The following is a 56,254-nucleotide window of genomic DNA, read 5'->3' as shown; positions in this document are numbered from 1 at the left end:
TTCGTTCTCAAACCCCGACCTTGCAGGTAACCAGGGTATCTTCACTGCGAACCAGCCATTGGCTGGTATCTCAGAGCATACAGTCAATGCGACTGTCTTCTACGAGAAGGGACCGATCTCGGCACGTGCCGCTTATAACTGGCGCTCCGAGTTCCTGATCACCCCGCGTGATGACATCTTCCCGTACTCGCCAATCTGGCAAGAGGCCACGGGGCAACTCGACGCGTCGATTTTTGTCAGCGTCACCGACTATCTCAAGCTCGGTGTGCAGGGTGTGAACCTGCTCGACGAAGTCACGCGGACAAGTCAGGTTGTCGACTTTAGCGGTACGCGCATAACGCGCTCCGCCTTCCGCAACGACAGGCGCTATACCTTCCTCGCTCGCTTCGATTTTTAGGGGGTATTAATCGAAGGAACGAGAGGTTGAGGGGGCTTTGCTTGGGGAAGCGAAGCCCCCTCTTTGCTATGATGTTGGGATCGAAATTCAGGTGAGGGACGGCGCTATGCTGCGCATACAATCGGTATTGGTTGCGGGCGCCATATTGGCGTTGGCTGCGTGCGGCGGCGATTCAAAAACCGCGGTCGCTCCGCCTGTAGGTTCAGCTCCCACTCCGACGCCAACCCCGGCACCGGCCGCGTCTTGGCAGTTGGTTTGGTCTGATGAGTTCAACGGGACCGAGCTTGATCGAGCCAAGTGGGCGCCCGAGGTCTCATGCTGGGGCGGCGGCAACGATGAACGCCAATGCTACACAGACCGTCCAGAGAATATTGTCGTCGAAAACGGTGTGCTGTTGCTGAAGGCTCAAAAGGAAACCTTCACCGGTCCAGATCGTCCACCAGAGATCGCCGCCAATCCCAACCCGCAGGTCACGCAGGAATACACCTCGGGCAAAGTCCGCACTCGCGATCTGCACAGTTGGAAGTACGGCCGTATAGAAGTCCGCGCACAGGTGCCGGCCGGGCAGGGCATGTGGCCTGCCGTCTGGATGCTTCCACAGGACAATGTCTATGGCAGTTGGCCGCTATCAGGTGAAATTGACATTCTTGAAGCGGTGAATGTCGGCGCGACTTGTAATGATTGTCAGGGCGGTGTTGGCGAAAACCGCACTGTCAGCGCGCTGCATTTCGGTGATCTGGCGCCCAACAATCAATTTGTTGATCAGAAATCCGCATTGCCCAATCTCGCGTTGCCGTCCGACGGTTTTCACACATATGCTGTTGAATGGGGTGAAGGCCTCATCCGGTTCTTCGTTGATGACCGGCTTCATTTCACGGTGACAGCCGATCAATGGTATTCCGGTGCGACCAACGCGGTCGGCAATCCAAATGCACCATTTGATCAGCCATTCTACGTAATGGCTAATCTGGCTGTTGGCGGAAAATGGCCAGAGGAGACCAACGATAAGGGGCTTGCGGAAAGCTCTTTACCCAATCAATTCGCCCTCGACTGGATCCGAGTTTATCAATGCGACAACGATCCGGACACGGGCTTGGCATGCATGCAGTAAGTATGCGACCAATGACGGAAGTTGGGGCAATGAAGTAATGGCCAGACGGCGCAATTCGGTGACAATTCGCGAGGTTGCGGAAGATGCAGGAGTTTCTCTGCAAACCGTAAGCCGTGTCATCAATGACGAGCCGAATGTGCGCCAGCAAATGCGCGACCGGGTGCAGTCATCGATCGATCGGCTTGGTTATGTGCCATCGCTTGCTGCGCAAAGGATGAGCGGATCGCGTTCTTACATCATTCTGGCGTTGAACGACCGTGAGCGCACCATATCCGACTGGCGCGAACGGCAGGGCACAGACTGGGTCGACCAGATGCTTTTGGGCGGGATGCTGACGTGCTCGAAGCATGGCTATCGTATGATGATCGAGCTGGTCGACACCCACAGTGACCATGTCGAACGGGAGCTGGGGGCGACGCTTTCCGCGCTCCAACCTGATGGCGTGATCCTGACACCGCCTCACTCTGAAAACAGCCAGATCACAAGGCTTCTGGCCCAGCGCAACATCGCCTTCGCGCGTATTGGCTCCACCGATGAGGGGCCGGGCATCCGCCTTACCATGGGTGATGAAGGCGCAGCCTACGGCGCAACAAAGCGGCTGATCGAGCTTGGTCACACCCAGATCGGTTTCATTGCCGGGCCAAAGCAATACAGCTTGAGTGGCTGGCGTATCGCTGGCTGGGAACGAGCAATGGCGGAGCACGGTCTCGCAATTGAAGGCCTGTGTGAACGCGGCGATTTCGGTTTTGATTCGGGAACGAGAGCGGCGCGAACTCTGCTGCGGCAAGATCCCAAGGTCACAGCGATCATTGCCAGCAGCGACCAGATGACACTGGCCGCGTTGGAGGTTGCGCGTGATCGGCGACTGGAAGTGCCCCGCGATCTCTCACTGGTCTCCTTCGACAACACACCGATTGTGCGTTTCACTCAGCCTCCGCTTACCGCGGTTGATCAGCCGATCGCCGAAACCGTTTCCATTGCCGTCGAACACCTTATCAATGCGCGCAAAGAACCGGCGCAGTCTGGTGTGACAGATGTAAAGGCGCAGTTGGTTGAACGGGCATCGACTGGGCCAGCACCTAGCACCCGGTGACGCAACTCCAAAACAAAGCTGATAGACAACCGCTCTGGTTCATGGTCGCGTTCGCGCTGGCTGTGGGTGGCGGATCAGTTGCGTATGTTCCGCTCTTAACGGTGTTGCTGCCACTGAAAGTGGCTGCGCTGCAAGGCACCGCGGATGTGGGCGCACTTGCCCGCGTCACTTTCTTCGGCGCGGTGATCGCAAGTCTGGCGAATATAGCGTTTGGGATGTTGAGCGATCGCAGCGGCAATCGGGTGCCTTGGATCGTCGCAGGATTGGTGATCTCGACAGCGCTGCTGATCGCAATCGGGCGCGCTACCAGCATGGTAGAGCTGATCGTGCTGATCATGATTTGGCAGATCGGTCTGAACATGATGCTGGCGCCCTTGTTTGCATGGGCAGGGGATTGTGTGCCGCATAGCCAAAAGGGTCTCTTGGGCGGTTTCTTTGCAATTGCGCCGGCGTTGGGAGCGATTGCAGCGTCTTTTGTTACCTTCGAGGCTATTGTCGGCATCGAGTATCGGTTGCCCGTCGTTGCTGCGCTAGTCGTATTGCTGATGGCACCGATGCTCTTGTTTGGTCGGGGACTTGAACGCACCGAACTGATCAAGCCCGTTTACGAGCGACAGAGCGTCACACCCGAACAGCGCCAGTCTCGCGTTGTTGTCGTCCGTATGTGGATTGCGCGCTTTTTGGTTCAAATCGCGGAGGCAGGTCTCTTTGCGTTCGCCCTCTTTTGGTTGCGCTCTTTGGCGGAGGGCATCCATGAGAATACCGCAGCGAACATCTTTAGTTTGATCTTGATCATGTCGGTCCCGCTATCTTTGATGCTCGGGCGTTGGTCTGACCGGCATAATAAACCCCTTTCCCCGCTTATGTTATCTGCGGGTGTTTCAGCGATTGGCTTGGTCTTGATGGCTTTTGCCTATGACCTTACGTCAGCCATCTTCGGCTACGTTGTCTTCGGGATCGCCGCGACGATCTTCCTCGCATTGCACAGTGGGCAAACCTTACGCGTGCTGCCCAGACCCCAGAATCGCGGACGTGACATGGGCATTTTCAACCTGACGAACACGGTGCCTTCGCTGGTAATGCCCTGGCTGACGCTGTCACTGGTGCCATCGTTTGGCTTCGCGGCGCTATTCACTCTGTTTGCGGTTTTGGCTGCAATTGCCGCGCTCTTATTGGCGACCTTGCCCCATCGCGCGTGAAGCCTTGATTTTTCGTTTTGCTCATGCGACGAAAGCAATCTTGAGAACGTTCTCAATTGGGATCTTTTGAACGGACTTGAGCCTTTGGGAGGGGCTTTTCAAAAATGCGGAATTCTGAGCGGCTAATCGCGGCTTTTGCTCTTGCGAGCACTATGCTTGCAGGGTGCGCGCCAGCACCATTGGAAACGGCGGCAAATTCGACACCTGAAACGGCCGAGCTTGACCCGGCTGATGCGAAAATCGCCGATCTGATTTCGCGCATGAGCCTTGAACGCAAAGTTGCCCAGCTCATCCAGCCGGATATCTCTGCAATCACGCCCGCAGATGTTGAGAAATACCGTTTTGGCAGCGTCTTGAACGGCGGAAACTCGGGCCCGTACGGCAATGATCTTGCACCGAAGGAAGACTGGCTGAAGCTGGCTGATGAATTTTGGGAAGCATCGACCAAACCGCACGCCAATGGCGAACCGGTCATCCCGACAATCTGGGGCACAGACGCGGTTCACGGCCACGCTAACGTAATCGGCGCGACGGTGTTTCCGCATAATATCGGCCTTGGCGCGACCAACGATCCCGACCTGATCCGCCGCATCGGCAAAGCGACCGCGACCGAGATTGAGGTAACTGGCATCGACTGGACATTCGCACCCACCGTCGCGGTGGCCCGCGATGATCGGTGGGGCCGCACCTATGAAAGCTATTCGGAGGACCCCGAGTGGGTCAGCCGCATGGGCGTTGCCATGGTTGAGGGCCTTCAGGGCAAGCCGGGCGCGGAAGACTTTCTTGGCGTTGGCCGGGTGCTGGCAACGGCCAAGCACTTCTTTGGCGATGGCGGCACCGAACAGGGTGTCGACCAGGGCGATGTGAATGGCGATATCGAGGACCTGAAGAAGGTTCATGTCACGCCCTATCCGCCCGCGATTGATGCAGGGCTAGGTTCGGTCATGGCCAGCTTTAACTCGATCAACGGCAAGAAGATGCACGGCAACAAGGCGTTGCTGACTGATCTACTGCGCGGTGAGATGGAGTTTGACGGCTTGGTGGTGGGTGACTGGAACGGTCATGGCCAGATCAAAGGCTGCACCAACACCGATTGCCCGCAGGCGCTGCTGGCGGGTCTCGATATCTACATGGTGCCCGAGGACTGGAAAGGTCTCTACGAAACCACCCTTGCCCAGGTGAAAGACGGCACCATCCCGATGGCGCGTATAGATGAAGCCGTCGGCCGCGTTCTGCGTGTCAAGCAACGCGTCGGAATGCTGGATGGCGAAGTGAAGCCTTCGCTGCGTCCAAACTCGGGCGATTGGAGCAAGCTGGGTTCAGCCGAGCACCGTGGTATTGCGCGCGAGGCCGTCGCCAAGTCGATGGTAATCCTCAAGAACAACGGCGTCCTGCCGCTCAAAGACAAGGCGAATATCGTCGTCGCGGGCAGCGCGGCGGACAGCATCGCGCAGCAATCGGGTGGTTGGACAATCACTTGGCAGGGTGGCGGCGAGCTGACCAACAAGCACTTCCCCGGCGCTACTTCGATCCTGAGCGGATTGCGCGAAGCAGCCGAGGGCGCTGGCTCGGCGGTGACGTTTACGCCGGAAGGCGAAGCGACAGCCGGTAAACCTGATGTTGCCATCGTGGTGTTCGGCGAAGAACCCTATGCCGAGTTTGTAGGTGACCGGAAAAACCTTGCCTTCTCCGATGAAGAAGGGCTCAAACTGCTCAATAAGTACAAGGAGCAGGAGGTGCCGACGGTTGCCGTATTCCTCTCGGGCCGCCCGATGTGGGTGAACCGCGAGATCAACGCGGCAGATGCCTTCGTCGCCGCTTGGCTGCCTGGCAGTGAAGGCGCCGGCGTTGCCGACATCTTGTTCGGCAAGAGCGAAGCGACAGGCAAGCTATCATTCACTTGGCCGGCGACCTGCGAAGGCAACCCGTTAAATGGCGCGCAAGGGGCGCTGTTCCCGCTCGGCTTTGGCCGCTCACTGACCGACACATCGCCGCTTGCTCCTTTGAGCGAGGATTGCTCGGCCCTGACCGCAGGCGGCGCGTCGGACTGGTTCACGGCAGGCCGTCTGGCTGAACGGGTGAAAGCGCTTTCGAAAGGCACCGAGCTTCCTGATCTTCGCGGCGCTGCGGGCGGCGTGGTAGCGCGCGGGATTGATCGCAACGCTCAGGAAGACGCTCGTGAGATCCAGTTTGGTCCGGGCACCGCGCTCGAGTTCAGCGGTCCGCAGGGCGGCAACGCTTATCGCATCACCTACCTGGTCAATATGCGTCCGTCGGGTCCGGTTTCGTTGCAAAGCAATGGCAGCACGCTTGATATCACGCAGCAAATGTCTGTTGCCGAGGGTAAGGGCTGGCGCGAAATGGTTGTGACCGAGGCGTGCCTTTCCAGCCTGAGCAATGCACTGACGATCAGGTCGGACGCGCCATTTGCGATCCAGATTTCGTCCATTGCACGCGAAGACGCGGCGGATGGTGCGGAGTGTTCGTTCTAGTCACGCATTCGAATGTCTGTGGACGTCGCGGGGGAATGCGGTAGTCCATGGTGATCAATGATACCAATACGGGGGAGTAAAGAATGACGCTCGAGACCATCGATATCGTCATTATCATCGGGTACGCGATCGCGCTGCTCGGGATAGCATTGTTCGTGAGCCGCGAGCCGGCCGGGCATGACAAGAACACAGAGGACTACTTCCTCGCCGGCCGTGCGCTGCCCTGGTGGGCAATCGGTGCCTCGCTGATCGCGTCGAACATATCGGCGGAACAGATCATCGGTCAGTCGGGTGAAGGTTTCGCCATCGGCATCGCAATTGCCGCCTACGAATGGCAGGCCGCAATCGTTCTCTTGATCGTGGCCAAGTACTTCCTGCCGATCTTCCTCAAGCGGAAGATTTACACGATGCCGCAGTTCCTTGAGCAGCGTTACGGCGCGGGCGTCAAAAACCTGATGAGTGTCTTCTGGGTTGCGCTGTACACCGCGGTGAACCTCACTGCGGTTTTGTGGCTTGGCGGTTTGGCAATCGATACGCTGACCGGTTGGGGCGTCATGACGTCAATGATCGCTCTGGCTGCATTTGCGGCGATGTATTCACTTTATGGTGGCCTCAAAGCGGTCGCTCTAACCGACATTATTCAAGTCGTAATCTTGATCATTGGCGGTCTCGCTATCACCTGGTTCGCGCTCGATGCGCTTCCAGCTGACGGGGCTATCGGCGGCTTTGGTTATCTGTTGCAGGAAATGCCGGGGCACTTCGAGATGATCCTTGATGAAGGCGACAAGGGCTATGACAAGCTGCCTGGCATCTGGACGCTGCTCGGTGGTCTATGGGTACTGCACTTCAGCTATTGGGGCTTCAACCAGTACATCATCCAGCGTGCACTGGGCGCGGAGAACCTTGGCGAAGCGCAAAAAGGTTTGGCTTTTGCTGCCTTCCTCAAGCTGCTCGTTCCTTTCATCGTGGTCATCCCAGGCATCGCGGCCGTGATCCTAGCGCAGCAGGGTATGCTCGATGCCGACGCATTGGCCGAGAAATCGGACCGCACCTATGGTCAGCTGATGGGCTTTGCTCCGGCTGGTCTGCGCGGGCTTGTCTTCGCTGCGCTGATCGCGGCGATTGTCTCTTCGCTGGCTTCGATGATGAACTCGATCTCGACGATCTTTACGATGGACCTGTATCGAGTTTGGAAACCCGAAGAGTCGGAGCGGCACTATGTCATGGTCGGCCGGATCACGGCCTTCACCGCCATGGTCGTCGCGCTGATCCTCGCTCGCCCATTTCTCGGTGGCATGGAAAGCGCGTTCCAGACGGTTCAGGACTACACCGGCTATATCGCGCCGGGTATTGTGATAGTCTTCCTGCTCGGCTTCTTCGATAAGAAGGCGAACACGATTGGGGCCTTCACTGCATTGCTCGGCTCATTGGGTCTCAGCGTTGCTCTCAGTGAAATCCTGCCCGATCTCGAATTCATCATCCGCATCTGGATCGTGTTTGTGGTCTCGATCATCGCAGCGATGGTTGCGTCGCGCATGACTGGTGCGCCGGACGAAGAGCGGACGGTCAATCTGAAGGATATCGCATTTGCTACCAGCACATTGTTCAACACACTGGCGGCAATCACGGTGGCCATTCTGATCGGCCTCTATGTCATCTTGTGGTGATAGGCTAAGCCCCGTCTGGTGACAGACGGGGTGGACACCAAACGTATAGTCTTGGCCGGGGCGAGTGGCACGATTGGTCGTGCTGTCGCCTCGGCTTTGCGTTTGGACGGGCACGCGCTGACATGCCTGTCACGCTCTGACTTCGCCTCTGCGCAGGCACTTGCCAAGGCCGTGGGAGATGCGAAACCGGATACCGTTGTTTCCTGTATCGCTTCGCGCAGCGGCTCACCCAGAGATGCGCAAGCGGTGGACTATCAGGCCAACGCCGACCTACTGGTAGCAGCGGAAGCGACTGGGACGGGGCACTTCATATTGCTGTCCGCTATCTGCGTGCAAAGGCCGCGCCTCGCTTTCCAGCACGCCAAGCTGGCGTTCGAAGCCGAGCTGAAGGCCTCGCCTCTCGACCACACGATCATCCACCCCACCGCCTTCTTCAAATCGCTTTCGGGGCAGATCGAAAGGGTGCTTAGGGGCAAGCCGTTCCTGCTGTTCGGTAACGGCGAGCTGACCCGCTGCAAACCGATCAGCGATGCCGATCTGGCGCGCTTCATCGCCGATTGCGTCACAGACCCTGCGCGGCGCGGGCAGACCCTGCCGATTGGCGGACCGGGCCCTGCGATTTCTCCGAAACAGCAGGGCGAAATGCTGTTCCAATTGACAGGTAGAGAACCGCGCTATCGCTCGGTTTCGCCAAAGCTTTTCAAATGGGCCGCACGCATTCTCTCGCTCGGTGCGCCGGTCTCCGGATGGTTTGCCGAGAAGGCTGAATATGCGCGCATTGCCCGCTACTACGCGACCGAGAGCATGCTGGTGCTCGACCCCGATACGGGCGAGTATTCAGCGGATGCCACGCATGAATTCGGCAGCGACACGTTGCATCAGCACTATGCACGCATGATCGAGGAGTTAGAGAAGAAGTCATGAGTTCGGGCAGCCTTCTCTTCACCCTTGGTTCTTGCGTTTTCTTCATGGCATTGGTCGGTTGGATCAGCTGGCTGAAAACGCGCGGAACGGCGGACAGTAAAGATGGCTATTTCCTTGCCGGACGCGGGCTTGGCGCGACTTTCATCGCTGGGTCGTTGCTGCTTACGAACCTCAGTGCCGAGCAACTGACCGGGCTGAACGGTTCGGCATACGGCCACAACCTCTCCAGCATGGGGTGGGAAGTCACCGCAGCGGTGGCGACGATTGCGATGGCGCTGGTGTTCCTGCCCAAATACCTCGCGGGCGCATTCACCACCTTGCCGCAGTTCCTCAACGACCGTTTCGATCCGGGTGTCAGACGTCTTTCGGTGCTGCTGTTCATGCTCGGATACGGGCTCGTGACGATCCCGGGCGTGCTTTATGCGGGCTCACTCGCGGTGAATGCCTTCTTCGATATGGAGGCGCTCACAGGCCTATCCCCAATGGGAGCGTTGGTGTTCACGGTGGTGCTGATCGGGGTGGTCGGCGCAATCTACGCCGTGTTCGGCGGGCTTCGAGCGGTTGCTGTGTCAGACACCCTCAACGGCGTCGGCTTGCTTATCATCGGCATTCTCGTGCCGGTGCTAGGGCTGATTGCGCTGGGCGATGGCAGCTTCAGCGCAGGCCTCTCACAGATCACCACCGAAAATCCGGAGAAATTGAACGCAATCGGTTCCGCGACCGACCCGACCCCGTTTGGCACGCTGTTCACCGGCATGATCTTCGCCAACCTGTTTTACTGGTGCACCAACCAATACGTGATCCAGCGAACGCTCGGCGCGCGGTCGCTGGCTGAGGGGCAGAAGGGCGTGCTGTTCTCCGGCTTCTTCAAGATCATGGTGCCGTTCATGATGATGATCCCCGGCGTGATCGCGTTTCATATGTACGGGCCGGGACTGGGAAGCATCGATCAGGCTTATCCGCGCCTTGTCAGCGATGTATTGCCGTTCTGGCTTTCAGGCTTCTTCCTCGCGGTGCTGCTTGGCGCGGTGTTCAGCTCATTCAACTCGCTGCTCAACAGCGCGGCGACCCTGTTCAGCCTCGACGTTTACGCCCCTGCGCGTGGTGGGCAGGCGAGCGATGCCGAACTGGTTCGGGTGGCCAAGATCGCCAGCGTGGTCATCGCGCTCGCGAGTTTTGTTATCGCGCCGATGCTGGCGCTCGCGCCCGAGGGCCTTTGGCAGATCATCCGCATCTTCACCGGGTTCTACAACATCCCGACCATCGCCATCGTGATCGTCGGCCTGTTCACGACGCGGGTGCCCGCTTTGGGAGCGAAGATCGTGATCGTGTTCCATGTTATCGCATATGGCGTGATCCGGTTTGCGCTGGACGATGTGGTGACGCTGCACTTCATCCATCTCTACGCGGTGCTGTTCGTGATCGAGGTGGGGATCATGCTTGCCTGCGGCTGGCTGCGTCCGCGTGAGGAGGTTTGGGCATTCACCCGTAACGAGCAGGTCGACATGACCCCGTGGCCCTATGCCAAGCCGCTGGCTGTGACTTTGTTTAGCTGTGTGGTGGCAACCTACCTGCTTTTCTCACCCATGGGTGTGGCCAGCGGCGAAGGTCTGGGCGCGCTGTTCGGCGCTCTTCTTGGTGCGATTGGACTTGTGAACGCGCTGGTTTGGCGCCTCGCCATCCGGCGCGCGGCCTAAGCGATCAGCGAAGCCAGCACACGCCGCTTGCCTTCAAACGGGCGGCGGCCATGCATCACAAGGAAGTTGTCAACCAATGCAACATCACCCGCCTGCCATGTGCAATCGGCGGTCAACTCGTCCGCGATGGCGATGGCTGGTGCCATGTCCTCGTTGGTGATCAGAGTGCCATCGCCAAAGGTGATCGAGCGGTTCGGATCGTTGCGACTGTCGGCCCAGCCACGGAAGGCGGCGATAAGCTGGTTGAAGAAGGTCTTGCGGCCATCGGGTAGCGTTCGGACCGCATCAAGAACCGGAGTGGTGGCGCGAAGACTATCATCGTCCTGCCACTCCCAATCGTATCCGAGTTCGGCGAGCCGTGGCTCGGCGCCTGTGCGGTCGGTGACGCTCAAAGTGCTGCGCCAGCTTCGCCCTTGGCCAGATCCCGCATCGTCGCTTCCCGGCATGACGTTGGTGTAGCGAACACCATGTTCTTCGACCTTCGAGACGAATTCCGGTGCTTCCTTCGCAAGCCGCTCAAGCACCCAGTCCGACCGGCATAGCGGTGTCGCCCCGCCACTTTCGGGCGCGATCTCGCAATAAAAGAACAGTTTAGCCGGATAGAGAGGGGTCTGCGCCATCTCGTGGTGCAGGAATATTTCGGTCGTCGGCGGGGCTTCGTTGGCGGTGAAGACGCGCGGGGTCACATTGGTGCGCACTGCGTTGGAGAGCGAGTCCTCGTATGTGAAGCCGGGCTCGCCAAAGCCTTCGACCGCCGCATCGAACGCCTTCGGGTCGGGCACATCAAACCCGCGAAACAACAATGCGCCCGCGTCGCCGAGTGCCGCGTCGACTGCTGGCTTGTTGGCCCTGAGGAACGCGGACAGATCGCCGCCGCCGGTGATGATGGCTGGGAAATCAGTCATAGATTGGGTGGAATGTGTTGAAGGCCGCTTCGGTGAAGACGCCGGGGTCGTTAAAGCGACGGTTCTGGTTGAGTGAATTGATTGCCATCATCTCGACCGATGAGAGTTCGAAATCGTCGATGTCGAGGTTTTCGCGCATACGCTCTGGCTTGGTTGTTTTGGGAATGACTGCCGTACCCCGCTGGATGCCCCATTTGAGCAGAATTTGCGCGGGCGTCTTCCCATGCGCCTGCGCCGCGACCATCACCGGCGCGGCACCCAACAGGCTCTCGCCAGCTTCCGCCATGTTGAGCTCGAAATAGCTTTGCGCGCCGAGCGGGGAAAAGGCGGTGACGTCGATACCGTAACCCTTGGCGCAGCGGATCAGCTTTTCTTGCGTCAGATAAGGATGCGCTTCGATCTGGAGCATGGCTGGCTGAATGCGCGCATAGGTCATCAGATCGTGGATCAGGCCCGTGTTGTAGTTGCACACGCCAATGTGCTTCACGAGGCCCTTGTCGACCAACGCTTCCATCGCCTCCCATGTCGCTTGCAGCGGCACCTGCGCTGGGTGCATTTTGGGTTCGGCAGCGTCGGGATCGTGCAGCCACTCAGGCGGATAGCGCGTTTCAATCGGCACGAACTCAAGCGCGATCGGGAAGTGGATCAGGTAGAGGTCGAGATAATCGAGTTGCAGATCATCGAGCGTCTTGCGGCACGCCATCTCGACATGCTCGGGCGCGTGAAAGGTGTTCCAAAGCTTGGAGGTGATCCAAAGCTCGTCGCGCGTCACCAAGCCTTCGGCCATCGCGCTCGCCAGTCCCTCGCCGGTCTGCATCTCATTGGCGTAATCGGCGGCGCTGTCGAAATGGCGGTATCCCGCGCGCACGGCTTCGACGACGGTGTCGGCAGTGTCATCCTGCGGAATCTTCCAGAGGCCAAATCCTTGGCGGGGCATATTCTGAAGCAAGTCTAGTCCTCGAAACTGATGTTAACCGGCTGGCCGGTGGCGATGCTTTGCTGGGCGGCGGCGCCCATGACGACCGAGCGATAACCGTCGCGTGCATCGATTAGCGGCGGTGAGCCGTCAACCAAGGCCGCATGAAAATCGCGCTGCTGGAAGAAAGTCGCGCCGTGGTGAGATCCGGCGGCGAGGGCGTCCGGTGGTGTAGCGACGGTCTCTACATGTGGTGCGGTCCAAGTGGGGAGGCGCTGGCCATCGGGTCCAACTTGCCCGGCGCGCGGTGACCAAGTGACCTCGCCAATCGGCAGCTTCACCTCAAGCTTGCCGACAGGGCCGACCGCGCTGATTTCTTCCTGTTGCTCAGCCCCTTCGGCGAACATGCACAGATCGAGCAACGCGCGTGCGCCGCTTTTGAAATCAACCGTCACAAGAGCATTGTCGAGAATATCGGGCGCAGCGCCGTCGTATGTCTCGTCGAGGTGGTTCACGTCTTGCGCACCGGAGGCAAATACTCGCACCGGCTCATCGCGCAGCATATGGCGCATCAGGTCAAAGAAGTGGCAGCACTTCTCCACCAACGTCCCGCCAGTGTTAGCGTTGAAGCGGTTCCAGTCACCGACCTTCTCCAGAAACGGGAAGCGGTGCTCGCGGATGGCGAGCATCTTGATGTCGCCCGCTTCGTCCGCATGAACCCGCTCGATAAAACGCGTGACCGGGGGCATATAGCGGTATTCGAGCCCGACCCAGAATAGCTTGGGGTAGTCTTTCGCTGCCTTCGCCAACGCTGCCGCATCTTCGACGGTGGTGCACATCGGCTTTTCGAGCAGCACCGCACAGCCTGCGTCCATGACCGGGCGAACCGCAGCGAAATGGGTGAAGTTGGGCGAGGCGATGATGACCGCATCGGGTTTGACCTCGGCCAGCATCGCCTCGGCGTTATCGTAGAGCGCAATCGTCTGCCCCAGCGCTTCGGCCTGCTTCTGCGCGGCTTCGCGAGAGCCCGCGTCAGGATCGGCAATTGCGACCAATTCGGCACCATCCACCAACGCCAAATTGCGCATATGCTCGCGGCCCATCATGCCGCAGCCGATAATGGCGTAGGTTCGCGTATCGCTCATGGTCAGAGCGCCGTAATCGAAACGCCTGCGGGGTCAATCACTTCGCCGATCAGATCGAATGTCACCGGCATGGCCGAGTAGTTGAAGGCGAAAAGATGGCTGGCCGTTCGGCGCACACGCAAGCCCTCGGGCAGGTCCATCAGGTCAAGCCCAGCCTCTCCGCCGATGCGTGCAACCAGCATATCGAGCAGGCTGCGATCCGGCCATGTTGCGCAATAGCGGATGTTTGCGTTGGGAAAGACGACGCCGCTCCCGTCTTTGAGGGCGAATTCGGGACTTAGTTCAGTTTGTACATCCTCAAGCCAGCGGATCGCGGAAAAGCCGTTTCCTACATTTGAAACATTGTTTCGTAGGGATTCGACGCGGGTCACAATGAGCGGGATAACGCGTTGCAATTCGCCTGGTGCGAGGTCTGGCGGTATGCAAAAGCTGTCGGTTTTGCTGCCTGATCGCGGTCCGATGAGGACAGAGCATGTCAGGTCACTTAGCTTCTCAGCAAAGCCATCGGGTACGATGGGCAGTGTCGGGATGAACACTGCCTTGTAGCCCAATAGGTCCGCATCGGGGCTGACAATATCGACGTCGAGACCGCGTCGCCTCAGGGCCGAATACCATTCATAGACAAGCTCCAGATAGCGGAAGCTTATTCCCTGTGGCTGGATGCCGCACACCCACGCGGCCTCATAGGAAAAGACGATAGCGACCTGAGCTTGCGCGATCTCTTGCGGTCCAATCTCTCCAATAACCTGCGCCGCCTCGCGCGCTTCGTGTGCGGCTTCGGCATCGCTGCCATCGGGGCGCAGAAGCCCAGCGTGCATCTGCTCCTGCGCGAAAGGCGCCTGCCGCCAGCGGAAGTAGCTGGTGAATTCCGCCCCGTGCGCCATCGCTTCCAGCGTCCACAGCGCCACCATCCCATCCAGCGGGGCAGGGTTGAACCGCGCCCAGTTTACTGGCCCCGGCTGCTGCTCGATAATACCCCAGCGTCCATTCGCGCAGCCGCGATAAAGATCGTGGTGGAAGGCGGCGATGTCGGGATGCCCTTGCCGAAGATAATCTCGTTTTTCTTCATCTGAGAACCAGAACTGCTCTAGGAAGCCAAGCGGGTAGCTGTCCCATGTCGCCACATCGAGATCGCGCCCGACATCGTGGTGATCGAACTCTGTGAAGAAGCCCATGAAGTTGTGCGTGATATCGCGTCCGGGGGACTTGGCCCGAAGGATATCAACCTGCTCGCGGTTGAAATTGACGACTTCGTCCGAGGCGAAGCGGCGATAGTCCAACCAATGCGCGGGGTTTGCTTCGGTCACGGTCAGATGCGGCGGATCGACCTCGCCAAAGCTGCGATATTCCATGCTCCAGAAGACATTGCCCCACGCGGTGTTGAGCGCATCCACGTCCTCGTACCGCGCCGCCAGCCATTCACGGAAGCGTGCGGCGGCCGCCTCGGAGAAGCTCAGAACCGTATCGTGGCAGCCATATTCATTGTCGGTCTGCCAAGCGACTATTGCAGGGTGCTCGCCATATCTTTGCGCCACCGCTTCGGTGATCCGGCGGCTTTCGACGCGGTATCCCTGATGGCTGAAGCAATAATGGCGCCGCGATCCGAACCCGCGCGGTTTGCCCCGTTCGTCAATCGCGACCATATCCGGCATGGAATCGACCAGCCATTTGGGCGGCGTCGCGGTGGGGGTGCAGAGCATGATCTGCAATCCGGCGTCGGCCAAGGTTTCAACCGCGCGATCGAGCCAGTCCCAGTCATACCGCCCGGGCTCAGGCTCAATGCGGCTCCATGCAAACTCCCCGATCCGCACCAGTGAAAGGCCGATATCGCGCATCCGGCGCGCATCATCGGCCCACTTGTCTTCGGGCCAATGTTCGGGAAAATAGCAACAACCAAGCTTCATAGCGTGATCGTTTCGGAGCCTCTTGGCATCATTGCAAGCACGATTGCTGCTTTGGTGCATTTACACATATAAAAATATCTTTATATCCACTCTTATGACCGTGGAAACGATCTTCAAAGCGCTGGCCGATCCCACGCGTTTGCGCATCGCCCGCTTGCTCTCGACCATGGAGCTGGCGGTGGGCGAATTGGCGCAAGTGCTGGGACAAAGCCAGCCGCGCGTCTCTCGCCATGTTGGCATCCTTTGCGACGCCGGCCTTGCAGAGCGCCGCCGCGAAGGCAGTTGGGTGTTCCTGCGTTCTACCACGGGCGCGGACACATCGAGCCCGATTGTCGAAGCGGTCGAGCAATTGCTGGCGACGGCAGAACAGGAAAACGCTGACTTCGCCAAGCAATGCGAAGATGACCGACGCAAGCTTGCTGCGATCCGCACGTCTCGTGAAACATCAGCTGAAGAGTACTTTGCTCAGCACGCTGGCGAGTGGGACGAACTGCGCGCGCGGCACAGCGCCGATGCCCATGTCGAGCAAAGCCTGCTCGAAACTCTCTCTGAAACGCCGCTGGGTCATGTGCTTGATATCGGCACGGGAACCGGGCGTATCGCCGAGTTGTTTGCCGATCATGCTGATCACGTCGTTGCTCTCGACAAGAACCTTGAAATGCTCCGCGTCGCGCGCGCCAAGCTGCAACACCTTCCCGCCGCACAGGTCGAGTTGGTGCAGGGCGACTTCACCGATTTGCCATTTGCCGAAAGCGCGTTCGACACTGTGGTGCTGCATCAGGTGCTTCACTTCGCGCAGGATCCGGCGATCCCTTTGGCTGAGGCGGCGCGTGTCACACGAGCCGGTGGCCGCATCGCCATCGTCGATTTCGCCGCTCACACGCAAGAAGAATTACGCAGCCGCCATCAGCACGCCCGCCTTGGTTTTTCTGACCGCCAGATGCGCGATCTCCTGCGCAATGCCGGCTTCACCGCGCGTAGTCCGATAGCCCTCGATGAAGGCGAATTGACCGTCAAAATCTGGATCGGTCAGCGCCGTGAAGATCAAGCACCCCCTCACTCAACCCCCGCCAAAGAGCAAACCGCATGAACACCCCGACCCTCGACCAACTTCAGGAAGCAAACACCGCGCTGGGCGCGCCGCTGTTTTCCGGCCTGCCAGGCGATATCGATATCAGCTTCGAGTTCTTCCCGCCCAAGACCGAGAAGATGGCCGAAACGCTTTGGAACAGTGTCGACACACTCGCTCCATTGGGCCCACGCTTTGTGTCGGTCACCTATGGCGCAGGTGGCACCACGCGCGAGCGAACCCACGAGCAGGTCGTCCGCATCCAGAACGAGGCAAACATCCCTGCAGCAGCGCACCTCACCTGCGTCAACGCGACGCGTGAAGAAGTGGACGAGGTCGCGCGCCATTATTGGGAAGAGGGCATCCGCCATATTGTCGCTCTGCGCGGTGATCCGCCTGACGGTGCCTCGCATTACACCCCGCATCCGGGTGGTTACGAGAACGCGGCGGATTTGATCGCTGGCCTGAAAAAGGTTGCCGATTTCGAGATTTCTGTCGGTGCCTATCCCGAAGTGCATCCTGACTCTCCGGATGCGCAGTCGGATATCGACAACCTGAAGGCGAAGTTTGACGCTGGTGCTGACCGCGCGATCACGCAGTTCTTCTTCGATCCCGAATGCTTTTTCCGTTTCCGGGACAAGGTTGCGGCGGCTGGCATTGATGCGGAGATTGTGCCGGGCATCATGCCGGTGATGAGCTTTGCGGCGGTTCAACGCATGAGCGGCATGTGCGGCACCGACATTCCGGCATGGATGGAGGGGCTGTTTGATGGTCTCGACGAACGCCCCGCTGCGCGCCAACTGGTTAGCGCGACCATCGCGGCGGAGCTTTGCCGCAAGCTCTATGCAGGCGGCTCGCGCCAGTTCCATTTCTACACATTGAACCGCGCAGAGCTGAGCTATGCAATCTGCCACATGCTGGGCAAACGCCCGGTTGGAGCATCGGCATGACAGCGCGGGAACAATTGAACACCGCAGCCGCCGAGCGCGTGCTGATCTTTGATGGCGCGTTCGGGACGCAGATTCAGGAACGCAAGCTGACCGAAGAGGATTACGCAGGCAGCCTAGGCCTTAATGCAGATCAGAAGGGCAACAACGATATCCTCGCTCTCACGCGGCCGGATGTGATCCGCGATATCACTCGGTCCTATCTGGATGCGGGATCGGATGTGATTTCGACCAATACGTTCTCGGCCAACCGCATTTCGCAGGCTGACTATGCTGCGGAGGATCAGGTCGAAGCGATCAATATCGCGAGCGGCCAGATCGCGCGCGAATTGGCAGACGAATATGCTGCCAAAGATGGCAAGCCGCGCTTCGTTGCAGGCGCCATTGGCCCGACCAATAAGACACTTTCGCTCAGTCCCGATGTCGAAGACCCCGGCTATCGCGAGATCGATTTCGACGAGCTGACCGCTGTCTACAAAGAACAGGCCGCGGCGCTGATCGAGGGTGGGTGCGACTTCATCCTGATCGAAACGGTGTTCGATACGCTCAATGCCAAAGCCGGGATCATGGCGTGCAAGCAGCTTGAGGCAGACTTGGGCCGCGAGGTGCCCGTGATGATCTCTATGACGCTGACCGACCTTTCGGGCCGCAATCTCTCAGGGCACACAGTGGAGGCGTTCTGGTATGCCGTGCGCCATGCAAAGCCGGTGACCATTGGTCTCAATTGCAGCTTTGGCGCGGATCAGCTGCGCCCGCACATCCAGTCTCTCTCCGGCCTCGCGGACACTCTGTTGATGGCGTATCCGAACGCTGGCCTGCCCAATGAGCTGGGCGAGTATGACGAGATGCCCGAGACGACAGCGGCGCTGGTGAAACAGTGGGCCGAGAACGGTCAGGCAAACATTTTGGGCGGCTGCTGCGGTTCGTCCCCGGCGCATATTCAAGCGATTGCCGATGCGGTGAAAGATCTGCCCCCGCGCAATGTGCCTGATCCGGAAACCGCGATGCGATTGGCGGGGCTTGAATCCTTCGTGGTGCCCGCCTGATGACACAGCAGAACAGTTCCGCGCGCTTCATTAATGTGGGTGAGCGCACCAATGTCACCGGCTCGGCCCGGTTCAAAAAGCTCATCATGGCGGATGATTACACCACCGCCGTCGACGTCGCGCGCCAGCAGGTCGAAAACGGCGCGCAGGTGATTGACGTCAATATGGACGAAGGCCTGCTCGACGCAGAGCATGCGATGACGACCTTCCTGAAGTTGATCTCGGCAGAACCGGATATCGCCCGCGTTCCGGTGATGATCGACAGTTCAAAATGGGACGTGATCGAAGCTGGCCTGAAATGCGTTTCGGGCAAGCCGATCGTGAACTCGATTTCGATGAAGGAAGGCGAGGAGCCGTTCCTCGAACAAGCGCGCAAATGCATAGCCTATGGCGCGGCGGTTGTCGTTATGGCGTTCGACGAGGTCGGTCAGGCGGACACCAAAGAACGCAAGGTCGAAATCTGCAAACGCGCTTATGAACTGCTCGTGGGCGAGGGTTTCCCGCCGGAAGACATCATTTTCGATCCCAACATCTTCGCAGTGGCGACGGGGATCGAAGACCACGACCGCTACGGCCTCGATTTCATTGAAGCGGTGCGCGAGATCAAAAAGCAGTGCCCCCACGCCAAGACCAGCGGCGGGCTCTCCAACCTATCTTTCAGCTTCCGTGGCAACGAAACCGTGCGCCGCGCGATGCACTCCGTGTTCCTGTACCACGCTATCCCCGCGGGCCTCGACATGGCTATCGTCAATGCGGGCCAACTCGATGTGTACGACACGATTGATCCGGTGCTTCGGGATGCCTGTGAAGACGTAATCCTCATGCGTCCGGTTGAAGGCGAAGAGACCGCGACCGAGCGGCTCATCAACCTCGCAGAGAGCTTCAAAGGCAAATCCAAGGAAGACGACAAGCAAGCCGCCGAATGGCGCGGTTGGCCGGTTGAAAAGCGTCTGGAGCACGCGCTCGTCAAAGGCATCGACGCGCATATTGTCGACGACACAGAGATTATGCGCGCTGCGACGTCAGAGGCAGGCGGGCGTCCGATCGAGGTGATCGAAGGTCCGTTGATGGACGGCATGAATGTCGTCGGTGACCTGTTTGGCAGCGGCAAGATGTTCCTGCCGCAAGTCGTTAAGTCCGCGCGCGTGATGAAGAAGGCGGTCGCGCACCTCATCCCCTTTATCGAGGATGAAAAAGAGGAAGGCGCCAAGGCCAAAGGCACCATCATCATGGCCACGGTAAAGGGCGATGTGCACGATATCGGCAAGAATATCGTCGGCGTCGTGCTTCAGTGCAACGGCTACGAAGTGGTCGATATGGGCGTGATGGTCCCGTGGCAGGATATCCTGAGAGCCGCGAATGAGAACAACGCCGATATGATCGGGCTTTCGGGCCTCATCACCCCATCGCTGGATGAAATGGTGACCGTCGCCGAAGAGATGCAGCGCGCCGATATGTCGATGCCGCTGCTGATCGGCGGAGCAACCACGTCCAAGGTTCACACCGCGCTGAAGATTGACCCGTCCTATGAAGGGCCGGTCATCCACGTCCTCGACGCCAGCCGCGCGGTGGGTGTGGCCTCCAAACTTCTCTCCGACACTCAGCGCGAAGAATTCGTCGGCGAAACTGCAAACGATTATGTGAAGGTGCGTGAAGCGCGCGAGGGGAAATCGAAAAGCGTGTTGCTCTCCATCGAGGAAGCGCGCGCCAACCATTACGACGCCTATCTCAGCGACAAGCCTGCGCCGCCCTTGCAGCCGGGCGTGCACACGTTTGATGACTGGGATCTGGCAGACCTGCGCCAGTACATCGACTGGACGCCGTTCTTCCGCGCATGGGAACTGCACGGGACATTCCCTGCAATCCTCAATGACGAAGTGGTCGGCGAAACCGCAAGCCAGCTGTTCGACGATGCCAATGCCATGCTCGACCAGATCATTGCGGAGAAATGGCTGACTGCGCGCGGCGTGGCGGGCTTTTGGCCCTGCGCGCGCGATGGCGACGATGTGACCATCCACCGTGTCCGCCGCGAGGAACACGTTGTGCTCCCTTTCCTTCGCCAGCAAGTGAAGAAGTCGCGCGATCGCGCCAACATGTGCCTTGCCGACTTTATCGATCCCGATGGCGACTGGATTGGCGGTTTTGCTGTCGGCATTCACGGGATCGAGCCGCATATCGCGCGTTTTCAGGCGGACAAGGACGATTATTCGGACATCCTTCTGAAGGCTCTCGCTGATCGTTTTGCCGAGGCCTTTGCTGAGCGTCTCCATCTGCACACTCGCACCGATCTGTGGGGTTATGCGCCGGGTGAGCAACTAACCAATGAGGCGCTGATCAAGGAAGAATATCGCGGCATTCGCCCTGCACCCGGCTATCCGGCGTGCCCTGATCATTCACTGAAGCCGATCCTGTTTGAACTGCTTGAAGCGGAGCAGAACGCCGGGCTGACCTTGACCGAGAGCTTTGCCATGTGGCCCACTGCCGCGGTGTCGGGCTTCTATTTTGGGCATCCTGAGGCGGAGTATTTTGGCGTGGCGCGTATCGGGCGCGACCAGCTTGAAGAATACGCGCAGCGGCGCGGCGTTGATCTGGAAACTGCCGAACGCTGGCTGAGACCGAACCTCGATTGAGGCGCCCGCGATTGGAACGCATCCGTCCCTATTCGCATTGGCTGTGGCTCAGCGTTGGCGCGCTGGTTCTCGCTTTTGTAGTCACCCTTTTCGCAGTGCCCAAAGACCCGTCCACGTGGGGCAGCCTTTGGTTCCTGCCCGGCGTCGGCGTGATCGGCGCGATCATCGCCAATGCCAGCGGGACCGGCGGCGGCGTGGTGTTTGTTCCGGTGTTCAACGCCTTGCGGGGCGCAGGCGAATGGCAGCTTGATCCGCTGCGGGTCACCGCCGTCTCCATGGGCATTCAGGCGTTCGGGATGAGCGTCGGCGCGCTGCGATGGACCGATCGGTTGCTTCACCAGCCTGCTTTGCCTGCTGGCTCAACGGAGGCGTCGACGCGCTTGGCTGACTATGCCGTCGCTTGCGCAATGGTTCTGGCGATTTCGCTGCCCCTGCAGCTTCTGACTCAAGCCTTGGCGCGCGTTGATGGTGGCACGATCCTTTATGCCTACAAGGTCTTTTCCATCGCGTTGGGCGCGGCGCTGATTATCGCGACATGGACGGTGAACCGAGACGCACCCGAACGGAGGCAACTGGAACGGGTGGATTACATCGTCCTCGCGCTGCTCTCGGTCCCCGGCGGGTTTATCACTGCGCTGTTCTCGGTCGGGATTGGAGAATTGGTCGCGTTCTACCTGTTCCTGCGCCACTTCCCCATGGTGCTGGCCGTCGGCACCGCCTGCGTGATCTCATCCATCAGCATGATCGTGGGCACGCTGGTCAATGCGCAGGCCGGGATCATCGCGTGGGACATTGTACTGCTCGCTGCCCCCGGAGCGATGGTTGGCGCGCTTCTGGCCCGCCCGATCGCCCTGTGGCTTGGCCCGCGCAAGCTCAAAACGGCGGGCGGAGTTTGGATTATTCTCTCGGCGCTCTATTTGCTGTTGGCGCAAGTGAGTTAACGCACCAAAGAAGGCGTGGGTCTTGTTTTCGATGGCCTGCCGCGCGATGCAATCCGCATGATGAAACGCCTCGCAGCTGCCATCCTCGCTATGGCCATACCCGTTTCCGCCTGCGCGACCACGCCGGGCCAAGGCGAGTTGGCACAGTCTCCCGCCACTGTTGTCGTCGCATTTGATCGCGAAAGCATCACTCCGCTGATCGTTGAGGGCGTGCGCAACAAGGAGAGCGGCGAACCGGTCGAGGCCAATGATCCGGTGCGCATTGCCAGTATTTCCAAGCTGATCATGGCGCTGGCGACGTTGCGCCTTATGGATGAGGGCAAGGTCGATCTGAACAAGGACGTTGGCGACTATCTCGGCTGGCAGGTCCGCTCTCCGCACCATCCCAAGGCCAAGGTTACTTTGGCTCAATTGCTCGGTCATCGCTCGGGGCTGCGCGACAGCGCTGGGTATGTGATCCCGCTGGGCGAAAGCCTTGAGGCCAAGCTGAAAGACCCGGCGGCATGGTACGCGGATGCACCGCCGGGCGAGGCTCCGTTTGCATACGCTAACCTTGGTTCGCCGGTGGTGGCGACAGTGCTCGAAGCGGCTACGGGGGATCGGTACGACCACATTCTCCAGCGCACCGTGTTCGGGCCGCTTAGAGTGGAGGCGTGCACCAATTGGGTCGGGTGTTCAGAGGACATGCAAAAGCGCGCGGTCACCCTTTACCGCAACACCGGCGAAGTCGCGCGCGATGAGCCCGCTGACCTCCCACCCAATTGCACCGTGCCGGTGGCAGAGGGTGTGGAGTGCAATCTCGAAGCCTACGTGCCTGGCACCAACGCCTCGATCTTCTCGCCGCAGGGCGGGGTGCGGATTGGGATGATGGATTTGGCCAAGATCGGGCAGGAGATGCTCAAGCCCAAAAATGAGAATTTCCTCTCCGAACTTGGTGTGAATGCGGTACTGTTTTCGCTTCTCCAGTCTACTGACGGACAACAGTTCTTTTGCCGATACGGGCTGGGCTTTCAGATTATCGAAGGGTCAGGAAAGGCGTGCGTTGATCAACTCTTCAACGATGGTCTGATGCGCTTTGGCCATGCGGGGGAAGCATACGGTCTTAGGTCTGGCCTTTGGTTCAATCCGAGCGTGGGTACAGGCTTTGTCTATTTTATAACGGCCGTTCCTCCGCGTGAGGGTCCCGAGGATGAAGGCGGATTCAGCAAGCAGGAACTGGACCTGATGAAACGTGCGCAAAATCTGCTCGCGACCAAAGAATCCAAGTGAGCGCACGATAATTTCACGGGTCACGCGCTGGCCTGTGAAAAGCGGCTGAATCGTTCATTTGTGCGATTGACGCACCCCTTCGCATGCGCAACATCGGCAATGCCTACCAGAAGTGATTCTGGCGTCTTTCGCGGGAGAGACTGGGTTCATTCGTAAGGGTGGATTTGGCGCCGAAGGAGCAACCGCCCCGGAAACTCTCAGGCAAATGGACCGCGAGGAGACTGGCACTCTGGAAAGCGCTTCGAGCTGCTGCTCGAAGCCACCGAAGGGGAGGCGGGTAATCACTCGCTGAAGCTCTCAGGTTTCCCGACAGAGGGGGCAGGAACGGCGCACCAATCGGTGCGTTCTTGCACCTGTTCAGGGATACGATTTTGAGCGACGAAAACCCAGAAGAAGCTATGCCGCTTGCGAAACTGCCGCTGGATGCGTGGCACTGTGCGCGCGGGGGCAAGATGGTCCCATTTGCGGGCTATGATATGCCGATCCAGTATGCGGGCGAGCATGGCGGGATTGTTGCCGAGCACAACTGGACACGGGACAGCGCCAGCCTGTTCGACGTCTCCCATATGGGCCAACTCGCGCTGAAGGGTGATGACGCCGCGCATGAGCTCGAAAAGCTGCTGCCCGGCGCGATCTCAAACCTCAGGCCGGGCAAGATGCGGTATTCGCTGCTGCTGACCGAAGCGGGCGGGGTGATTGACGATCTGATGGTCACCAACACCGGCCCGCACCTCGCATTGGTGGTCAATGGTGCGTGCAAGTGGGACGACATTGCTCACCTGCGCGAACATCTGCCTGATGACATCACGCTGACCCATTTCGATGATTTCGCGCTGCTCGCCTTGCAGGGTCCGAAAGCCGCAGAAGTTCTGGAAGGCATCCTTCCGGGCACCAGCGAACTGACCTTTATGACCGCCGGCCTTTTCGAGTTCGAAGGCGGCCATGTTTGGGTCAGCCGCGCGGGCTACACAGGCGAAGACGGGTTCGAGATATCGGTCCACAACAGCCTCGCCGAAAAGCTCGCCGATGCGCTGGTGGCCGATGACCGCGTGAAACCCGCCGGTCTTGGAGCGCGCGATAGCTTGCGGCTCGAAGCAGGTCTGCCGCTCTATGGCCATGACCTTGATCTGAACATGGACCCGGTCACCGCCGATCTTGCCTTTGCGCTTTCCAAGAAGCGCCGCACCGAAGGCGGGTATCACGGGCACAAGGCAGTCGCCGCACGTTTGGCCGAGGTTGAAGCGGGCACGCTCGCCCGCAAACGCGTTGGCCTGTTGCTCGATGGCCGGATGCCCGCACGCGAAGGCGCCGATGTCTATTCCGGCGACAACAAGGTCGGCACCGTCACCAGCGGCGGCTTCTCGCCCACGCTCGGGCGGCCGATCGCCATGGCCTATGTCGACAGCGCTTACACTGCCGATGGCACCGAATTGGAATGTCAGGTCCGCACCAAAAGGCTGCCTGCCGCCGTATCACCTATGCCGTTTGTTCCGCATCGCTATTTCAGGGGAAAATAATCAATGCCACGCTACTTCACTGACGAACACGAATGGATCGACATCGAAGGCGAAACCGCCACTGTCGGCATCACTGACTACGCGCAGGAACAGCTGGGCGATATCGTGTTTGTGGAACTGCCCGATGTGGGCGCGATGCTCGATAAAGACGGCGATGCGGCGGTGGTCGAAAGTGTGAAGGCGGCAAGCGACGTCTACGCCCCGATCACCGGTGAAGTGATGGAAGGCAATTCCGCGCTCGAAGACGACCCCGCGCTGGTGAACTCTTCGCCCGAGGAAGACGGCTGGTTTTTCCGCATGACCATCGGCGACAAGGACGAGCTTGAAGGTCTGATGGACGACAAGGCGTACAAGGCGTTCGTCGATAATCTTTAATTGTACGCCCCAATCCCGAACACGGGACGGAGCACCGGAGTAAGAAATGCGTTACCTCCCTCTCACTGACACCGATCGCAGCGATATGCTGGCCAAGGTTGGCGCTGCCTCGATTGACGATCTGTTTGTCGATGTGCCCGAAATCGCGCGGCTTGATGGGCCGATCCGCGATCTGCCGATGCATGCGAGCGAAATGGCGGTTGAGCGCCATATGACCGGCTTGGCGCGAAAGAACCTTGCTGCGGGCGATGCGCCATTTTTCCTCGGCGCAGGCGCATATCGCCACCACATTCCGGCCAGTGTCGACACGGTCATCCAGCGTGGCGAGTTCCTTACCGCCTATACGCCGTATCAGCCCGAGATTGCGCAGGGCACGCTGCAGATGCTGTTCGAATTCCAGACGCAGGTCGCGCGACTTTATGGCTGCGCGGTGGCGAACGCGTCTTTGTACGATGGCTCGACCGCGTGCTGGGAAGCGGTGGCGATGGCAACCCGAGTGACGAAGAAGAAGCGTGCGGTTCTCTCCGGTGCGCTGCATCCGCATTATTCCGAAGTGGTCAAGACGATGGCGCACTTCACCGGCGACACCATCGCCGACGCGCAGCCCGCCATTCAGGCCGAGCCCGACCTGTCGGGCCTGATCGCGCGGATCGATGACGAAACCGCCTGTGTCGTCGTGCAATATCCCGACATTCTGGGCCGTGTCAGCGACCTTACCCCGCTTGCCGAAGCCGCCCATGCCAAGGGTGCGTTATTGGTGGCCGTGAACACCGAGCCAGTGGCTCTGGGAGCGGTGAAATCACCCGGTGAAATGGGCGCGGATATTGTCGTGGGCGAAGGTCAGGCGCTGGGCGTCGGCCTGCAATTTGGCGGGCCGTATCTTGGCCTGTTCGCGGTGCGCGACCCCAAACATGTGCGCCAGATGCCGGGCCGGTTGTGCGGTGAGACTGTGGATGCCGAGGGTAAGCGCGGTTTCGTTCTGACGCTTTCCACCCGCGAGCAGCATATCCGCCGCGAGAAGGCGACTTCGAACATCTGCACCAACAGCGGTCTGTGCGCGCTGGCCTTCACCACGCATATGACTTTGTTGGGTGAAAAGGGCTTGCGGCAATTGGCGGCGGAGAACCACCGTCTTGCCTGTGTGGCCTCGGATCGTCTGGCGAAAGTGCCGGGCGTAAGCGTGCTCAACAACGCCTTTTTCAACGAATTCACGCTTATGCTCGATGGTAAGCCCGCACGCGATATCGTGCGCGATCTCGCCGATCGCGGCGTGCTGGGCGGTGTGTCGCTCGGGCGTCTCTATCCGGGTGTTGAAGCGCTGGAGCACGCGTTGCTCGTCACTGTGACCGAGCTTACCACCGATGACGATATCGAGACCCTTGCCACCGAGCTCGAAGCACTCGTGAAGGAGCCAGCCTGATGAACGCCCCGAACAAATCTGGCTGGAAGCCTTCGATGGAAGTCAGTGAAGATGGCCTGCACAATGGCCCGCAAACGACGACCGGCAACCGCGCGTTGATGCTCGAAGAGCCGCTGATCTTCGAGATTGGCCACGCGGAGACGACCGGCGTTGACCTTCCTGAAGCAGACGCCAGTGCGCCGAACCGCCTGGGTGGTCTGGAACGTGCGGACACGATTGGCCTTGTCGGCCTGACCGAGCCAGAAACGGTGCGCCACTACACGCGCCTGAGCCGCCAGAATTACGGGATCGACCTCGGTTTCTTCCCGCTTGGCTCGTGCACCATGAAGCACAATCCGCGTCTGAACGAGAAGATGGCGCGGCTCCCGGGCTTTGCCGATATTCACCCGCTTGCGCCGCAGCAATCGGTGCAGGGCGCGCTGGAGGTGATCGACCAGCTTGGCACATGGCTCAAGACCCTGACCGGCATGCCGGGCGTCGCGATGAGCCCCAAGGCGGGCGCGCATGGCGAGCTTTGCGGTATCCTCGCGATCCGCGCTGCCCATGAGGCCCGCGGCGATGCGCGCGAAGTTGTTCTGGTGCCGGAGAGTGCGCACGGCACCAATCCTGCCACGGCCGCTTTCGCGGGCTACAAGGTCGAAGATATCCCCGCAACGCCTGAAGGCCGAGTGGATGTAGAGGCTCTCAAGGCTCGCCTCGGCCCCGATGTTGCGGCGGTGATGATCACCAACCCGAACACATGCGGTCTGTTCGAAAAGGACTTTCGCACCATCGCCGACGCCGTCCATGAAGCGGGCGGTTATGTCTATTGCGACGGCGCGAATTTCAACGCCATTGTCGGGCGCGTGCGTCCGGGTGATCTTGGCGTCGATGCGATGCACATCAACCTCCACAAAACCTTCTCCACCCCGCATGGCGGTGGTGGTCCGGGCTCTGGTCCAGTGGTGTTCTCCGAAGCGCTCAAGCCATATGCGCCGCTGCCATTTGTGCGCTCCAATGATGACGGCACGTTCGAATTGGTCGAAGAAGAAGGACGCGAGGCTTCGCGCGGCCAGAGCTTTGGCCGGATGACCGCGTTTCACGGCCAAATGGGCATGTTCACCCGCGCACTGACTTATATGCTCAGCCACGGTGCCGATGGACTTAAGCAGGTTGCCGAGGATGCGGTGCTCAACGCCAATTACATCCTGCGCAGCCTGGAGGACATCCTATACGCCCCCTACGCCGATGCTGGCCCGTGCATGCACGAGGCGCTGTTTGGCGATAAGGATTTCGGCGGCGATCTCTCCACGTCTGATTTGGCCAAGGGCCTGATCGACGAGGGGTATCACCCGATGACGGTGTACTTCCCGCTCGTGGTCCACGGCTCGATGCTGGTCGAGCCGACCGAGACCGAGAGCAAGGCGACCATAGACCAGTTCATCACTGCGTTCCGCCATGTTGTCGAACGCGCTCTGGCCGGGGACGAGACGCTGAAGCAAGCGCCCTATTATGCACCACGTCGACGTCTGGACGAGACGATGGCAGCGCGTAAGCCGAAGCTGGCATGGACCGAACCAGCGGAGTAATCCGCAGCGCATGAAGATCGTCTTCAGCCGAAAAGGATTCGACAGCAGCGCGGGGGGCGGGCCTTCGCCGATTGTCGATGGCCGTCCGCTTTCGCTGCCGATTCCAGCGGGAACGGCATCGCACACCACTTTCGGCGATCTGGGCTTGGGTGAGCATGCCGCCAAAGCCAGTCGCGGGAAGCTGGGCGCGGATGATCTGTGCCACCACGATCCGATGTTCCTGCCAGAAGGCACCTGCGCTTTTGGTCAGCACAGCGCGGCACAGACCCACCTTGAGAGGCAGGGGGTCGGGATGGGCGATGTGTTCGTGTTCTTCGGCCTGTTCGCCGAGGAAGATACCGGCGAACCGCATCACCGTATCTTTGGCTATCTGCGCGTCGAGGAGGTGATCGCACTGTCGGATGGTGCGCCGCAAGAGATGCTGGACGTGGCGCATCCGCACGCGCTCGAAATGCACAGCGCCAATGATGTGATCTGGCGCGGTGAGGGAAGGGTGGCGGAGCGGGCTCACCCAGACTTGCGGTTGACCGTCCCAGAGGGGCCGCCGAGCCTGTGGCACCGCCCCGAATGGCTCAAACGCGGCGGGCTATCCTATCACGACCGCGCTGACCGCTGGATCAGAGGCGGACGATTGCGCTCGGTCGCGCGCGGGCAGGAATTCGTTGCCGACATTGGCCGCAGAAAGGACCCGCGCGAATGGCTTGAGCGGGTGATCAGACTGATCAATAAGTCTTGATAATCGCCGAGAAGTCGAGCGCTTCATTGCCCGCACCAAGGAAGTCTTCATACAGAGCCGCTGCGCGAGAACCCAAGGGCACTGCCGCGTCCGCTGTCTCAGCCGCTTCCATCGCAAGGCGCAAATCCTTGACCATCAGCGGGGTCGCAAAGCCACCTGCATAGCCATTGTCCGCCGGGCTCTCGACACCCACTCCGGGCAGCGGGGTGTAGGCGTTCAATGACCAGTTGTAGCCCGATGACTGCGAACTGATCTCGTAAAACTTCTGCGGATCGAGGCCCAACTTCTCTGCCATCTTCATTGCTTCGGCGGTGCCGATCATGGTGATGGCGAGCAGCATATTGTTGCAGATTTTAGCCGTCTGACCCGCGCCTGCATCGCCCGCATGGATCACCGCCTTGCCCATCGCGGCAAGCACCGGCTCGGCGGCCTCGAAGGCGTGGCGTTCGCCGCCGACCATAAAGGTCAATGTGCCGCCATTGGCCGCTGCAATCCCGCCGGAAACGGGCGCATCGACCATCTTGTAGCCCTCTGCATGCGCAGCGTCGGCCACCTCTTTGGCGGTTGCGACGTCGATGGTGGAGCAGTCAATTAACGTTGCAGCGTGCGGCGTATGGCCGATCACATCATTGGTGTAGACCTCTTTCACAATCCCGCCATTGGGCAGCATTGAGACAACCGCTTCGGCGCTCTGCACAGCCTCGCGCACGTTCGTGAATGTGTCGCAGCCAGCCTCTTTGGCGCGGGCCAGCGCATCCTCTGACAGGTCGAAGGCAAGCACATGATGCCCGGCTTTCACAAGGTTTGCGGCCATCCCGCCTCCCATATTGCCGAGGCCGATAAATGCGATTTTCATAGCGTCTCTCCCGCTCAGAATAGTCTGTCTAGCCCGGCAACACCCAAAAAGCCCGTTCCAAGAAGGCTAATGAAACGGATTGGATGGTGACCATAAAAGGCTGTGCTGTGGCTCGAATGCTCGCGTATCTTTCGGTCGGCAGGTAAGGGCTCGAACCCGCTCACCCCGATACGGCCACAAGCGAAAGCCGCGATGAGTAAACCGAAGCCGATGAGCACCTACCGCCCCTTCCAGTTGCCCTCACGCTTCTCGATAAACGCGGCCATGCCTTCGGCCTTGTCCTCGCTCGCGGTGAGGATCTGGAAAATGCGGCGTTCCATGATCAGGCCCTGATCGAGCGAGCTTTCAAACGCGGCGTTGACCATTTCCTTGTTCGCAATCGCAGCCATGGGCGGCATTGCGGCGATGGTCGCGGCTGTCTTGAGTACATCTGCGAGCAGGTCGGCTTGCGGCACCACCCGCACGACGAGGTTTGCTCGCTCGGCTTCCTCGGCGCCCATCATCCGGCCAGTCAGGCACATTTCCATCGATTTGGATTTGCCAATCGCGCGGGTGAGGCGCTGCGAGCCGCCCATGCCCGGCGCGACGCCCAGCTTGATTTCGGGCTGGCCGAACTTCGCGTTGTCCGATGCGACAATAAAGTCCGCCATCATTGCGAGCTCGCACCCGCCGCCCAGTGCAAAGCCGTTCACTGCGGCGATCCACGGCTTGCGGGTCTTCTTGACGATCTCGGAATTCCACGGGCTGAAAAAGTCATCAAGATAGAAATCCGCCGCAGCCTTCTCGCTCATCTCTTTGATGTCGGCTCCGGCAGCAAAGGCCTTGTCGCCCGATCCGGTCAGCACCGCGCAAAGCTGGCTGGCGTCGGCTTGGTAGTCTGCAAACGCGTCGATCAATTCCTCCAGAACCTTGGAGTTGAGCGCATTCAAGGCCTTGGGCCGGTTGAGCGTCATCAGAGTAACGCCGGTGGTGCCCTTCGCGTTCTTCTCGACGGTGATGGTTTCGTAGCTGCTCAATTCAATCATCCTCAGTTTGTGTCTGGGCTTCCGTTCGTACGTCCAACGGGTCGCCGTCCAATAGAACACTCCAGCCGAAATCATAGCGCCGGTCGCATGTGACCTTGTCCGGCCTTTGAAAGCTCACGCGTTTGAAATACTTCTTGTCCGCGCGCTTGCGTTTCAGAAACGCGCCTTCGACCAGAATACGGGGTGCGGAGTCATACTTGTCCTTTATCCCATAGCCTTCGATCTGAAACTTCTCATCGTCGCCGAAACCTGTGATCGGATAGAATTCCATCCGGTTTCCGCGCCAGAGCGGCCTTTGTCCGGCCTTCCGAAAGTCCCGCCAATTGTCTCCCAAACTAAGCTCGATCGTTTCCGTAGGTGACACGTTGAACAGCAGCGAACCGTGATGGATGCCCGAATAGGCGAGCTGAACTGATTGTCCTTCTTGGGGGCGGATCACTAGCTCCTTCATGCACACGGTTGCCGGGCCTTGGGTTGTGAACTTTTCTGCCGGACCCAGCTCTATGTCATTGATGGTCATCGCGGGTTGCGATGCCTGTGCCGCGAGGAGCGCGATGGCGGGGAGCGCGCTCAAAGCGGCTTCCACTCCTCATCAGCGGGCAGCGGGACGAAGATGCTGTCGATCAGCTCCTCGCTCACTTCTGGCGGCGTAGCCGGGTCCCACTTTGGATCATTGGTTTTGTCGACGATCACCGCGCGCACACCTTCGGCAAAGTCGGGGCGGGTGAGCACGCGCGATGCGATGCGGTATTCCATGCGCATATTGTCGGCGAAGTCGGTCAGCGTCGCGCTTTCGGCCAATTGGCGCAGCGCGACCTTGCAGGTTTGCGGTGACTTGGTGCCAAGCGTGTCGCGCTCCTTCACCGCCCAATCGTCGCCTTCATCAATTGCCGCTTCGAGGCTGGCGAGGATGTCTTCGTAGCTGTCGGATGCGAAGTGCTTGGCAACCTTGAGCGCGTTGGCCTCAATCCGCGCTTCTGGCGGTGTGCCCACGGGTTCGGACAGGATGCCAGCGATGCGATCAGGGAACTCGGCGATGCGTGCCTTGATGTCTTCGAGCATTTCGCTCGGCACATAATGCGTCGCAAGCCCGGTCCACAGGCATTCCGCGCCATCGAGCCGTGCGCCGGTCAGCGCGAGGAATTGGCCCAGCCGCCCGCCAAGGCGTGAGAGATACCAGCCGCCGCCTACATCGGGGAACAGACCGATCCCGGTTTCGGGCATGGCAAAGCGCGTGTTCTCGGTCGCGACGCGGAACTTGGCCGGTTGCGAAATACCGACACCGCCGCCCATGGTGATCCCATCCATGAAAGCCACGATGGGCTTTTCATAGGTGAACATCTGATGGTTCAACTGATACTCGTCGTGGAAGAATGTGCGCCCCGACACGCCGTCATCATTGAGCGCCGAATTGCGCAGGAAGGCGATATCGCCGCCCGCGCAAAAACCGCGCGAACCTTCCGTGTGGTCGATGATGATGGCTCTGACTTCGTCATCATCAGCCCATTCGGTCAGCGCAGCGCTCATCGCGTGGCACATGTCGAGCGTGAGCGCGTGCAGCGCCTTGGGACGGTTCAGGGAGATATGGCCAATGGGGCCATCTTTGCGGGTGAGGACGTCGTCAGTCATTGTCTTGATCCTACTGCCGCAGCAAATCCCGGCCAACGATCATCCGCATCACCTGATTGGTGCCCTCTAGGATCGAGTGCACCCGCAGGTCACGCCAGAAGCGTTCGATGGGGTAGTCCTTGAGGTAGCCATAGCCGCCGAAGAGTTGCAGCGCGTCGTTGACGATCTTTGATCCGTTGTCGGTCGCAATGCGTTTAGCCATCGCGGAGAAACGCGATTTGTCGGGTGCGTTGTCGGTGACCTTGGCCGCCGCGAGATAGAGCAGCGCGCGCGCCGCCTCCAGATCGGTCGCCATGTCGGCGAGCATGAATTGGGTGTTCTGGAAATCGGCAACAGGCGTGTCGAATTGCTTGCGATCCTTGGTGTAGGCCACCGCTTCGTCGAGGCAGCGCTGCGCACCGCCCAGAGAACACGCTCCAATATTCAGGCGTCCGCCGTCCAGCCCCATCATCGCAAAGCGGAAGCCTTCGCCTTCATCACCCACGCGGTTGGCGACCGGTATGCGCGCGTCTTCGAAGATGACCTGCGCGGTGGGCGAGGCGTTCCAGCCGAGTTTCTTCTCCGGTGCGCCGAAGCTGACGCCGGGCGTGTCTTTGTCGATCACGAGGCAGGTGATGCCCTTGGTCTTGTGGTCGCCGGTGCGCACCATGGTGACATAGACATCGTTGACGCCGCCACCCGAGATAAATTGCTTGGTGCCGTTGAGCACATAGTGGTCGCCATCGAGCACCGCGCTGGTTTTGAGACCCGCCGCATCCGACCCGCTGCCCGGCTCGGTCAGACAATAGCTGGCGATTTTCTCCATCGAGATCAGATCAGGCAGGTAGCGGTCTTTCAGTTCCTGCCCGCCAAACGTGTCGATCATCCACGCAGCCATATTGTGGATCGAGATGAACGCGCTGGTGGTGGGGCAGCCATAGGCCATGGCCTCCATGATCAGCGCGGCCTCCAAACGGCCAAGCCCGATCCCGCCGCTTTCTTCCGAGACATAAATCGCGCCAAAGCCAAGCTCAGCGGTTTGCTTGATCACGTCTTTGGGGAAGATGTGCTTTTCATCCCACTCGCCAGCATGCGGCGTGATGTTGTCGGCGGTGAAACGCTGCGCCATTTCCTGGATCGCGAGCTGATCTTCGGTGAGTGCGAATTGTCCTGTCATGGGGAGGGGATTTAGCCGTTCGCAAAGGCGGTGGGAAGGCTGGACGCGCACGCTGTTCGATTGCGTCTTACCGCGAAAAATCTGCGCAATTTCGTAACCGATTGGCGGTGCGGGACGTATATGTTTGCATGACGCGTCAAAATCCTCGCCTTCTGTTCGTCTACAACGCCGATGGAGGGTTGCTCACCGCCCTGATGCATGCGGTGCACAAACAGGTCTGCCCGGAGACTTATCCATGCTCGCTGTGTGCTCTGACCTATGGCGCAGTGTCGATGCGACGCGATTGGAAAAAGTACGTCAGCAGCCTCGATTATAACGTGGTGTTCCATCACCGTGATGACTTTGCAGAGAGCTATCCTGATATGCAGATCGACCTGCCATCGGTTTTGGTGGTGGAGCCGGGTGAAGCCCCGCGCGAGCTTATCGGGCGTGCAGAGCTGGACGCGATGGCAGACGCAGACGCTCTGATGACACGGATGGACGAGGTCCTTGATCTGGAATGGGAAAGGGCCCTGACACCGCGCGAAGTCGCTTAGTTGTTTTCGCCTTCTTCGCGCTTCACAACTGTGCGTTCAAACTCCCAAGTCATCATCGCCGTACCCATCCAGATGGGCGCATAGGGCGGCTGGATATCCTTTTCCCACGCCATAGAGCCGATCAGAGTGCCGGAAGAAAAGGGTACATCAGGGAACACCTCGCCCAGAGGATCACGGTAAGCCTCGTCAGCAGTGATGATCGTCCATCCCTCGCTGCGCAGTTCCGCGACAAGATCACCGATAAACATCGCCGCTAAATCGGTCTCATGAAGCAGCATGACATGCGCAGGCGAGCGGCCCAGTGTCTTACGCGCAAGTGCTTCGTGATAGGCAATCCCGCTCATTTGCGAGCGCAGATACAGCCTGCGCAGCCGCTCCATGTCGAGTGTCTGGCCGTTCTTGATCGCTTGTATGGTCAGGTGTTCCAGATGCCAGTCCGATCCATCGGCGGTGGCATATCCATTGCGCAGACCGCGTTTGGCCAGCCCCGCGCGGACCGCGTCGCGCTTGGCTTTGTCACGCCCACCTTCGTGCAGGTAAGGGAAGCGGAACCATGGGCGATTGCCGGGTCGACCTTTCAACCATTGCGCCGCCTTGTCGAGGTCCGCGAGATATTCTTCGGCGGGAATGGCGTGAAGGCTGGGGTGCGAAAAGCTGTGATTGGCGAGCACATGCCCCGACGCGACGTAGGCGGCAATGCGGCGCTCTCCCCCTTCGCCCGACGCCGTGCTGAGATTGCCCGGGGTGATGAAGAACGCGGCCTGTTCGACGCCGGAGTCTTTGAGCGCTGCGATCAGCTTTTCGGTGCGCTCGTCCGGGGTGAAGAACGCCCCCGCCGATCTCGGTATGTCATCAAAGGTGAGAGCAATGCGCTTGTCTTGAGCGGGGGTGTCGTTGGCGTGAGCAGGAGCGGTGAGCAACATGCCCAGCATCAACATGAAGGCAGCCAGCGCCCTCAAGATACGATCGCCTCGGCTTCGATCTCGATCTTCCATTCCTTGCGACACAGCCAAGCGACGCCCGCCATGGTCGCTGCGGGCTTGGCTTTTCCGAAGAAGCGAGCGTGGACCTCGCCTACCGCAGCCTGATCGTCGAAATCGGTCAGCAACATGCGCGTGCGCACCACGTCTTTGGCGCTGCCACCCAGTTCTTCAATCGCAGCGACGATGATGGCGCAGCACCTTTCGGCTTGCGCGGTCACGCCGCCTGACGTGGTCGAACCATCCGGCTCGACCGGGCCTGTTCCCGCGACGATGATGCGGTTGCCTTCTCGAACAGCGCGGCAGAACCCGAATTGCGTTTCAAACGGAGAGCCAGAGGTGGTGCGCTTTCTCATCGGGCCTCGCAGGCATCGCCTTTGCTCGCCTTGACCACGCGAGCATAGTCTTCATCGGTCGGGGCTAAACGTCGGATCAGAATGATCCCTTTGCTCGAAGGGCTGTTTTCCTGCGTCAGGACAATTTCCAGCGCCTTCCCTTCGCCGCGCATGGTGCGGAAATTGTTAGTGTTGGCATCAAAGAAAGACAGGCTCGAATAGCCTTCATATGCGCCCATGCGGACCCGCAAGCCGTCTGGCGCCTTGGCAAGGTCGAACCTGCATCCGGAGTAAGCGAGATCGGGCGAAGGACGCACCACGCTCTGTGTCTCCGGTCTCATTTGCGGGGCGAGTTGGAACCCGTGCACCGGCGTACCGCGCTCGCCCAGCATGGTGTAGGCGCGGTCCATGATAAAGCTTGGTGCGCCAAACACGATGACGGCATGGCTGGCCGCGGCAAGAATTCCGCCGAAAGCGATCGGTCCGAGAAGCAGCTTCATCCCGCATCCCCCCGACACGTCAACCGTTCGAGTGAGGGCGCAGTGATGGTGCCTTCGGGATTGTCCAAAACACCTTCGTCAGGGACATAGAGACGCAAAGTGAGATCGAATGCGCCGGCGGCCTTGCTGGAAATCCATCCCTCGTCGCCGTCTGGCTTATTGGGCGCGATGATGGCTGACCATTTATCGCCGTCGGCTGCCTGCTGCGCCGCACGGCTGGCATCGAAACTGAGCGCGCGGTCCTTGTTGCTCGGCAGGAAGTTTTCCGCGTTGTAGAGCGTGACTGACCACCACTGCGCAGGCAGTGTTCCACCGCTTAACCGGTAATCACACGCCTCGGTCAGCGGGCGACCAGAATCGTCGGTTATGCGGGTGAAATAAACAGCTTCTGTGTTGGCCAGCGCCAGCAATCCATGGCGCGCAATTCGCGCACGGAAGTATGGACTTGCCTCTTCAGAGCCCATTGCGAAATCGCCGTACCAGTTGCCGATCTGGACCGGACCTTGGGTCCGTCGGTCACCGGGCAGCAGCCCGGATAGAGCAAGCGCGGTATATCCTCCGAGCCCAACGCCAATCAGGCCGAAAACAAGATAAGTGAGAAACCGTTTCAGGCGCACGCGGCCGTCCGTAAGTCTTACGAGCAGCGTTTGCGTGGGAAGGCGTCAACGCCTGTTGAAGTCAGCAATTCGTCGCCATTCAGGGTCAGGGTGTACTCTGCGGTCCATGTCTCACCTTCGCCTTCCATCGCGAGCGATACTTTCACCCCGCTGCCGACCTCTTCAACCTTGGTGACGTCGCCAACGGACTCATAGAATGAGACTTCTTTGGCGGACACTTCCATCCTGCCATCAGAATCCGGTGAGCACGCGCCGGTCGTCGCATCCCACTTGCCGTGGAACTGCTCGGGGATCGACTTTCCGTCCGTCGCAACGTCCGCCTCCGTCTCTTTGGCCGCAGCCGTTTCCGCCTCGTCTGCAGCGAGGTATTCTTCTTTCGTCTCGGCGTTAGCTTTGGCGTTTTCGAAGTCCTCTTCGCCGCCATCGACCTCAGTTTCCGGAGCAGGATCGGTCGGTTCCTCAGAACCAGTGCCGCAGGCCGCCAGCAAGAGCACAGGGGCGCTGACCCAGAGTACCTTATGCATTGTCATCTCCCATGTCGGCAGCGAATGCGCCGGGACTTACTTACAGCGAACCACTCCTTCATCGCCCGCCTCATAACGTTCCGATGGGTCCATAACGTGCAGTTCGTCTTCTATTAAGGTCAGTCGGAATGCCGTCTCGATTGCATCGTCGGCGCCAGCCTCTTCCAAATTGAGAGTTACGATCGCATCATTGCCATCCATCTTCACAGAAGTGACAGAGCCTCCAGCTTCATTGAAGCCCAAGAATGATGGCTGGACCACCGTGATGCTGCCATCATGGCTTATGCAATCCCAACCGTACGGACCCCATTCGCCATGGAAACGGGCTGGTATCGTTCCGGTGGTTGTGCTTGCTTGCTTCGCCTCGCTTGGTTTTTCAGCGGCGTTGGCTTCAGCCTCGACTGCTTCCTCCGTGCTGGCTTCAGCATCATTTTCAGCGTTTTTCGAAGATGCTTCGTCATCAGCCTCTTCGCCGCCGGCAATAGGCGCCTCTTCCGGAGCATCCAAAGGCTCTTCGTTGGTACCTCCGCACGCCGTCAGCAAAACCGAAAGCCCGATGACCATAGCTGTCTTTTTCACGTGATTCCCCCATTTTTCAAACAAGTTCTGAGGAACCTATCAGCCGAAAGTTGGAATCACAAACGCGTTTGACCCGTCTCCGCCGCCGTCGGGCCAGCGTTGCGTGATCTTCTTGCGCTTGGTCCAGAAGGCGAGGCCTTCAGTGCCATATTGGTCGATGTCGCCAAAGCCGGAACGCTTCCATCCGCCAAAGCTGTGATAAGCGACTGGCACAGGGATCGGCACGTTGATGCCGACCATGCCGACTTGGACCCGGTTCGCGAACTCCCGGGCGGCGTGGCCGTTGCGGGTGAAGATCGCGACGCCGTTGCCGTATTGATGCTCGCTGGGCAGGCGCACGGCGTCTTCAAAATCCTTGGCGCGCACGATCTGGAGCACGGGGCCGAAGATCTCTTCCTGATAGCTTTTCATTTCAGGCATCACATTGTCGATCAGGGTCGGGCCGACGAAGAAGCCGTTTTCGTGACCTTGAAGCGAGAAGCCGCGACCGTCGATTACGATCTCGCCGCCCTCTTCCTCGGCAGTGGTGATCCATTGTTCGACGCGCGCTTTGTGCTCGGGCGTGACGACAGGGCCGTAATGCGCTTCCGGGTCGGTCGAAACGCCGACGCGCAGGGCATGGATTGCCGGGATAAGCTTTTCGCGCAGGCGATCTGCGGTGTCCTCACCCACTGGCACAACCACCGGCAGAGCCATGCAGCGTTCGCCCGCAGAGCCGAACGCTGCGCCGGCGAGGTCATTGACCACCTGATCGAGATCAGCGTCAGGCATCACAATGCCGTGGTTCTTCGCGCCGCCAAATGCCTGTACCCGTTTCCCGCGCTTGGCGCCTTCGGAATAGATGTAATGCGCGATGTCGGATGACCCGACGAAGCTGATCGCGGGGATGTCAGGATGCTCTATGATCGCGTCGACCATTTCCTTGTCGCCATGAACGACCTGCAGCAGGCCTTCGGGCGCACCCGCTTCGACAAACAGTTCGGCGAGGCGCACCGGCACGGAAGGATCGCGTTCGGAGGGCTTGAGGATGAAGGCGTTACCCGCCGCACAGGCCATGCCGAACATCCACATCGGGATCATGGCGGGGAAGTTGAACGGTGTGATGCCCGCACCAATGCCAAGCGGCTGGCGGATTGAATAGACATCGATGCCGGGGCCTGCGCCTTGCGTGTATTCACCCTTGAGCACCTGCGGGATACCACAAGCATATTCGACCACTTCGAGGCCGCGCTGCACATCGCCCTTGGCATCGTCGATGACCTTGCCGTGCTCGCTTGAAAGCAGCTCGGCAAGCGGCTGCATGTTAGCCTCGACCAGCTCCTTGAACTTGAACATCACGCGGGCGCGTTTTTGCGGATTGGTGGCCGCCCATTCGGGTTGGACCTGTTTTGCGGTGGCGATGGCTTTTTCGAGCAGTGCCGCATCACCAAGCCCAACCTCGGCCTGAATCTCACCGGTCGACGGGTTCCAGACCTGATGCTTGTGCGCCGAAGCGCCTGCGTCGCCGACAATAAAGTGATCAACCTGCCGCATGATTATTCCTCTCTCGTATTCGATTCTGTCCAATCCCTTAGCGGGAGCGGGATGCGAATCCAATCATGCGAGAGAGATACCAGTCGGAGCGCGGCGGCGCACCTATGCGTTGACCGGCGGTAAGGCATGCGGCACATGCGCGGGCCTTGGTCGGCGGGTGTAGCTCAATGGTAGAGCAGGAGCTTCCCAAGCTTAAGACGAGGGTTCGATTCCCTTCACCCGCTCCATTTCATTGCGCGAGGTTTCGGTTCCGTTGGCCGCGCTTCGCTTGGCCGTCGGTGCGCTTTGCGCTCCGACTCCACCCGCTCCATTTCATCAAAACAAATTAGGCAATCAGGCTCGGGCTCGCCGGGACGATGGCTGCTGCGTAAAGGATTACGGATACGCTGATCGAGAGAGCGGCGGCGAGGATGTTCTGGGTAGGGAGAGCAAACATGGTGGGGGTATCCTTAGAATTGGGTGTGGTTGATCAAGCGATCAGGTTGGGGCTGGCAGGCACGATGGCTGCGGCATAGAGAACAGCCGAAACCGAAACGGCGAAGATGGCTGCGAAGAGATTGTTGCGGGTTTCAGTAGCGAACATGATGTGGTTTCCTTCGTTTAGTTCAGTGTTCTGCGGGACCATCCCGCTTGATGTCCCGTACTATGCAGGCCCCGTGCCAAAACTGAAAAACGTCAGAAAAACAGATATATACGCAAAAGGGGCTGGATCCGGACGTGATGCCCGGACCAACCCCTTGGTGAAAATTCCCAATTGTTGGGTTTGCTATTCTGGATTTACCCCAGCGGCGTCCAACAGGAGCAGGCCAAATGTCATGCGCCCTTGCATTTGCCAAGGTGCTTCATCTCGACCTGCGTGACGATTGTCGCGCCAACGGCCTCGCCGCCGCCGCTCAGGATTTGAAAGCCTGACATCGTCTTGCCCGCGTCCGAAACCGTCACGGAGATGCTTCCAGTCATCGCCATAGCCGGATTGCGGCAAGATAGGTCGGCCTTCATTTCATCAGCGGTGTAAGTCACGTTGGAAGCGGTGCAGCTCGGTGCAAACATGGTCGGCGCCAGCATCGCCTCTGTTGCGCTGAAGCATCTCTTGCCGACCTGCTTGGGTCGATCGTCACTGATGCTGCTGGTGCCACTTTCGCTCTTGCCATCTTTGAAAGTCGCCCCGCCGCCCTGCGAGACTGTGATTTCCCATTCACCGGCTTCGAAGCGGGGTGCGGTATCGTTGGCCAACGCGGCGGTGCCAAGAAGAAGGGCACCCAGCCCCAAGGTCTTGCGTGCTTTTGACATAGAGAGTGTCCTTTATCTCGGCGGCATACGAATGGCGCCATCCAACCGGAACTGGTGTCCGTTGATATAGCTGTTACGCGCTATCTCGCAGATCAGCGATGCGAACTCCTCTGGCTCCCCCAGCCGTTTGGGGAAAGGGACGCTGGCGTTGAGTTGGTCCCACATCTGCGGATTGCGGTCTTTCATGCCCAGCATCAGCGGGGTGGCAAAGATACCCGGCATCACCGAATTCACCCGAATGCCCATATCCATCAGGTCGCGCGCCATGGGCAGCACCAGACCGTTCACGCCGGATTTGCATGATCCATAGATCACCTGTCCGATCTGACCGTCTTGCGCGGCGACGCTGGCGGTGAGTGTGATCGATCCGCGTTCGCCATCTGCGTTCACCGGCTCGCTGTTCGCCATGCCGAGCGCGGAGATGCTGGCCACGCGGTAACTGGCGACCAGAATGCCTTCGGCTCCGAACGCGTAGTCTTCGGTCGGCAGGCGTTTGTAGCCGCCTTTCTCCTTGTCCCACCCCAGCGTCTTGCCGCGCTTGGATGCCATGGCGCAGTGAACGGTCACCCGTTCCTGTCCATTGGCGGCGCGCGCGGCGGCAAAGCCCGTCTCGACGCTGGCCTCGTCCATAATGTCGACATGGTGGAATGTGCCACCGATCGCCGCTGCGTGCTCTTCGCCAGCTTCATCGTTGATGTCGAAAATCGCGACTTTCAGCCCGTGATCCGCCAGCGCCTTAGCGCTTGCGCGCCCCAATCCCGATGCGCCGCCAGTGACGACTGCGGCCATGCCTGCTTCGAGTTTCATATTTGTCTCTCCTCTTCGCGCGGCACCCTAATCAGGAACATTCAACATGGCCAAGAGCGAGTTTGCAGACTGTGAACCTCTGCGTGCTAAGGACTTGCCCATGGACACGTTTCTCCTTTGCTTTGTGCTGGTGTTTGCCATCGCTTTGGGCGGGCGCGATCAGCTGATCGTGGCGCGGCTGGCGGAGACGCTTGAACGCTCGACCGGGCTGTTGGTGCTTGGCGGTTTCTGCGCCGCCCTGTCTGCCATTGTGATGACATTTGCGGGTATGTCGCTGGCGCAAATTCTGCCGCAGCGCGCGGCGGAGATGCTGGTGGCCTTTGCGCTGGCGATTGCGGCGTTTGAGCTGGCGTGGCCGGTAAAGCTGAAAGGCATGGACGAGCCAACGCGTTCGTTGGGTGCAATAGGGCTGGTGCTGCTGGCGCGACAGGTAGGCGATGCAGCGCGCTTCATCATCTTCGCCTTCGCAGCGGCGGCGACCTATCCCATGACGAGCGCCATCGGCGGCGCGCTCGGCGGATTTGCAGCTGTGGCCCTGGGATGGGTGATGGGCCGCGATCTGGAGGCAAAAGTTCCCCTTCGCCCGATCCGCATCGCGATGGCGGTGTGTTTGATTGTTGCGGCACTGTTCATCGGATTGAACGCTCGTTACGACTTCTATTAATCGCTTTGTTCGATTTGTGCGATCTGGTTTTTCTCGAAACTATAATGCTTTCAATCCGTTAGTATGTTGAACACATCAACGGCGTCCGGTTCTATGCTTCAATGCGGAAGCACCCCTTTCGGACGCGGAGCACACAAATAGGAGGACAGCTCATGCTCGACCCCAACACCAACGCAACCGCACAGATGGTAACCGAAATCAACGAATTGCTGGCCGATCACTTCGCGCTCTACGTGAAGACCAAGAACTTTCACTGGCACGTAAAGGGCCCGCGTTTCCGCGATCTGCACCTGCTGTTTGACGAACAGGCGATTGAAATTCAGGGCCAGATTGACGCGATTGGCGAGCGCGCCCGAAAGCTGGGCGGCACCACGATCACCTCTATGGGTTCGATCATCGGGGCAACGCAGGTGAAGGATCAGGACAACGCTGATCTCGCGGCCGAGGACATGATCGCCGAACTGCGCGATGATAACGCCAAGATGGTGGCCCGTTTGAAAGCCATGAAAGATACCGCCGAACGCGCCGGCGACAACGCCACCGACGGCTTGCTCGATGACTGGACCGACATGGCCGAAGAACGCGTGTGGTTCCTGAACTCACTTCTGGGCTAACACATACGAATACGCGCCTTGGCGCCAAGCATAGGGCCGTTTCCGCACTAGCCGGAAGCGGCCCTTTTGCTATGCGTGGCTGTATGACGGATGTGAACTTTATCGAAGGCGCCGATGCGGCGGCGATTGCCGATTGGCTGGAAGCGCAGATCGCGGAGCGGCTGGCAAGCACGACTGGGCCGGTGGAAATCTGCGTGCCCGGTGGATCGACCCCGTTCCCTATTTTCGAGGAGCTGGTGAAGCGTAAGCTCGATTTCGCGCGTCTTCGCGTCTGGCCCAATGATGACCGCATCGTGCCAGAGGATCACGATGCTTCGAACACCGGCAAGGTCCGCGCTTTGTTTGAGCCAGTCGGTGCGCAGGTCGTTGCGCTTTCGGCCGACATGGAAGTGCCCGAATTCGACTTGATGTGGCTGGGCATGGGTGAGGACGGGCACACCGCCTCGCTGTTCCCGAACACCGATCCGCAGTTGGATGATCCGCAGACGGTGAAAGTCCTGACGCCTGACCCGCTGCCTCCTCACGCACCGTTTGACCGGATTACGATGACGCTGCCGACATTGCTCAACTCGCGCGAGTTGATGTTCGTCATTCGCGGTGATGAAAAGCGCTCTGTGTTCGATGCGGCTGTCGCGGGTAATCATGACCTGCCCATCGCGCGGCTGCTGGGTGCAGCGACGCAGAAGGTGACATGCTTCACCTGATCGAAAAGCTGCTTCCTGCGCCCTTGCACCGCGCGCTGCTGCCGCTGGCGCATCGCGTGCGGCACAGCTGGCGCAAATGGCGCAAGGCGGAGTTGCGCGGTTGCTGTGTGATTATCTCCAATCCTGCAGGTGAAGTCCTGATGCTGCGGCATTCCTATGGTCCGGCAGTCTGGGCCTTTCCGGGCGGCGGTATCGACAAGGGCGAAGACCCACGCAATGCGGCCTCACGAGAAGTGCGTGAGGAATTGGGGCTGACGCTGGAAATGGTCGAGCCGCTGGGCACCATTCAAGAGACCATTTCAGGATCGCCGCATACGGCATTTCTCTTCACCGCCAGCACTGACCAGACGCCGCGACCAGACGGGCGCGAGATCACCGAAGCGCGTTTTTATCCGCGCGATGATCTGCCTGATCCGATCGGAACGACCACTGCGGCAAGATTGGCATTCTGGCGCGAGAAAACCGAAGACTAAAGCAGCGACAATTGCGCATCATCGCGCTTGGGTTCTTTCGCTTCGTCGCCGTGATCTAGGTTGGACAATGTCAGCCCCATCAACCGGATTGGCATTGGTAGCGGCAGGGCTTCTTCCAGCAATTCGCGACTTAGCCGGGCAAATTCTGTCTTGGTTTCGATCCATTGGGTCACCGATTTCGAACGGGTCATATTCTTGAAGTCGGTGAACTTCATCTTGAGCGTTACCGTGCGCCCGCGCGACTTGCTGCGCTCAATGCTGTCCCACACATATTCGATAGTGTTCTCCAGCGTTTCGCGTAGAGCCGCGCCGCTGGATATGTCTTCGCTGAACGTCCGCTCTCCGCCGACCGATTTGCGCACGCGATGCGCCCGGACCGGACGCAGATCGATACCCCGCGCCGCGCGGTAGAGATAATCGCCCATGCTGCCGAACTTCGCGCGCATGAACTCGATGTCTTTGGCGGCGAGATCCGCGCCCGTTTCAATCCCCACCCGTTTCATCTTCTCTTCGGCCTTTGGCCCCACACCGTGGAACCGCCGGATCGGGAGCCTTGCGACAAAATCCGCGCCTTGCCCGGGGCGGATGATGCACATGCCATCGGGTTTGTTCTGGTCGCTGGCGAGCTTGGCGAGGAACTTGTTGTAGCTCACCCCCGCGCTCGCGGTCAGCTTGGTTTTGGCGCGGATTTCCTGCCGGATCAGCTCGGCGATGCGTGTGGCGCTGCCAATGCCTAGGCGGTCTTCGGTCACGTCCAGAAACGCTTCGTCCAGACTGAGCGGTTCGACATGCGGCGTGTGATGTTCAAAGATCGCGCGGATTTGGCGGCTGGCTTCTTTGTAGGCGTCGAAGCGGTGCTTCACGAAGATCAGATCGGGGCACAGCCGTTTCGCGGTGACCGATGGCATCGCGCTCTTCACCCCGAACTTGCGTGCTTCGTAACTCGCCGCCGCGACAACGCCGCGCCCGCCCGATCCGCCGACAGCCACCGGCTTGCCGCGCAATTCCGGATGGTCGCGCTGCTCCACGCTCGCGAAGAAGGCATCCATATCGACATGGATGATCTTGCGCAGGCCCATTTCACCTTGCGGCTCCGCCTTGTCATTATCACTGTCTGTGCCTTCGGCCATGGGCGGGAAGATATCGCCATTCTCGTCCAAGCGGAACCTTTGCCGAACAGACCCGCTTTAGTCAGGCAACGCAAAAGTCGCTGGCCAATCGGGCCAAGTCGGCGCAAGGACCATTCATGGCAGCAACCAAACCCTTGGCGCAGCGCGCACCGAAGCGCGCTCTGGGTGAGCGCGAGATGATCGTGCTCATGGCGATGCTGATGAGCCTGCAAGCCTTTGGCATCGACGCGATGCTGCCTGCGTTGGGCCAAATGGCTGACGAGATGGGCGCGGGCGGCAATGATCGTCAGCTGATTATCAGCTCCTATTTCCTCGGCGCAGGGATCGGGGCGTTCTTCCCCGGCGCCTTTGCCGACCGGTTTGGGCGCAGGCCGGTTCTGGCGGTTGGTCTGATAGCATACATCGTGCTGTCGCTCGGCTGCGCGCTGGTCACCGATTTCACCACTCTGGTCGCGATGCGCGTGGTGCAGGGAATCTGCTGTGCTGGCCTTTCTGTCGTGCCCGCTGCCATCGTGCGCGATCATGTGGGCGGAGACCGCATGGCGCGGCTTATGAGCCTGATTATGATGATCTTCCTGCTGGTGCCGATTATCGCCCCTGCGATTGGCCAGGGGATCATGATGCTTGCCGGATGGCGCGCAATCTTCGGTGCCATGGCTGTGATGGGTGTGGTGGTCGGCATCTGGGTCTGGATACGCCTGCCAGAAAGCCTCGCACCGGAGAACGTCCAGGAAATCGATCCGCCCACGATCCTGCGCAACATGGGCAAGGCGCTCAGCGTGCGTTGCTCGATTGGCTATGTCATCGGCAGCGCGCTGGTGTTTGGCAGCCTGTTCGGCTTCCTCAATTCTTCGCAGCAGTTGATCGGCGAAGCATTCGGGATGGGCGACTACTTCGCGATCATCTTTGGCGGCGCGGTTGTGGGCATGGTCGCGGCCAACTTCACCAATTCGCGCATCGTCGAACGCTTTGGCGCGCGGCGGGTCGGGCACACGGCCCTGTTGGCCTTCATAGCCATCAGCGCGGTGCTGTGGTGGTCGGCCAGCAACCAACCACAGAGCCTGACCGAGTTTGTGATCCTGCTCAGCCTCAATATGGCGATGCTCGGTTTTATCGGATCAAACTTCTCGTCCATTGCGATGCAGCCTTTTGGCCACATCGCTGGCGCGGCGAGCAGCGCGCACACGGCCTTGCGCATGGGCACGGGCGCCGTTTTGGGCGGTGTAATTGGCTACATGTACGATGGCACGGCGCAACCTTTGGCGCTGTCGATGCTGGTCTGCGGCTTGGTTGGCTTGGGCTTTATCTTATTCAGCGAGCGCGGGGTGCTGTTCAGCCGGCCGAACGCGCCGAGCTAACCCTCGCTCTCCAGCTTCCGCCACGCGAGCCCCGCAAATTCGCAGAGCAAGGGCCGCGTGTCGCGTGGATCAATGATGTCCTCGACATTGAACAGTTCGGCGGAGCGGAAGGGTGATGTCACCTTGTTCAACCGCTCACGGATCGCTTCCAGTTCGGCTTCGGGATCATCACTCGCTTCGAGCTCGCTTTTGTAAGCGACTTCCAGCCCGCCAGCGATCGGAAGGCTACCCCAATCACCCGATGGCCAGCAGAACCGGTATTGATAGAGGTCCGCATTGCTCATCGCGCTGCCAGCGATGCCATAGGCGCGTCGCATGACTATGCTCGCCAGTGGCACACTGGCTTTGTAAATCGCGTTCATCGCTTGCACGCCATATCGGATCGTGCCTGCCATCTCTGCCTCGCGCCCGATCATAAAGCCGGGATTGTCGACCATATGAACGATGGGCAGGCGGAACTGGTCGGCGAGTTTTACGAAGCGTTCGACCTTTTCACTGGTCTTGGCTTCCCATGATCCCCCCAGATACGAAGGATCGCTGGCGATGACAGCAACGGGATATCCATCGAGGCGGGCTAGTGCGGTGATCGCCGCACGGCCCCAATTCCGGCCAATCTCGAACACCGTGCCTTGGTCAAACACCATGTCGAGACAACGGCGCATCGAGTAGACCTGTTTGTCATCGCGCGGGACGAGGCTGAGTAAGTCCTCTTCGCGGCGGTCAACCGGATCGGTGGGCGTCGCCCGCCGTGCATGTTGACCGACATGTTCGGGCATGAAGCTGAGAAAATGCCGTGCGCGGGCAAAGGCTTCGGCTTCGCTGACGACCTCATCATCGACCACGCCGTTGCGGGTGTGAATGTCGCTGCCGCCGAGGTTCTCCTTGGCTTCCTCGTGACTGCCCGAGCCGTCCTTATACGCCTCTCCCAAGCCATCGACCACGGCGGGCCCCGCGGCGAAGATCTGCGACAGGCCGCGCACCATGATCGAGTAGTGGCTGGCGACCGTGCGTGCTGCACCAAGGCCAGCCGTCGGGCCAAGTGCGAGCGCCACCACTGGCACCGTGTCGAGGTTCTTGACCGTATCGCCCCAGCCGGGGACCGCAGGAATATAGGTCGCGCCGATTTGCTCGAGCGTTTTGACGCTGCCGCCACCGCCCGTGCCATCGATCATCTTGACGATGGGCAGCTTAAGCTCGTGCGCCATCTGCTCGGCCTGCACCATCTTGCGCTTGATCCCCGCATCCGCTGCGCCGCCGCGAATGGTGAAATCGTCGGCTGTGGCAACGATAGGCCTGCCATTGACGGTGGCCTTGCCGAATAGGAACGGGGCAGGGGTGACGCCGATCAGATCGCCGTTTTCGTCATAATGGCCCTTGCCAGCGATCCTGCCGATCTCGCGGAAGGAGCCGGGGTCGCACAGGGCCGCGAGCCGTGCGCGCGCATCCATCTTGCCGCGCCCATGCTGACGCGCAACCTTCTCCTCGCCACCCATCTGATCGGCGAGCGCCTCGCGCTGGCGGAGTTCTTCGAGTTCGCGCTCCCAAGTCACTCGGAGACTGGCTCCACAACACACAGCACCGCCTCGACCTGAACTTGCCCACCTTCGCTTGCCTCAAGGCCAGTCACAGTCCCGTCAAACGGCGCGGTGAGCGCGTGCTCCATTTTCATCGCCTCGAGCACCATCAGGCGTTGACCCGCAGTTACGTTGTCGCCGTCCGCGACATCGACTGCGATAACTTTGCCCGGCATCGGCGCAAGGATTGCGCCATCGGCGGCGGAGGCTTGGCCAGTGCCGCGTGGATGGTCCAACTCGATTGGGAAGGTGTCTGCCCGATAGCTCATAAGAGCAATGTCGGGCGCCGCGCTCGAAGAATATGTGTTGCCGCTGAATTCTGGATCGGCCGTCACTTCGTAGCTGTTGTTGACTGATCGCAATCGAACGGTCCGATTGGCAGGACCGTTGAGCCGAAAGCCAGTCAATCCGCGCAGATCTTCGTCTGTCTCGTATTCTCGGATCAGGTGGAGTGCAGCCTGACCAAGCATCTCCCCGTTTGGTTCCACCATTGGTTTAAGGTCATTCTCGTGGTCGGAAATGAAAGATGTCGTGAGATCAGCGGCTGCAAAAGCCGGATGGGTTACCAGATCAAACAGGAAGCCAGCGTTGGATTTGACCGGCCAAACTGCTACCCCCTCCAACGCTAAACCAAGGCAACGAATGGCGTCATCTCGGTGCTCGGCGTGTGCGACAACTTTCGCAATCATCGGATCATAAAAAGGCGAAACCGCTGAGTTGCGCTCAATGCCCGTCTCGATCCGAACGCCCTCCGCGTCTTCAGGAAAATGACATTGCTCGAGCGTCCCGGTTGAAGGAAGAAAACCCGCAGCAACGTCCTCCGCATAGAGCCGCGCTTCGATAGCCCAGCCGTCGATGGAGAGATCTTCTTGGCGGAGCGGGATCGGCTCTCCGCTGGCCACGCGCAGCTGCCATTCGACCAGATCGACGCCGGTGATCTCCTCGGTCACCGGGTGCTCGACCTGAAGCCGCGTGTTCATCTCCATAAAGAATATGCGGTCGGCGCGCAGGCCTTCGCTCGCATCCGCGATGAATTCGATGGTGCCTGCGCCCTCGTAATCGACTGCCTTCGCAGCGCGCACAGCGGCGGCGCAGATTTCTTCGCGGGTGCTCTCGTCCATGCCGGGCGCTGGGGCTTCCTCGATCACCTTTTGGTGGCGGCGTTGCAGCGAGCAGTCGCGTTCGAACAGGTGGACGACATTGCCGTGGCTGTCGCCGAACACCTGCACCTCGATATGGCGCGGCGAGGTGATCCACTTTTCCAGCAGCACTTCATCGTTGCCGAACGACGCCTTGGCCTCGCGCCGACAGCTTTCCAGCGCAGCTGCGAAATCCCCGGCAGCATCAACCTTACGCATGCCCTTACCGCCGCCGCCCGCAACCGCTTTGATCAGCACGGGATAGCCAATGGCGTCGGCCTCTTTGGTCAGCCGCTCGACCGACTGGTCTTCACCCAAATAGCCCGGCGTCACCGGCACGCCAGCGGCGATCATGCGCTCCTTTGCGGCGTCTTTTAGACCCATCGCCTCGATGCTTTCCGGCTTGGGTCCGACCCAGATCAGGCCTGCGTCAATCACAGCCTGCGCAAACTGAGCGTTCTCCGACAGAAAGCCATACCCCGGATGGATCGCCTCCGCGCCGGTTTCCTTGGCCGCGGCGATAATCTTCGCGCCAACGAGATAGCTTTCGGCAGCGGGCGAGGGACCGATATGCACCGCCTCATCCGCCGAGCGGGTGTGCAGAGCTTTGGCATCGGCATCGGAATAGACCGCGACCGTCGCCACGCCCATGTCGCGCGCGGTGCGCATGATGCGGCAGGCAATCTCGCCGCGATTGGCGATAAGGAGTTTGCTGATCATTTCGCCGGAGCCTCCGGTGCGCCAAGCGGCTCACATTCATCAACCGCCGTCATCGTGAAGCTGGTGTTGCCGACTTTCCAGCCATCATCGGTCTTGACCATGCTCATCGAATTGATGCCGCAATGGGTCGGTTTGCCGTTCAGCAGAAACACGTAAGGTCCCCACACATGCGCCATTGTGCCGTCGACCAACACGCTCTGGTACTTCATGTATTCATCAACGCCCGCAGCGCTGTTGAGCCAGCCTTCCAGATGCGCGCCAGCGGGTACGATCATCGTATTGGGCTTCGCCGGATTGCGCCGGTCGTGGACAAAGATCACAGCCTCATTGAGCATTTGTTTGCTTAGCGCGCTCTTGTCCGGATCACGCAGGGCGGTGAAGAAGTCTTCGGCGGCGGCGATTACCATGTCTTTCTCAGAAGCTTCCTCTTCTGCGAAAGCGGGAGTGGCCAGCAGCGTGGCTGCGGTAATTGTCAGGATTCCTCTCATGCGCTCACCGCTACGCCCTGCGCGGCGTCGCTTCAAGCCAAAGGTCAGGTGGCCTCGGGCCGGAAATCTTTGATGCCCCACGTGATCGGGCCGTCGGGGTGCTTTTCGCGGTTGATCGCGGCGGAGAAGAAGGCGCGGATGCCGTAAAGCGCCTTTTCCCAGCGGGGCACATAGGTGCGGCTGTTCCATGCCTCGGTCCCGCGCTTGCGGACCTTGCGCCCGATCGCGCCGTAGATGCGCGCAGCCGACAGCACCGCCCAGCGGCTGCGGAACGGCAGGCGTTCGGCACCCACCCGCGCGGCGGCCTCGTGCTTTTCGACCAGCGCGACCAGCTTGGCGGCCATTTCAGCGAGTTCTTCGCGGTGGTGCGGTTTGGTGTGCTGGCCGGGTTCGATATCCTGTTCGACCAACCAGCGAACCGGCAGATAGCACCGACCTGCTGCATCATCCTCGACAATGTCGCGCGCAATGTTGGACAGCTGAAAAGCTAGACCGAGATCATTGGCGCGGTCGAGCGTGTCACTGTCTTTCGGATCGACGCCCATCACCACCGCCATCATCACGCCCACCGCGCCCGCGACGTGATAGCAATATCGCATCATGTCGGCTTCGGTGCGGGGTCGCCAGTCTTCCGCATCGAGCGCGAAGCCGGCGATAACATCTTCTGCCATTTGCGGGGTCAGGCCGACTTCCTTGGCAACCACGCCCAGCGCGTCGAAAGAAGGGTCTCCAGTCGCTTCGCCTGAAAAGGCTTTGGCGGTGAGTTTGCGGATATGGGCAAGGCGCGCGTCGAGATCGGACTGGTCACCCAGCTCGCCGCCCATCACCTGATTGTCCGCAATGTCATCACAGCGGCGACACCACGCGTAAAGCAGCCATGCGCGCTCTCGGGTTTGTTTATCGAACAGCCGCGCGGCGGCGGAGAAACTTTGCGAGCCGTGCTTGATAGCGAGGCGGGCGTGCTCGACCAGAACTTCTCTGCGCGATTGATCGAGACCCATAGGGCTGCCTTACAAATCCTCGGCCTTCATGCGGAAAATCGGCGTATGCGGTTCGTAAGCCGCCATCTTGTCGAGCAGATCGGGGATCGTCTCGGCGTGGATCAGGATGTTCTGATGCGCCGGGCGCACAAAGCCGACATCGATCATCTTGGCGTTGAAGCTGATGAGATCGTCATAAAAGCCGAATGCGTTGAGCAGGCCGACAGGATCGGAGTGATAACCAAGCTGCGCCCAGCTCATCGCCTCCCACAGCTCGTCCATGGTGCCCACACCGCCCGGGATAGTGACGAAGCCGTCCGACAGATCGGTGAACTTCTGCTTGCGCTCATGCATGCCGGAGACGGTGTGCAATTCAGAGCAATCATGGTTGGCGACTTCGCTGTTGGCGAGCGCCTCTGGGATCACCCCGATCACTTCGCCGCCTTTGTCGAGCGCACCCTGAGCCACCGCGCCCATCAGGCCAAGACGACCGCCGCCATAGACGACACCGATGCCCCGTTCGGCGAGCGATGCGCCGACTTCGGTGGCAAGTTGGAGATAACGCGGGTCTTCAGGCGAGGCCGAACCGCAATAGACAGCTAGGCGTTTCATGAGTCGAATGGGTTCTTTGTTTCAGGTCCGCAAGCTTGACTAAAAATGGACTTGCCAAGTGCCTTAGGAAAGCCGGAGACTGGTCGAAAATGTTCGGGCTGCCGCGTTTCTTCCCGGCCTGTTTCTTCATCGGCTTCCTTAAACCAAGCACCCAGCGGCGCCAATCTTGCCCCTGCACAATCGACGGCGAGTTTCATATCCATAGATCGCGTGAGGCGGTCTTGTTCAATCCCCAGACCGCGTAGCAATACCACGGGAAATGAGGCATCCTCATTTTCAAAGTTGGGCAGCGTCGCGTCGTCGAACCAGACAATTGACTGGTCGTCCAACTCCACCATCTTCCAAGCGTGATTGTGATCAGAGTCAACGAGCGCTGAGCGCGGTGCGTCGCTGGCCGAAGGCTGAGCCAGGGCCAAGAGTAATGCAAGCCAGGTCACGCCGTCGCCATAGCCGCCAAATCCTCCAGCACAATACCTGCTGTTGCTTTCGCGCTGCCGACCACACCGGGGATTCCTGCGCCCGGGTGGGTGCCTGCGCCGACGAGGTAGAAGTTTTCGATCACGTCATCGCGATTGTGACCGCGCAGATACGCGCTCTGCCACAGCAGCGGCTCGAGGCTGAAGGCGCTGCCCATATGTGCGGAAAGGTCCGTCAGGAAATCCTTGGGCGCGTAGTGGAACTTGGTGACGATCCGGTCATGGATGTCAGGTATTAGCCTGCGCCCGACTTCATCGAGGATCATTTTCTCAAGCTTGGGCCCTTCAACGTCCCAATTGATCGGCATCTTGCCCATATGGGCGACCGGAACGAGCGCATAGAACGTGCTCTTGCCCTTGGGCGCCATGGAGCCGTCGGTCACGCTCGGGTGGTGCAGATAGATCGCGAAATCTTCAGGCAGCACACCGTTCGAATAGATATCGTCCAGCAGCTCTTTATAGCGGTTGGCGAACAGGATCATGTGGTGCGGGATGCCCGGCCATGTGCCTTCAAGTCCAAAGTGAACCACGAACAGCGAAGGCGAGAAGGCTTTGCGCGAGAGTGACTTTGCCATCTTCGGACCGCGTGCGGATTCTGACAGCAGGTCTTTATAGGAGTGCATGATGTCGCCGTTGGACGCTACTGCATCAAAATTCTCGCGCCAGCCGCTCTTGGTTTCGACATCGGTCGCGCGCAGGCCAACTGTGTGGACCTGCACCACTGGATCGCCGACACGCATTGTGCCGCCAAGACGTTCAAAATGGCGCACCATGCCCGCAATCAAGCGGTTGGTGCCGCCGCGCGCCCACCATACGCCGCCGTCCTTCTCCAGCTTGTGGATCAGCGCGTAGATGCTCGAGGTCTTCATCGGGTTGCCGCCGACCAGCAGCGAGTGGAAGCTGAACGCTTCGCGCAGTTTGTCGCTCTTGATGTATTTCGAAACCATCGAATAGACGCTGCGCCATGCCTGTTCCTTCACCAGAGCGGGCGCGGCCTTCAGCATGGTTTTGAAATCGAGGAACGGCTTGGTGCCGAGCTTTAGATAGCCTTCTTCGTACACGCGCTCCGAATACTCGAGGAAACGCTGGTATCCGATCACATCGTCAGGCTCGAGCTTCGCGATCTCCGCGTTCAGCTCTTCTTCGTCATTCGAATAATCGAAGTTGGTGCCGTCAGGCCAGTTGAGGCGGTAGAACGGCATCACTTTCATCAGCTCGACATCTTCGGCGATGTCGTGGCCGGTCAGCTGCCATAGCTCTTCGAGGCAAGGCGGGTCGGTGATCACCGTGGGACCGGCGTCAAAGGTGAAGCCATCTTTCTCCCAGAAATAGGCACGTCCACCCGGCTTGTCGCGCGCTTCGACAACGGTGGTGGCGATGCCTGCCGATTGCAGCCGGATCGCCAGCGCCATGCCGCCGAACCCTGCACCGATCACGCAGGCTGTGCGGCCCTTGAACCGTTCGGCCGAAGCCGGATTGATGCCTTTGCCGCCGTCTGTGGCGATCTTGAAATCGAATTTGGCATCAGCGTTCATGCCGTGTCCTCCGTTGGAGTGGAATTCTTCATCGGTTTGCCGCTTTTGAAAGCGGCGGTGATGGCCCGGTGGATAGCTACGGGCGGATTGCCCCACAGGACGCGCACCTTGTCAAAAGCCGATGAGCGCGCGCCATAGAACCGTTCAATCAGCCCCTGACGCAATCCATAGAACCTCTGTAAAACCTTCACCCGCTTCTCCGGTTCCGCAGCGAAGAAGAGGAAGCGGTTGAGCAGCCGGTAATAGCCGGTTTTCTTCCAGTATGCCCGCGCTCGGTTTTCCATCATTGCGGCGAGCTTTGGGCCGGGCAGATCGGCTTGGCGCGCGATGGCCAGCGCGTTCTCGACCGCGATAGAGATGGTGTAGCTGGTCAAAGGGTGGGTGAAGCCGCCCCGCGCACCGGCGATGGCAACACCGGGGATGCGCACTTCGTCCATGTAAGACTTGAAGTCGCCCCCAGTGATGACAGGGAGAACCCCGCTTTCATGGCCGATGGGTGCGCCGTCATGCCAACCGTTCTGATGACAATATTGATCGATGCGAGACGAAAGAGCGTCGCGATCCAGCTTGAAATCGTCCGCGTAATAGGTGTCCTCGACAAACACTTCGTCTGGGGCGAGGGGAAGGACATATACGAAGCGATAGGCTCCGCCATTGCCATGCGGGGCGACCTGATCGACGCTGGCGTCCATAATCACCGGACGCTCCACCCCATGCGGATCATTCAACTTCAAATGGCGACCAAGGAACACTTGCCACGCACCGCGAAGATGCTGGCTGGGCGTGAAGGTACGGCAATCGATCACTGTGCGCGCTGTGATGCGGGCGCCGTTATCGAGATCCACCCCATTGGCATCAAGCGCGGAGGCCTTGCGGCCCAGCATCAGCCAATCTTCGGGGATTGCGCGTGTGATCCCGTCGTGAAAGTCGCTCGACGCCATGGAGTGATAATCGGTGTCCAGCGTGCGGCGATAGCGCGGGAATTCGACGTCGTAGCCCGTTTCCCAATTGGTCTGGTGAATGGTTGAGAGCAGGTCTTGCCCGTCGGCGTCCATATCGCTGTCAAACCAGCTCCAGCGGTGGTTGCCGCCCAGCGTCCTACCCGCATCGATCAGGATGAACCGCGTGTCCGGCGCGTGCCGTCGCAGCGCAAGCGCGATTAGTCCCCCGGCTAGGCCGCCGCCGACAATGGCAATGTCGGTCGAAGTATCAGGGCGTGAGTCGCTCATGCACCGTCTGCCCTAGGGGAGCGGAAAGGCCGGGGCAATGTGCCGCAATTGCAACAAGATGGTCGGGAAACGAAATGCCACGTTCACAGTTAAGAGTGTAACCGCGCCTCGACGCTTCCGAAATTATCATGCCCGTTAGGACCTCCATGCGTTTACCCTCAACATCGCTCACCTCCTCGGCCGCTGCTCTGACCATTCTGACGCTTCCCGGCACCGCCCTGGCGCAAGACGCCGAAGACTCGCAGGAGAGCACTCAAACAGTTCCGTCTGATGCGCGGCCCGATACCGGGGGCCGCCCTCCTGTCGGTGCCATCCCGCCGGGTGATCAGCAGGGACCGCCGCAAGGTTTCGACATCGTGTTTGACGAGACATGGGCAACCGTCGGGATCGGTGCTGGCTTGGTGCCAAGCTATTCGGGTTCGAACGACTACGTTCTATTCCCGCTTCCGCTGATCGTTGGCCGTGTTGGAGGCATCGGCGTGAGCCCGAACGGGCCGGGCTTTGCGCTGGATGTGCTGTCAAAGCCGCCTTCCTTTGTAGCGCCTGAAACTAGTGTCTCGTTCGGCCCCGCATTCCGTTTCCGCAATGATCGCGACGGGCAGTTTGGCGATGATGTAGTTGAGCTGGCTGGTGATCTTGATACCGCGATAGAGGTCGGCGCTCAGGGCGGGGTGACTTTCCCCGGTGTGTTCGCACGGTTTGACCGTCTATCCATCGGCACACAGGTGCGCTGGGACATTGCCGGAGCGCATGATGGCATGTTGATCGAGCCAAGCGTGTCGTATTTCAAGCCGATGGGACGCGGTGCCTCGCTGCAAATCGGTGCGAACCTAAGTTTCGTCGACGATAATTTCGCTGACTATTACTACTCTGTCACGCCCGCCCAAAGCGCCGCGACCGGCCTCGCGCAATTCACTGCGGATGGTGGCCTCAACAGCGTGGGAACAACCAGCGTTTTGACCTTCGATCTCGACGGCAATTCGCTGAATGGCGGCTTCAGCATTTACTCGATCATCGGCCTGTCACGGCTGGTCGGCGATGCGGCTGACACCCCGTTCACCAGCGAACGTGGGAGCGCGACGCAGTTCCTTGGCGGGATCGGGCTGAGTTATACGTTTTAAGTTGGGTGCTGGTGAATGAAAAAGGGCCGCCCGAAAAGGGCAGCCCTTCTAACTCTATGCAGCGGGGTTCTAGTCCTCGCTATCGTCCGACTTCTCCGGCTT

56 protein-coding genes, 1 tRNA gene and 1 riboswitch (2 of these 58 only partly in view) are annotated in these 56,254 nt (G+C 59.8%); of the genes, 27 read left to right on the top strand and 30 right to left on the bottom strand.

The genetic code is table 11. The features are described from left to right. The 8 genes from AC0V6K_RS04715 to AC0V6K_RS04680 form a co-directional block, all read left to right on the top strand. A protein-coding gene (locus AC0V6K_RS04715; RefSeq protein WP_472625249.1) for a TonB-dependent receptor crosses the window boundary here: on the top strand, window positions 1–397 show its 3' portion. Its footprint begins 2,921 nt before the window's first position; the window shows 397 of its 3,318 coding nt (coding positions 2,922–3,318); the start codon falls outside the window, past its left edge; its stop codon occupies window positions 395–397. Window positions 398–503: 106 nt separating this feature from the next. After that, on the top strand, window positions 504–1,508 hold the full coding sequence (locus tag AC0V6K_RS04710; protein ID WP_472625248.1) for a glycoside hydrolase family 16 protein: 1,005 nt from the start codon (window positions 504–506) through the stop codon (window positions 1,506–1,508). 37 nt (window positions 1,509–1,545) lie between these two features. After that, window positions 1,546–2,601: a LacI family DNA-binding transcriptional regulator gene (locus AC0V6K_RS04705; protein WP_472625247.1), complete on the top strand. Its 1,056-nt coding sequence runs from the start codon at window positions 1,546–1,548 to the stop codon at window positions 2,599–2,601. Window positions 2,602–2,912: 311 nt separating this feature from the next. Continuing rightward, window positions 2,913–3,800 carry an MFS transporter gene (locus AC0V6K_RS04700; RefSeq protein ID WP_472625246.1) on the top strand — a complete coding sequence of 296 codons (888 nt, stop codon included), beginning with the start codon at window positions 2,913–2,915 and terminating at the stop codon, window positions 3,798–3,800. A gap of 104 nt (window positions 3,801–3,904) precedes the next feature. Further along, on the top strand, window positions 3,905–6,292 hold the full coding sequence (locus AC0V6K_RS04695; RefSeq protein WP_472625245.1) for a glycoside hydrolase family 3 protein: 2,388 nt from the start codon (window positions 3,905–3,907) through the stop codon (window positions 6,290–6,292). Between the two features lie 83 nt (window positions 6,293–6,375). Then, on the top strand, window positions 6,376–7,959 hold the full coding sequence (locus AC0V6K_RS04690) for a sodium/sugar symporter (RefSeq protein WP_472625244.1): 1,584 nt from the start codon (window positions 6,376–6,378) through the stop codon (window positions 7,957–7,959). An 18-nt stretch (window positions 7,960–7,977) separates the two neighbouring features. After that, window positions 7,978–8,883, top strand: a complete 906-nt coding sequence (locus AC0V6K_RS04685; protein ID WP_472625243.1) for an NAD(P)H-binding protein — start codon at window positions 7,978–7,980, stop codon at window positions 8,881–8,883. Further along, window positions 8,880–10,580, top strand: a complete 1,701-nt coding sequence (locus tag AC0V6K_RS04680) for a solute:sodium symporter family transporter (RefSeq protein WP_472625242.1) — start codon at window positions 8,880–8,882, stop codon at window positions 10,578–10,580. Before AC0V6K_RS04685 ends, AC0V6K_RS04680 begins: the two co-directional genes overlap by 4 nt. Here AC0V6K_RS04680 and AC0V6K_RS04675 read toward each other — a convergent pair. The 4 genes from AC0V6K_RS04675 to AC0V6K_RS04660 are packed head-to-tail and all read right to left on the bottom strand — an operon-like array spanning window position 10,577 to window position 15,450. Continuing rightward, window positions 10,577–11,485 (bottom strand): TauD/TfdA family dioxygenase, encoded by a 909-nt coding sequence (locus tag AC0V6K_RS04675; RefSeq protein WP_472625241.1) that lies wholly within the window; start codon window positions 11,483–11,485, stop codon window positions 10,577–10,579. The two genes, AC0V6K_RS04680 and AC0V6K_RS04675, sit on opposite strands and share 4 nt — an antisense overlap. Continuing rightward, complete coding sequence (locus tag AC0V6K_RS04670) at window positions 11,478–12,422, bottom strand: aldo/keto reductase (RefSeq protein WP_472625240.1); 945 nt, start codon at window positions 12,420–12,422, stop codon at window positions 11,478–11,480. The genes AC0V6K_RS04675 and AC0V6K_RS04670 overlap by 8 nt, the downstream gene beginning before the upstream one ends. Window positions 12,423–12,436: 14 nt before the next feature. Next, on the bottom strand, window positions 12,437–13,546 hold the full coding sequence (locus tag AC0V6K_RS04665; protein WP_472625239.1) for a Gfo/Idh/MocA family protein: 1,110 nt from the start codon (window positions 13,544–13,546) through the stop codon (window positions 12,437–12,439). 2 nt (window positions 13,547–13,548) lie between these two features. Beyond that, on the bottom strand, window positions 13,549–15,450 hold the full coding sequence (locus tag AC0V6K_RS04660) for a beta-galactosidase (protein ID WP_472625238.1): 1,902 nt from the start codon (window positions 15,448–15,450) through the stop codon (window positions 13,549–13,551). Between the two features lie 94 nt (window positions 15,451–15,544). Here AC0V6K_RS04660 and AC0V6K_RS04655 point away from each other — a divergent pair, with 94 nt between their 5' ends. The 11 genes from AC0V6K_RS04655 (at window position 15,545) to AC0V6K_RS04605 (ending at window position 28,968) form a co-directional block, all read left to right on the top strand. Beyond that, complete coding sequence (locus AC0V6K_RS04655; protein WP_472625237.1) at window positions 15,545–16,540, top strand: ArsR/SmtB family transcription factor; 996 nt, start codon at window positions 15,545–15,547, stop codon at window positions 16,538–16,540. Beyond that, complete coding sequence (metF, locus tag AC0V6K_RS04650; protein ID WP_472625236.1) at window positions 16,537–17,469, top strand: methylenetetrahydrofolate reductase; 933 nt, start codon at window positions 16,537–16,539, stop codon at window positions 17,467–17,469. Before AC0V6K_RS04655 ends, metF begins: the two co-directional genes overlap by 4 nt. Beyond that, complete coding sequence (locus tag AC0V6K_RS04645; protein ID WP_472625235.1) at window positions 17,466–18,512, top strand: homocysteine S-methyltransferase family protein; 1,047 nt, start codon at window positions 17,466–17,468, stop codon at window positions 18,510–18,512. Before metF ends, AC0V6K_RS04645 begins: the two co-directional genes overlap by 4 nt. Next, entirely contained in the window at window positions 18,512–21,142 is a 2,631-nt protein-coding gene (gene metH, locus AC0V6K_RS04640) for a methionine synthase (protein WP_472625234.1), read from the top strand. Before AC0V6K_RS04645 ends, metH begins: the two co-directional genes overlap by 1 nt. An 11-nt stretch (window positions 21,143–21,153) precedes the next feature. Then, window positions 21,154–22,083 carry a sulfite exporter TauE/SafE family protein gene (locus AC0V6K_RS04635; protein ID WP_472625233.1) on the top strand — a complete coding sequence of 310 codons (930 nt, stop codon included), beginning with the start codon at window positions 21,154–21,156 and terminating at the stop codon, window positions 22,081–22,083. 15 nt (window positions 22,084–22,098) lie between these two features. Then, window positions 22,099–23,352, top strand: coding sequence for a serine hydrolase domain-containing protein (locus AC0V6K_RS04630; RefSeq protein WP_472625232.1), 1,254 nt, complete (start codon window positions 22,099–22,101; stop codon window positions 23,350–23,352). A 121-nt stretch (window positions 23,353–23,473) separates the two neighbouring features. Continuing rightward, window positions 23,474–23,575: riboswitch (glycine riboswitch) on the top strand. 148 nt (window positions 23,576–23,723) lie between these two features. Next, the gene (gcvT, locus tag AC0V6K_RS04625) at window positions 23,724–24,869 is read left to right on the top strand and encodes a glycine cleavage system aminomethyltransferase GcvT (RefSeq protein WP_472625231.1); all 1,146 of its coding nucleotides are present in this window, start codon (window positions 23,724–23,726) and stop codon (window positions 24,867–24,869) included. Window positions 24,870–24,872: 3 nt separating this feature from the next. Continuing rightward, complete coding sequence (gcvH, locus tag AC0V6K_RS04620) at window positions 24,873–25,244, top strand: glycine cleavage system protein GcvH (protein WP_472625230.1); 372 nt, start codon at window positions 24,873–24,875, stop codon at window positions 25,242–25,244. A gap of 46 nt (window positions 25,245–25,290) precedes the next feature. Beyond that, entirely contained in the window at window positions 25,291–26,664 is a 1,374-nt protein-coding gene (gene gcvPA, locus AC0V6K_RS04615; RefSeq protein ID WP_472625229.1) for an aminomethyl-transferring glycine dehydrogenase subunit GcvPA, read from the top strand. Further along, on the top strand, window positions 26,664–28,232 hold the full coding sequence (gcvPB, locus tag AC0V6K_RS04610; protein ID WP_472625228.1) for an aminomethyl-transferring glycine dehydrogenase subunit GcvPB: 1,569 nt from the start codon (window positions 26,664–26,666) through the stop codon (window positions 28,230–28,232). Before gcvPA ends, gcvPB begins: the two co-directional genes overlap by 1 nt. Before the next feature lie 10 nt (window positions 28,233–28,242). Further along, entirely contained in the window at window positions 28,243–28,968 is a 726-nt protein-coding gene (locus AC0V6K_RS04605; RefSeq protein WP_472625227.1) for an Nmad3 family putative nucleotide modification protein, read from the top strand. Here AC0V6K_RS04605 and mmsB read toward each other — a convergent pair. From mmsB to AC0V6K_RS04580, 5 genes are all read right to left on the bottom strand, one after another. After that, window positions 28,955–29,824, bottom strand: coding sequence for a 3-hydroxyisobutyrate dehydrogenase (gene mmsB / locus AC0V6K_RS04600; RefSeq protein WP_472625226.1), 870 nt, complete (start codon window positions 29,822–29,824; stop codon window positions 28,955–28,957). The two genes, AC0V6K_RS04605 and mmsB, sit on opposite strands and share 14 nt — an antisense overlap. A gap of 218 nt (window positions 29,825–30,042) precedes the next feature. Then, window positions 30,043–30,849: an enoyl-CoA hydratase-related protein gene (locus tag AC0V6K_RS04595; protein WP_472625225.1), complete on the bottom strand. Its 807-nt coding sequence runs from the start codon at window positions 30,847–30,849 to the stop codon at window positions 30,043–30,045. After that, window positions 30,842–31,423, bottom strand: a complete 582-nt coding sequence (locus AC0V6K_RS04590) for a hypothetical protein (RefSeq protein ID WP_472625224.1) — start codon at window positions 31,421–31,423, stop codon at window positions 30,842–30,844. Before AC0V6K_RS04590 ends, AC0V6K_RS04595 begins: the two co-directional genes overlap by 8 nt. Beyond that, a complete protein-coding gene (locus AC0V6K_RS04585) occupies window positions 31,420–32,478 on the bottom strand; it encodes an enoyl-CoA hydratase/isomerase family protein (protein WP_472625223.1) in 1,059 nt (352 codons plus the stop codon). Before AC0V6K_RS04585 ends, AC0V6K_RS04590 begins: the two co-directional genes overlap by 4 nt. A gap of 10 nt (window positions 32,479–32,488) precedes the next feature. Further along, complete coding sequence (locus AC0V6K_RS04580) at window positions 32,489–33,634, bottom strand: acyl-CoA dehydrogenase family protein (RefSeq protein ID WP_472625222.1); 1,146 nt, start codon at window positions 33,632–33,634, stop codon at window positions 32,489–32,491. A gap of 128 nt (window positions 33,635–33,762) precedes the next feature. Between AC0V6K_RS04580 and AC0V6K_RS04575 the strand changes: the two genes are divergently transcribed. Then, complete coding sequence (locus tag AC0V6K_RS04575; RefSeq protein WP_472625221.1) at window positions 33,763–34,170, top strand: hypothetical protein; 408 nt, start codon at window positions 33,763–33,765, stop codon at window positions 34,168–34,170. Here the strand turns inward: AC0V6K_RS04575 and AC0V6K_RS04570 are convergent. From AC0V6K_RS04570 to AC0V6K_RS04540, 7 genes are read right to left on the bottom strand one after another with little or no spacing between them, the layout of a single operon-like run. After that, entirely contained in the window at window positions 34,167–35,093 is a 927-nt protein-coding gene (locus tag AC0V6K_RS04570) for a polysaccharide deacetylase family protein (RefSeq protein ID WP_486172564.1), read from the bottom strand. The two genes, AC0V6K_RS04575 and AC0V6K_RS04570, sit on opposite strands and share 4 nt — an antisense overlap. 32 nt (window positions 35,094–35,125) lie before the next feature. Continuing rightward, window positions 35,126–35,506: a RidA family protein gene (locus tag AC0V6K_RS04565; RefSeq protein WP_472625219.1), complete on the bottom strand. Its 381-nt coding sequence runs from the start codon at window positions 35,504–35,506 to the stop codon at window positions 35,126–35,128. Then, on the bottom strand, window positions 35,503–35,985 hold the full coding sequence (locus AC0V6K_RS04560; RefSeq protein ID WP_472625218.1) for a DUF1254 domain-containing protein: 483 nt from the start codon (window positions 35,983–35,985) through the stop codon (window positions 35,503–35,505). Before AC0V6K_RS04560 ends, AC0V6K_RS04565 begins: the two co-directional genes overlap by 4 nt. Next, the gene (locus AC0V6K_RS04555) at window positions 35,982–36,602 is read right to left on the bottom strand and encodes a DUF1214 domain-containing protein (RefSeq protein ID WP_472625217.1); all 621 of its coding nucleotides are present in this window, start codon (window positions 36,600–36,602) and stop codon (window positions 35,982–35,984) included. The genes AC0V6K_RS04560 and AC0V6K_RS04555 overlap by 4 nt, the downstream gene beginning before the upstream one ends. A gap of 17 nt (window positions 36,603–36,619) precedes the next feature. After that, window positions 36,620–37,126, bottom strand: coding sequence for a hypothetical protein (locus AC0V6K_RS04550; protein ID WP_472625216.1), 507 nt, complete (start codon window positions 37,124–37,126; stop codon window positions 36,620–36,622). Between the two features lie 36 nt (window positions 37,127–37,162). Beyond that, the gene (locus AC0V6K_RS04545) at window positions 37,163–37,705 is read right to left on the bottom strand and encodes a hypothetical protein (RefSeq protein WP_472625215.1); all 543 of its coding nucleotides are present in this window, start codon (window positions 37,703–37,705) and stop codon (window positions 37,163–37,165) included. A gap of 39 nt (window positions 37,706–37,744) precedes the next feature. After that, complete coding sequence (locus tag AC0V6K_RS04540; RefSeq protein WP_472625214.1) at window positions 37,745–39,238, bottom strand: CoA-acylating methylmalonate-semialdehyde dehydrogenase; 1,494 nt, start codon at window positions 39,236–39,238, stop codon at window positions 37,745–37,747. Window positions 39,239–39,391: 153 nt separating this feature from the next. Here AC0V6K_RS04540 and AC0V6K_RS04535 point away from each other — a divergent pair. Further along, window positions 39,392–39,465 (top strand) — tRNA-Gly (locus AC0V6K_RS04535). 98 nt (window positions 39,466–39,563) lie between these two features. Here the strand turns inward: AC0V6K_RS04535 and AC0V6K_RS04530 are convergent. The 4 genes from AC0V6K_RS04530 to AC0V6K_RS04515 form a co-directional block, all read right to left on the bottom strand. Further along, a complete protein-coding gene (locus AC0V6K_RS04530) occupies window positions 39,564–39,674 on the bottom strand; it encodes an enoyl-CoA hydratase (RefSeq protein WP_472625213.1) in 111 nt (36 codons plus the stop codon). Between the two features lie 33 nt (window positions 39,675–39,707). Continuing rightward, complete coding sequence (locus AC0V6K_RS04525; protein WP_472625212.1) at window positions 39,708–39,821, bottom strand: enoyl-CoA hydratase; 114 nt, start codon at window positions 39,819–39,821, stop codon at window positions 39,708–39,710. Window positions 39,822–40,051: 230 nt separating this feature from the next. Beyond that, window positions 40,052–40,528, bottom strand: a complete 477-nt coding sequence (locus AC0V6K_RS04520) for a DUF3617 domain-containing protein (RefSeq protein ID WP_472625211.1) — start codon at window positions 40,526–40,528, stop codon at window positions 40,052–40,054. A gap of 12 nt (window positions 40,529–40,540) precedes the next feature. After that, window positions 40,541–41,335 (bottom strand): SDR family oxidoreductase, encoded by a 795-nt coding sequence (locus AC0V6K_RS04515; protein ID WP_472625210.1) that lies wholly within the window; start codon window positions 41,333–41,335, stop codon window positions 40,541–40,543. 100 nt (window positions 41,336–41,435) lie between these two features. Between AC0V6K_RS04515 and AC0V6K_RS04510 the strand changes: the two genes are divergently transcribed. The 4 genes from AC0V6K_RS04510 (at window position 41,436) to AC0V6K_RS04495 (ending at window position 43,790) form a co-directional block, all read left to right on the top strand. Beyond that, a complete protein-coding gene (locus tag AC0V6K_RS04510) occupies window positions 41,436–41,999 on the top strand; it encodes a hypothetical protein (protein WP_472625209.1) in 564 nt (187 codons plus the stop codon). Between the two features lie 152 nt (window positions 42,000–42,151). After that, complete coding sequence (locus tag AC0V6K_RS04505; RefSeq protein WP_472625208.1) at window positions 42,152–42,613, top strand: Dps family protein; 462 nt, start codon at window positions 42,152–42,154, stop codon at window positions 42,611–42,613. An 83-nt stretch (window positions 42,614–42,696) separates the two neighbouring features. Further along, on the top strand, window positions 42,697–43,317 hold the full coding sequence (locus AC0V6K_RS04500) for a 6-phosphogluconolactonase (RefSeq protein ID WP_472625207.1): 621 nt from the start codon (window positions 42,697–42,699) through the stop codon (window positions 43,315–43,317). Beyond that, the gene (locus AC0V6K_RS04495; protein WP_472625206.1) at window positions 43,305–43,790 is read left to right on the top strand and encodes an NUDIX hydrolase; all 486 of its coding nucleotides are present in this window, start codon (window positions 43,305–43,307) and stop codon (window positions 43,788–43,790) included. Before AC0V6K_RS04500 ends, AC0V6K_RS04495 begins: the two co-directional genes overlap by 13 nt. Here the strand turns inward: AC0V6K_RS04495 and dinB are convergent. After that, on the bottom strand, window positions 43,787–44,920 hold the full coding sequence (dinB, locus tag AC0V6K_RS04490) for a DNA polymerase IV (RefSeq protein ID WP_472626022.1): 1,134 nt from the start codon (window positions 44,918–44,920) through the stop codon (window positions 43,787–43,789). The two genes, AC0V6K_RS04495 and dinB, sit on opposite strands and share 4 nt — an antisense overlap. A gap of 116 nt (window positions 44,921–45,036) precedes the next feature. On the opposite strand from dinB, the gene AC0V6K_RS04485 reads away from it, so the two are divergent. Continuing rightward, window positions 45,037–46,278 (top strand): multidrug effflux MFS transporter, encoded by a 1,242-nt coding sequence (locus tag AC0V6K_RS04485; protein WP_472625205.1) that lies wholly within the window; start codon window positions 45,037–45,039, stop codon window positions 46,276–46,278. Here AC0V6K_RS04485 and AC0V6K_RS04480 read toward each other — a convergent pair. Genes AC0V6K_RS04480 through crtY form a run of 8 tightly spaced genes read right to left on the bottom strand, consistent with a single transcriptional unit; the run spans window position 46,275 to window position 55,031 of the window. Then, window positions 46,275–47,828, bottom strand: a complete 1,554-nt coding sequence (locus AC0V6K_RS04480) for an acyl-CoA carboxylase subunit beta (protein WP_472625204.1) — start codon at window positions 47,826–47,828, stop codon at window positions 46,275–46,277. The two genes, AC0V6K_RS04485 and AC0V6K_RS04480, sit on opposite strands and share 4 nt — an antisense overlap. Beyond that, window positions 47,825–49,711, bottom strand: coding sequence for an acetyl/propionyl/methylcrotonyl-CoA carboxylase subunit alpha (locus AC0V6K_RS04475; protein WP_472625202.1), 1,887 nt, complete (start codon window positions 49,709–49,711; stop codon window positions 47,825–47,827). Before AC0V6K_RS04475 ends, AC0V6K_RS04480 begins: the two co-directional genes overlap by 4 nt. Beyond that, the gene (locus AC0V6K_RS04470) at window positions 49,708–50,199 is read right to left on the bottom strand and encodes a hypothetical protein (RefSeq protein WP_472625200.1); all 492 of its coding nucleotides are present in this window, start codon (window positions 50,197–50,199) and stop codon (window positions 49,708–49,710) included. Before AC0V6K_RS04470 ends, AC0V6K_RS04475 begins: the two co-directional genes overlap by 4 nt. Window positions 50,200–50,243: 44 nt before the next feature. Next, complete coding sequence (locus AC0V6K_RS04465; protein ID WP_472625198.1) at window positions 50,244–51,200, bottom strand: phytoene/squalene synthase family protein; 957 nt, start codon at window positions 51,198–51,200, stop codon at window positions 50,244–50,246. 9 nt (window positions 51,201–51,209) lie between these two features. Further along, a complete protein-coding gene (locus tag AC0V6K_RS04460) occupies window positions 51,210–51,791 on the bottom strand; it encodes an LOG family protein (RefSeq protein ID WP_472625196.1) in 582 nt (193 codons plus the stop codon). Further along, window positions 51,788–52,228: a hypothetical protein gene (locus tag AC0V6K_RS04455; protein WP_472625194.1), complete on the bottom strand. Its 441-nt coding sequence runs from the start codon at window positions 52,226–52,228 to the stop codon at window positions 51,788–51,790. Before AC0V6K_RS04455 ends, AC0V6K_RS04460 begins: the two co-directional genes overlap by 4 nt. Then, window positions 52,225–53,802, bottom strand: a complete 1,578-nt coding sequence (locus AC0V6K_RS04450; RefSeq protein ID WP_486172563.1) for a phytoene desaturase — start codon at window positions 53,800–53,802, stop codon at window positions 52,225–52,227. Before AC0V6K_RS04450 ends, AC0V6K_RS04455 begins: the two co-directional genes overlap by 4 nt. Continuing rightward, window positions 53,799–55,031: a lycopene beta-cyclase CrtY gene (gene crtY, locus AC0V6K_RS04445; protein ID WP_472625192.1), complete on the bottom strand. Its 1,233-nt coding sequence runs from the start codon at window positions 55,029–55,031 to the stop codon at window positions 53,799–53,801. The genes AC0V6K_RS04450 and crtY overlap by 4 nt, the downstream gene beginning before the upstream one ends. 146 nt (window positions 55,032–55,177) lie before the next feature. Here crtY and AC0V6K_RS04440 point away from each other — a divergent pair, with 146 nt between their 5' ends. Continuing rightward, on the top strand, window positions 55,178–56,152 hold the full coding sequence (locus tag AC0V6K_RS04440) for a MipA/OmpV family protein (protein WP_472625190.1): 975 nt from the start codon (window positions 55,178–55,180) through the stop codon (window positions 56,150–56,152). 69 nt (window positions 56,153–56,221) lie between these two features. On the opposite strand, the gene AC0V6K_RS04435 is transcribed toward AC0V6K_RS04440, so the two are convergent. Then, on the bottom strand, window positions 56,222–56,254 hold the 3' portion of the coding sequence (locus tag AC0V6K_RS04435) for a S9 family peptidase (RefSeq protein WP_472625188.1). 2,049 nt of this gene lie beyond the right edge of the window; 33 of the gene's 2,082 nt are visible here — the last part of the coding sequence; its start codon lies beyond the right edge, outside the window; its stop codon occupies window positions 56,222–56,224.

It is taken from the genome of Erythrobacter sp. S43 (assembly GCF_057364955.1).
This window is presented reverse-complemented; position numbering and strand designations above follow the sequence as displayed.

Bases quoted from the DNA above. Each gene is read 5' to 3' on its own strand.
- AC0V6K_RS04710 (WP_472625248.1), top strand. From the start codon at position 504: ATGCTGCGCATACAATCGGTATTGGTTGCGGGCGCCATATTGGCGTTG.
- AC0V6K_RS04705 (WP_472625247.1), top strand. From the start codon at position 1,546: ATGGCCAGACGGCGCAATTCGGTGACAATTCGCGAGGTTGCGGAAGAT.
- AC0V6K_RS04700 (WP_472625246.1), top strand. From the start codon at position 2,913: ATGGTAGAGCTGATCGTGCTGATCATGATTTGGCAGATCGGTCTGAAC.
- AC0V6K_RS04695 (WP_472625245.1), top strand. From the start codon at position 3,905: ATGCGGAATTCTGAGCGGCTAATCGCGGCTTTTGCTCTTGCGAGCACT.
- AC0V6K_RS04690 (WP_472625244.1), top strand. From the start codon at position 6,376: ATGACGCTCGAGACCATCGATATCGTCATTATCATCGGGTACGCGATC.
- AC0V6K_RS04680 (WP_472625242.1), top strand. From the start codon at position 8,880: ATGAGTTCGGGCAGCCTTCTCTTCACCCTTGGTTCTTGCGTTTTCTTC.
- AC0V6K_RS04675 (WP_472625241.1), bottom strand. From the start codon at position 11,485: ATGACTGATTTCCCAGCCATCATCACCGGCGGCGGCGATCTGTCCGCG.
- AC0V6K_RS04670 (WP_472625240.1), bottom strand. From the start codon at position 12,422: ATGCCCCGCCAAGGATTTGGCCTCTGGAAGATTCCGCAGGATGACACT.
- AC0V6K_RS04665 (WP_472625239.1), bottom strand. From the start codon at position 13,546: ATGAGCGATACGCGAACCTACGCCATTATCGGCTGCGGCATGATGGGC.
- AC0V6K_RS04660 (WP_472625238.1), bottom strand. From the start codon at position 15,450: ATGAAGCTTGGTTGTTGCTATTTTCCCGAACATTGGCCCGAAGACAAG.
- AC0V6K_RS04655 (WP_472625237.1), top strand. From the start codon at position 15,545: ATGACCGTGGAAACGATCTTCAAAGCGCTGGCCGATCCCACGCGTTTG.
- metF (WP_472625236.1), top strand. From the start codon at position 16,537: ATGAACACCCCGACCCTCGACCAACTTCAGGAAGCAAACACCGCGCTG.
- AC0V6K_RS04645 (WP_472625235.1), top strand. From the start codon at position 17,466: ATGACAGCGCGGGAACAATTGAACACCGCAGCCGCCGAGCGCGTGCTG.
- metH (WP_472625234.1), top strand. From the start codon at position 18,512: ATGACACAGCAGAACAGTTCCGCGCGCTTCATTAATGTGGGTGAGCGC.
- gcvH (WP_472625230.1), top strand. From the start codon at position 24,873: ATGCCACGCTACTTCACTGACGAACACGAATGGATCGACATCGAAGGC.
- gcvPA (WP_472625229.1), top strand. From the start codon at position 25,291: ATGCGTTACCTCCCTCTCACTGACACCGATCGCAGCGATATGCTGGCC.
- gcvPB (WP_472625228.1), top strand. From the start codon at position 26,664: ATGAACGCCCCGAACAAATCTGGCTGGAAGCCTTCGATGGAAGTCAGT.
- AC0V6K_RS04605 (WP_472625227.1), top strand. From the start codon at position 28,243: ATGAAGATCGTCTTCAGCCGAAAAGGATTCGACAGCAGCGCGGGGGGC.
- mmsB (WP_472625226.1), bottom strand. From the start codon at position 29,824: ATGAAAATCGCATTTATCGGCCTCGGCAATATGGGAGGCGGGATGGCC.
- AC0V6K_RS04595 (WP_472625225.1), bottom strand. From the start codon at position 30,849: ATGATTGAATTGAGCAGCTACGAAACCATCACCGTCGAGAAGAACGCG.
- AC0V6K_RS04585 (WP_472625223.1), bottom strand. From the start codon at position 32,478: ATGACTGACGACGTCCTCACCCGCAAAGATGGCCCCATTGGCCATATC.
- AC0V6K_RS04580 (WP_472625222.1), bottom strand. From the start codon at position 33,634: ATGACAGGACAATTCGCACTCACCGAAGATCAGCTCGCGATCCAGGAA.
- AC0V6K_RS04575 (WP_472625221.1), top strand. From the start codon at position 33,763: ATGACGCGTCAAAATCCTCGCCTTCTGTTCGTCTACAACGCCGATGGA.
- AC0V6K_RS04570 (WP_486172564.1), bottom strand. From the start codon at position 35,093: ATGTTGCTCACCGCTCCTGCTCACGCCAACGACACCCCCGCTCAAGAC.
- AC0V6K_RS04565 (WP_472625219.1), bottom strand. From the start codon at position 35,506: ATGAGAAAGCGCACCACCTCTGGCTCTCCGTTTGAAACGCAATTCGGG.
- AC0V6K_RS04560 (WP_472625218.1), bottom strand. From the start codon at position 35,985: ATGAAGCTGCTTCTCGGACCGATCGCTTTCGGCGGAATTCTTGCCGCG.
- AC0V6K_RS04550 (WP_472625216.1), bottom strand. From the start codon at position 37,126: ATGCATAAGGTACTCTGGGTCAGCGCCCCTGTGCTCTTGCTGGCGGCC.
- AC0V6K_RS04540 (WP_472625214.1), bottom strand. From the start codon at position 39,238: ATGCGGCAGGTTGATCACTTTATTGTCGGCGACGCAGGCGCTTCGGCG.
- AC0V6K_RS04530 (WP_472625213.1), bottom strand. From the start codon at position 39,674: ATGTTTGCTCTCCCTACCCAGAACATCCTCGCCGCCGCTCTCTCGATC.
- AC0V6K_RS04525 (WP_472625212.1), bottom strand. From the start codon at position 39,821: ATGTTCGCTACTGAAACCCGCAACAATCTCTTCGCAGCCATCTTCGCC.
- AC0V6K_RS04520 (WP_472625211.1), bottom strand. From the start codon at position 40,528: ATGTCAAAAGCACGCAAGACCTTGGGGCTGGGTGCCCTTCTTCTTGGC.
- AC0V6K_RS04515 (WP_472625210.1), bottom strand. From the start codon at position 41,335: ATGAAACTCGAAGCAGGCATGGCCGCAGTCGTCACTGGCGGCGCATCG.
- AC0V6K_RS04510 (WP_472625209.1), top strand. From the start codon at position 41,436: ATGGACACGTTTCTCCTTTGCTTTGTGCTGGTGTTTGCCATCGCTTTG.
- AC0V6K_RS04505 (WP_472625208.1), top strand. From the start codon at position 42,152: ATGCTCGACCCCAACACCAACGCAACCGCACAGATGGTAACCGAAATC.
- AC0V6K_RS04500 (WP_472625207.1), top strand. From the start codon at position 42,697: ATGACGGATGTGAACTTTATCGAAGGCGCCGATGCGGCGGCGATTGCC.
- AC0V6K_RS04495 (WP_472625206.1), top strand. From the start codon at position 43,305: ATGCTTCACCTGATCGAAAAGCTGCTTCCTGCGCCCTTGCACCGCGCG.
- dinB (WP_472626022.1), bottom strand. From the start codon at position 44,920: ATGGCCGAAGGCACAGACAGTGATAATGACAAGGCGGAGCCGCAAGGT.
- AC0V6K_RS04485 (WP_472625205.1), top strand. From the start codon at position 45,037: ATGGCAGCAACCAAACCCTTGGCGCAGCGCGCACCGAAGCGCGCTCTG.
- AC0V6K_RS04475 (WP_472625202.1), bottom strand. From the start codon at position 49,711: ATGATCAGCAAACTCCTTATCGCCAATCGCGGCGAGATTGCCTGCCGC.
- AC0V6K_RS04470 (WP_472625200.1), bottom strand. From the start codon at position 50,199: ATGAGAGGAATCCTGACAATTACCGCAGCCACGCTGCTGGCCACTCCC.
- AC0V6K_RS04465 (WP_472625198.1), bottom strand. From the start codon at position 51,200: ATGGGTCTCGATCAATCGCGCAGAGAAGTTCTGGTCGAGCACGCCCGC.
- AC0V6K_RS04460 (WP_472625196.1), bottom strand. From the start codon at position 51,791: ATGAAACGCCTAGCTGTCTATTGCGGTTCGGCCTCGCCTGAAGACCCG.
- AC0V6K_RS04450 (WP_486172563.1), bottom strand. From the start codon at position 53,802: ATGAACGCTGATGCCAAATTCGATTTCAAGATCGCCACAGACGGCGGC.
- crtY (WP_472625192.1), bottom strand. From the start codon at position 55,031: ATGAGCGACTCACGCCCTGATACTTCGACCGACATTGCCATTGTCGGC.
- AC0V6K_RS04440 (WP_472625190.1), top strand. From the start codon at position 55,178: ATGCGTTTACCCTCAACATCGCTCACCTCCTCGGCCGCTGCTCTGACC.